Source organism: Seohaeicola zhoushanensis, from assembly GCF_014656415.1.
Classification (GTDB): Bacteria; Pseudomonadota; Alphaproteobacteria; order Rhodobacterales; family Rhodobacteraceae; genus Seohaeicola_A; species Seohaeicola_A zhoushanensis.
Window position 1 is genome coordinate 55,665 of record NZ_BNCJ01000010.1, and the last position, 55,191, is coordinate 110,855.

59 protein-coding genes and 1 tRNA gene (2 of these 60 running past the window's edge) are annotated in these 55,191 nt (G+C 65.2%); 32 read left to right on the forward strand and 28 right to left on the reverse strand.

The genetic code is table 11. The features are described from left to right. Positions 1–859, reverse strand: the 5' portion of a protein-coding gene (locus tag IE266_RS16245) for an acyl-CoA dehydrogenase family protein (RefSeq protein ID WP_189681163.1). Its footprint begins 323 nt before the window's first position; only the first 859 of its 1,182 coding nucleotides appear in the window; it begins with the start codon at positions 857–859; the stop codon falls past the left edge of the window. Between the two features lie 134 nt (positions 860–993). Between IE266_RS16245 and IE266_RS16250 the strand changes: the two genes are divergently transcribed. Further along, a complete protein-coding gene (locus tag IE266_RS16250; RefSeq protein ID WP_189681164.1) occupies positions 994–1,989 on the forward strand; it encodes an NADPH:quinone oxidoreductase family protein in 996 nt (331 codons plus the stop codon). Here IE266_RS16250 and IE266_RS16255 read toward each other — a convergent pair. Next, a complete protein-coding gene (locus tag IE266_RS16255; RefSeq protein WP_189681165.1) occupies positions 1,986–2,642 on the reverse strand; it encodes a histidine phosphatase family protein in 657 nt (218 codons plus the stop codon). The genes IE266_RS16250 and IE266_RS16255 overlap by 4 nt on opposite strands. Before the next feature lie 119 nt (positions 2,643–2,761). On the opposite strand from IE266_RS16255, the gene IE266_RS16260 reads away from it, so the two are divergent. From IE266_RS16260 to IE266_RS16275, 4 genes are all read left to right on the forward strand, one after another. Next, complete coding sequence (locus IE266_RS16260; RefSeq protein ID WP_189681166.1) at positions 2,762–3,763, forward strand: NADP-dependent oxidoreductase; 1,002 nt, start codon at positions 2,762–2,764, stop codon at positions 3,761–3,763. Between the two features lie 23 nt (positions 3,764–3,786). Continuing rightward, positions 3,787–4,260, forward strand: a complete 474-nt coding sequence (locus IE266_RS16265) for a MaoC family dehydratase (protein WP_189681167.1) — start codon at positions 3,787–3,789, stop codon at positions 4,258–4,260. Between the two features lie 159 nt (positions 4,261–4,419). After that, the gene (locus tag IE266_RS16270; protein ID WP_189681168.1) at positions 4,420–5,175 is read left to right on the forward strand and encodes a LuxR family transcriptional regulator; all 756 of its coding nucleotides are present in this window, start codon (positions 4,420–4,422) and stop codon (positions 5,173–5,175) included. A gap of 438 nt (positions 5,176–5,613) precedes the next feature. After that, positions 5,614–6,846, forward strand: coding sequence for a flavin monoamine oxidase family protein (locus tag IE266_RS16275; RefSeq protein ID WP_189681169.1), 1,233 nt, complete (start codon positions 5,614–5,616; stop codon positions 6,844–6,846). Between the two features lie 61 nt (positions 6,847–6,907). Here IE266_RS16275 and tsf read toward each other — a convergent pair whose 3' ends face one another. Beyond that, positions 6,908–7,813, reverse strand: coding sequence for a translation elongation factor Ts (gene tsf / locus IE266_RS16280; protein ID WP_189681170.1), 906 nt, complete (start codon positions 7,811–7,813; stop codon positions 6,908–6,910). 78 nt (positions 7,814–7,891) lie between these two features. Then, positions 7,892–8,668, reverse strand: a complete 777-nt coding sequence (gene rpsB / locus IE266_RS16285) for a 30S ribosomal protein S2 (RefSeq protein ID WP_189681171.1) — start codon at positions 8,666–8,668, stop codon at positions 7,892–7,894. Between the two features lie 212 nt (positions 8,669–8,880). Here rpsB and IE266_RS16290 point away from each other — a divergent pair, with 212 nt between their 5' ends. After that, on the forward strand, positions 8,881–9,474 hold the full coding sequence (locus IE266_RS16290) for a 2-hydroxychromene-2-carboxylate isomerase (protein ID WP_189681172.1): 594 nt from the start codon (positions 8,881–8,883) through the stop codon (positions 9,472–9,474). Between the two features lie 92 nt (positions 9,475–9,566). On the opposite strand, the gene olsA is transcribed toward IE266_RS16290, so the two are convergent. The 3 genes from olsA to IE266_RS16305 all read right to left on the reverse strand — a co-directional run bounded on the left by olsA (position 9,567) and on the right by IE266_RS16305 (position 11,457). Further along, complete coding sequence (olsA, locus tag IE266_RS16295; protein ID WP_189681173.1) at positions 9,567–10,412, reverse strand: lyso-ornithine lipid O-acyltransferase; 846 nt, start codon at positions 10,410–10,412, stop codon at positions 9,567–9,569. Then, the gene (gene olsB, locus IE266_RS16300; protein WP_189681174.1) at positions 10,409–11,161 is read right to left on the reverse strand and encodes an L-ornithine N(alpha)-acyltransferase; all 753 of its coding nucleotides are present in this window, start codon (positions 11,159–11,161) and stop codon (positions 10,409–10,411) included. Before olsB ends, olsA begins: the two co-directional genes overlap by 4 nt. 107 nt (positions 11,162–11,268) lie before the next feature. Further along, positions 11,269–11,457: a DUF3553 domain-containing protein gene (locus tag IE266_RS16305; RefSeq protein ID WP_189681175.1), complete on the reverse strand. Its 189-nt coding sequence runs from the start codon at positions 11,455–11,457 to the stop codon at positions 11,269–11,271. Between the two features lie 29 nt (positions 11,458–11,486). On the opposite strand from IE266_RS16305, the gene IE266_RS16310 reads away from it, so the two are divergent. Then, positions 11,487–12,086: a histidine phosphotransferase family protein gene (locus IE266_RS16310; RefSeq protein WP_189681176.1), complete on the forward strand. Its 600-nt coding sequence runs from the start codon at positions 11,487–11,489 to the stop codon at positions 12,084–12,086. 3 nt (positions 12,087–12,089) lie between these two features. Here IE266_RS16310 and IE266_RS16315 read toward each other — a convergent pair whose 3' ends face one another. The 8 genes from IE266_RS16315 to IE266_RS16350 all read right to left on the reverse strand — a co-directional run bounded on the left by IE266_RS16315 (position 12,090) and on the right by IE266_RS16350 (position 19,061). After that, the gene (locus tag IE266_RS16315; protein WP_189681177.1) at positions 12,090–13,355 is read right to left on the reverse strand and encodes a glutamate-5-semialdehyde dehydrogenase; all 1,266 of its coding nucleotides are present in this window, start codon (positions 13,353–13,355) and stop codon (positions 12,090–12,092) included. Between the two features lie 28 nt (positions 13,356–13,383). Then, positions 13,384–14,490 carry a glutamate 5-kinase gene (proB, locus tag IE266_RS16320; RefSeq protein WP_189681178.1) on the reverse strand — a complete coding sequence of 369 codons (1,107 nt, stop codon included), beginning with the start codon at positions 14,488–14,490 and terminating at the stop codon, positions 13,384–13,386. After that, positions 14,478–15,539, reverse strand: a complete 1,062-nt coding sequence (obgE, locus tag IE266_RS16325; protein WP_189681179.1) for a GTPase ObgE — start codon at positions 15,537–15,539, stop codon at positions 14,478–14,480. Before obgE ends, proB begins: the two co-directional genes overlap by 13 nt. A gap of 32 nt (positions 15,540–15,571) precedes the next feature. Next, positions 15,572–16,108: a GNAT family N-acetyltransferase gene (locus IE266_RS16330; RefSeq protein ID WP_189681180.1), complete on the reverse strand. Its 537-nt coding sequence runs from the start codon at positions 16,106–16,108 to the stop codon at positions 15,572–15,574. Between the two features lie 230 nt (positions 16,109–16,338). After that, positions 16,339–16,608 (reverse strand): 50S ribosomal protein L27, encoded by a 270-nt coding sequence (rpmA, locus tag IE266_RS16335; RefSeq protein ID WP_189681181.1) that lies wholly within the window; start codon positions 16,606–16,608, stop codon positions 16,339–16,341. Between the two features lie 12 nt (positions 16,609–16,620). Continuing rightward, positions 16,621–17,256, reverse strand: coding sequence for a 50S ribosomal protein L21 (locus tag IE266_RS16340; protein WP_189681182.1), 636 nt, complete (start codon positions 17,254–17,256; stop codon positions 16,621–16,623). A 189-nt stretch (positions 17,257–17,445) separates the two neighbouring features. Further along, the gene (locus IE266_RS16345; protein ID WP_189681183.1) at positions 17,446–18,270 is read right to left on the reverse strand and encodes a DUF2059 domain-containing protein; all 825 of its coding nucleotides are present in this window, start codon (positions 18,268–18,270) and stop codon (positions 17,446–17,448) included. Positions 18,271–18,272: 2 nt separating this feature from the next. Then, the gene (locus IE266_RS16350; RefSeq protein ID WP_229864192.1) at positions 18,273–19,061 is read right to left on the reverse strand and encodes a DUF2059 domain-containing protein; all 789 of its coding nucleotides are present in this window, start codon (positions 19,059–19,061) and stop codon (positions 18,273–18,275) included. A gap of 187 nt (positions 19,062–19,248) precedes the next feature. On the opposite strand from IE266_RS16350, the gene IE266_RS16355 reads away from it, so the two are divergent. Continuing rightward, positions 19,249–19,338 (forward strand) — tRNA-Ser (locus IE266_RS16355). Positions 19,339–19,453: 115 nt separating this feature from the next. On the opposite strand, the gene IE266_RS16360 is transcribed toward IE266_RS16355, so the two are convergent. From IE266_RS16360 to IE266_RS16390, 7 genes are all read right to left on the reverse strand, one after another. Beyond that, a complete protein-coding gene (locus IE266_RS16360; protein ID WP_308434601.1) occupies positions 19,454–20,344 on the reverse strand; it encodes an HAD-IIA family hydrolase in 891 nt (296 codons plus the stop codon). Positions 20,345–20,349: 5 nt separating this feature from the next. Next, complete coding sequence (gene phnE, locus IE266_RS16365; protein WP_189681184.1) at positions 20,350–21,165, reverse strand: phosphonate ABC transporter, permease protein PhnE; 816 nt, start codon at positions 21,163–21,165, stop codon at positions 20,350–20,352. Further along, a complete protein-coding gene (gene phnE / locus IE266_RS16370; RefSeq protein WP_189681185.1) occupies positions 21,165–21,986 on the reverse strand; it encodes a phosphonate ABC transporter, permease protein PhnE in 822 nt (273 codons plus the stop codon). Before phnE (IE266_RS16370) ends, phnE (IE266_RS16365) begins: the two co-directional genes overlap by 1 nt. Beyond that, entirely contained in the window at positions 21,983–22,771 is a 789-nt protein-coding gene (gene phnC, locus IE266_RS16375; RefSeq protein ID WP_189681186.1) for a phosphonate ABC transporter ATP-binding protein, read from the reverse strand. Before phnC ends, phnE (IE266_RS16370) begins: the two co-directional genes overlap by 4 nt. Positions 22,772–22,838: 67 nt before the next feature. Then, positions 22,839–23,798, reverse strand: coding sequence for a phosphate/phosphite/phosphonate ABC transporter substrate-binding protein (phnD, locus tag IE266_RS16380; protein WP_373310586.1), 960 nt, complete (start codon positions 23,796–23,798; stop codon positions 22,839–22,841). A gap of 82 nt (positions 23,799–23,880) precedes the next feature. Next, positions 23,881–24,678 (reverse strand): DeoR/GlpR family DNA-binding transcription regulator, encoded by a 798-nt coding sequence (locus IE266_RS16385; protein ID WP_189681188.1) that lies wholly within the window; start codon positions 24,676–24,678, stop codon positions 23,881–23,883. Between the two features lie 156 nt (positions 24,679–24,834). After that, complete coding sequence (locus tag IE266_RS16390) at positions 24,835–25,740, reverse strand: LysR family transcriptional regulator (RefSeq protein WP_229864194.1); 906 nt, start codon at positions 25,738–25,740, stop codon at positions 24,835–24,837. 174 nt (positions 25,741–25,914) lie between these two features. Here IE266_RS16390 and IE266_RS16395 point away from each other — a divergent pair, with 174 nt between their 5' ends. The 7 genes from IE266_RS16395 (at position 25,915) to IE266_RS16425 (ending at position 33,957) form a co-directional block, all read left to right on the forward strand. Beyond that, entirely contained in the window at positions 25,915–27,261 is a 1,347-nt protein-coding gene (locus IE266_RS16395; protein WP_189681190.1) for an NAD(P)/FAD-dependent oxidoreductase, read from the forward strand. A gap of 65 nt (positions 27,262–27,326) precedes the next feature. Next, the gene (locus tag IE266_RS16400; protein ID WP_189681191.1) at positions 27,327–28,367 is read left to right on the forward strand and encodes a polyamine ABC transporter substrate-binding protein; all 1,041 of its coding nucleotides are present in this window, start codon (positions 27,327–27,329) and stop codon (positions 28,365–28,367) included. Between the two features lie 63 nt (positions 28,368–28,430). Beyond that, positions 28,431–29,525, forward strand: coding sequence for an ABC transporter ATP-binding protein (locus tag IE266_RS16405; RefSeq protein WP_189681192.1), 1,095 nt, complete (start codon positions 28,431–28,433; stop codon positions 29,523–29,525). Next, on the forward strand, positions 29,522–30,406 hold the full coding sequence (locus tag IE266_RS16410) for an ABC transporter permease (protein WP_189681193.1): 885 nt from the start codon (positions 29,522–29,524) through the stop codon (positions 30,404–30,406). The genes IE266_RS16405 and IE266_RS16410 overlap by 4 nt, the downstream gene beginning before the upstream one ends. Beyond that, entirely contained in the window at positions 30,406–31,230 is an 825-nt protein-coding gene (locus IE266_RS16415; protein WP_189681194.1) for an ABC transporter permease, read from the forward strand. Before IE266_RS16410 ends, IE266_RS16415 begins: the two co-directional genes overlap by 1 nt. Further along, the gene (locus tag IE266_RS16420) at positions 31,231–32,844 is read left to right on the forward strand and encodes a GMC family oxidoreductase (protein ID WP_189681195.1); all 1,614 of its coding nucleotides are present in this window, start codon (positions 31,231–31,233) and stop codon (positions 32,842–32,844) included. A gap of 9 nt (positions 32,845–32,853) precedes the next feature. Continuing rightward, positions 32,854–33,957: a mandelate racemase/muconate lactonizing enzyme family protein gene (locus IE266_RS16425; RefSeq protein WP_189681196.1), complete on the forward strand. Its 1,104-nt coding sequence runs from the start codon at positions 32,854–32,856 to the stop codon at positions 33,955–33,957. A gap of 12 nt (positions 33,958–33,969) precedes the next feature. Here the strand turns inward: IE266_RS16425 and IE266_RS16430 are convergent, their stop codons facing one another. Continuing rightward, complete coding sequence (locus IE266_RS16430) at positions 33,970–34,731, reverse strand: IclR family transcriptional regulator (protein WP_189681197.1); 762 nt, start codon at positions 34,729–34,731, stop codon at positions 33,970–33,972. A gap of 110 nt (positions 34,732–34,841) precedes the next feature. Between IE266_RS16430 and IE266_RS16435 the strand changes: the two genes are divergently transcribed. The 3 genes from IE266_RS16435 to pcaF are packed head-to-tail and all read left to right on the forward strand — an operon-like array spanning position 34,842 to position 37,444. Further along, positions 34,842–35,561, forward strand: a complete 720-nt coding sequence (locus IE266_RS16435) for a 3-oxoacid CoA-transferase subunit A (RefSeq protein WP_189681198.1) — start codon at positions 34,842–34,844, stop codon at positions 35,559–35,561. Beyond that, positions 35,561–36,238, forward strand: a complete 678-nt coding sequence (locus tag IE266_RS16440) for a CoA transferase subunit B (RefSeq protein WP_189681199.1) — start codon at positions 35,561–35,563, stop codon at positions 36,236–36,238. The genes IE266_RS16435 and IE266_RS16440 overlap by 1 nt, the downstream gene beginning before the upstream one ends. A 9-nt stretch (positions 36,239–36,247) precedes the next feature. Beyond that, positions 36,248–37,444, forward strand: a complete 1,197-nt coding sequence (gene pcaF, locus IE266_RS16445) for a 3-oxoadipyl-CoA thiolase (RefSeq protein WP_189681200.1) — start codon at positions 36,248–36,250, stop codon at positions 37,442–37,444. A 67-nt stretch (positions 37,445–37,511) separates the two neighbouring features. Here the strand turns inward: pcaF and IE266_RS16450 are convergent, their stop codons facing one another. From IE266_RS16450 to IE266_RS16465, 4 genes are all read right to left on the reverse strand, one after another. Further along, positions 37,512–38,618: a PepSY-associated TM helix domain-containing protein gene (locus tag IE266_RS16450; protein WP_189681201.1), complete on the reverse strand. Its 1,107-nt coding sequence runs from the start codon at positions 38,616–38,618 to the stop codon at positions 37,512–37,514. Positions 38,619–38,720: 102 nt separating this feature from the next. Next, positions 38,721–40,262, reverse strand: a complete 1,542-nt coding sequence (locus tag IE266_RS16455) for a DHA2 family efflux MFS transporter permease subunit (protein WP_189681202.1) — start codon at positions 40,260–40,262, stop codon at positions 38,721–38,723. Continuing rightward, positions 40,259–41,374, reverse strand: a complete 1,116-nt coding sequence (locus IE266_RS16460; RefSeq protein ID WP_189681203.1) for an HlyD family secretion protein — start codon at positions 41,372–41,374, stop codon at positions 40,259–40,261. Before IE266_RS16460 ends, IE266_RS16455 begins: the two co-directional genes overlap by 4 nt. Continuing rightward, the gene (locus IE266_RS16465) at positions 41,371–41,820 is read right to left on the reverse strand and encodes a MarR family winged helix-turn-helix transcriptional regulator (protein WP_189681204.1); all 450 of its coding nucleotides are present in this window, start codon (positions 41,818–41,820) and stop codon (positions 41,371–41,373) included. The genes IE266_RS16460 and IE266_RS16465 overlap by 4 nt, the downstream gene beginning before the upstream one ends. A 332-nt stretch (positions 41,821–42,152) precedes the next feature. On the opposite strand from IE266_RS16465, the gene IE266_RS16470 reads away from it, so the two are divergent. The 14 genes from IE266_RS16470 to IE266_RS16535 all read left to right on the forward strand — a co-directional run bounded on the left by IE266_RS16470 (position 42,153) and on the right by IE266_RS16535 (position 54,260). Further along, complete coding sequence (locus IE266_RS16470; RefSeq protein WP_189681205.1) at positions 42,153–42,341, forward strand: Flp family type IVb pilin; 189 nt, start codon at positions 42,153–42,155, stop codon at positions 42,339–42,341. Between the two features lie 97 nt (positions 42,342–42,438). Continuing rightward, positions 42,439–42,618, forward strand: coding sequence for a Flp family type IVb pilin (locus IE266_RS16475; RefSeq protein WP_189681206.1), 180 nt, complete (start codon positions 42,439–42,441; stop codon positions 42,616–42,618). 28 nt (positions 42,619–42,646) lie between these two features. Beyond that, positions 42,647–43,447, forward strand: a complete 801-nt coding sequence (gene cpaB, locus IE266_RS16480) for a Flp pilus assembly protein CpaB (protein WP_189681207.1) — start codon at positions 42,647–42,649, stop codon at positions 43,445–43,447. A gap of 25 nt (positions 43,448–43,472) precedes the next feature. Next, positions 43,473–44,933 carry a pilus assembly protein TadG-related protein gene (locus IE266_RS16485; protein WP_189681208.1) on the forward strand — a complete coding sequence of 487 codons (1,461 nt, stop codon included), beginning with the start codon at positions 43,473–43,475 and terminating at the stop codon, positions 44,931–44,933. 5 nt (positions 44,934–44,938) lie between these two features. After that, on the forward strand, positions 44,939–45,433 hold the full coding sequence (locus tag IE266_RS16490) for a TadE/TadG family type IV pilus assembly protein (protein ID WP_189681209.1): 495 nt from the start codon (positions 44,939–44,941) through the stop codon (positions 45,431–45,433). Continuing rightward, positions 45,430–46,092, forward strand: a complete 663-nt coding sequence (locus IE266_RS16495) for a TadE/TadG family type IV pilus assembly protein (protein ID WP_189681210.1) — start codon at positions 45,430–45,432, stop codon at positions 46,090–46,092. Before IE266_RS16490 ends, IE266_RS16495 begins: the two co-directional genes overlap by 4 nt. Before the next feature lie 10 nt (positions 46,093–46,102). Then, positions 46,103–47,305 (forward strand): CpaE/TadZ family protein, encoded by a 1,203-nt coding sequence (locus tag IE266_RS16500; RefSeq protein ID WP_189681211.1) that lies wholly within the window; start codon positions 46,103–46,105, stop codon positions 47,303–47,305. A gap of 17 nt (positions 47,306–47,322) precedes the next feature. Further along, a complete protein-coding gene (locus IE266_RS16505) occupies positions 47,323–48,708 on the forward strand; it encodes a TadA family conjugal transfer-associated ATPase (protein WP_189681212.1) in 1,386 nt (461 codons plus the stop codon). Between the two features lie 3 nt (positions 48,709–48,711). Beyond that, positions 48,712–49,686: a type II secretion system F family protein gene (locus IE266_RS16510; RefSeq protein WP_189681213.1), complete on the forward strand. Its 975-nt coding sequence runs from the start codon at positions 48,712–48,714 to the stop codon at positions 49,684–49,686. 13 nt (positions 49,687–49,699) lie between these two features. After that, positions 49,700–50,701: a type II secretion system F family protein gene (locus IE266_RS16515; protein WP_189681214.1), complete on the forward strand. Its 1,002-nt coding sequence runs from the start codon at positions 49,700–49,702 to the stop codon at positions 50,699–50,701. 255 nt (positions 50,702–50,956) lie between these two features. Beyond that, positions 50,957–51,784: a helix-turn-helix transcriptional regulator gene (locus tag IE266_RS16520; RefSeq protein ID WP_189681215.1), complete on the forward strand. Its 828-nt coding sequence runs from the start codon at positions 50,957–50,959 to the stop codon at positions 51,782–51,784. Beyond that, positions 51,781–52,260, forward strand: a complete 480-nt coding sequence (locus IE266_RS16525; RefSeq protein ID WP_189681216.1) for a prepilin peptidase — start codon at positions 51,781–51,783, stop codon at positions 52,258–52,260. Before IE266_RS16520 ends, IE266_RS16525 begins: the two co-directional genes overlap by 4 nt. Before the next feature lie 183 nt (positions 52,261–52,443). Further along, positions 52,444–53,835, forward strand: coding sequence for an MATE family efflux transporter (locus IE266_RS16530; RefSeq protein WP_229864196.1), 1,392 nt, complete (start codon positions 52,444–52,446; stop codon positions 53,833–53,835). Next, positions 53,832–54,260 (forward strand): glyoxalase superfamily protein, encoded by a 429-nt coding sequence (locus IE266_RS16535; protein WP_189681217.1) that lies wholly within the window; start codon positions 53,832–53,834, stop codon positions 54,258–54,260. The genes IE266_RS16530 and IE266_RS16535 overlap by 4 nt, the downstream gene beginning before the upstream one ends. A gap of 9 nt (positions 54,261–54,269) precedes the next feature. On the opposite strand, the gene IE266_RS16540 is transcribed toward IE266_RS16535, so the two are convergent. Then, positions 54,270–55,191: the 3' portion of an ABC transporter ATP-binding protein gene (locus IE266_RS16540; protein WP_189681218.1), read on the reverse strand. It continues 152 nt past the right edge of the window; only the last 922 of its 1,074 coding nucleotides appear in the window; its start codon lies beyond the right edge, outside the window; its stop codon occupies positions 54,270–54,272.

A 55,191-nucleotide genomic window follows, 5' to 3' on the forward strand; every position in this document is an offset into this window, starting at 1 on the left:
CGTCGGTGATGCCGCCCATCTCCTCGCTCAGCACCGCACCCAGCGACCGCGCCCCGCTGCCGGTGGCCGAGATCATCGTGCGCTCATGCGTCAGCAGGTATTTCGCCACGTCCCAGCCACGGTTCACGGTGCCGACAACCGACGAGATACCCGGCGCATGTTCCTTCGGCACCTCGACATTGTCGAAGAACGTCTCGCAGAAGGGCGAGGCGCCGGAGATCAGCTTGATCGGCCGCGTGGTGACGCCCGGCGAGGTCATGTCCAGCAGCAGGAAGGTGATCCCGAGATGCTTCTTGGCCTCGCGGTCGGTGCGGACCAGCGCAAAGATCCAGTCGGCCTGATCGGCGTAAGAGGTCCAGATCTTCTGACCATTGACCAGCCAGTGATCGCCCTTGTCCTCGCAGCGGGTCTGCACGCTGGCCAGGTCGCTACCCGCGCCCGGCTCGGAATAGCCCTGGCACCAGCGGATCTCGCCCCGGCTGATGGGGGGAAGGAAATGCGCCTTCTGCTCGGGCGTGCCGAAATGCAGCAGCGCGGGGCCAAGCATCCAGATGCCGAAGCTCTGCAGCGGCCAGCGCGCATTGATGCGCGCCATTTCCTGGTGAAACACCTTCTCCTGCTCGCGGCTGTACCCCGCCCCGCCGTATTCCTTCGGCCAGGTCGGCACCGTCAGCCCGCGTGTGACGCAACGTTCCAGCCAGAGTTTCTGGTCTTCGCTCTCGAAAACCCAGCGCTTGCCGCCCCAGCAGATGCTATCCTCGGGTCCATTGGCGTCGCGCAGCGATTCCGGGCAGTTCGCCTCGAGCCATTCGCGCAGTTCCGCCCGAAATCCGGCGGGGTCTTCGGTCTCCGCAGCCATGTCTCCCCCCATGAACTTACTTTCCGCAGGGCAGAATTGCATTTCGATTTCCGATTGACAACTCCGTTTTGCGACGAACAGATTGGACCCGGTTCCACCGCCTGGCAGCGGCTCGACAACCTGGGAGAAAATACATGAAAGCCTTGCTCAGCACCGCCCCGGGCGGTCCCGAAACGCTGCAACTGACCGAGATGGAGACGCCAAGCCCCGGCAAGGGCCAGGTGCTGATCCGCGTGCATGCCACCGGGGTCAACTTCCCCGACACCCTGATGATCCGCGACCTCTACCAGTTCAAGCCGCAGCGCCCCTATGCCCCCGGCGGCGAGATCGCGGGCGAAGTGCAGGCCGTTGGCGAAGGCGTGAGCAACGTAAAGGTAGGCGACCGCGTGCTGGCGCTCACCGGCCACGGCGGCTTTGCCACCCATACGATCGCCGATGCCGCCCGCATCGTGCCGATCCCCGACGCGATGCCCTTCGAGGACGCGGCCTGCTTCATCTTCACCTATGGCACCTCGCACCACGCACTGAAGGACCGCGCGCACCTCAAGGCGGGCGAGTCGCTGCTGATCCTCGGCGCCGCCGGCGGTGTCGGCGCCGCGGCCATCGAACTCGGCAAGGCCGCCGGCGCCCGGGTCATCGCGGCGGTCTCCTCGCAGGACAAGGCGGATTTCTGCAAGGAAATCGGCGCGGACGATACCCTGATCTACCCCCGCGAACTCGACCGCGACGGGCAAAAGGCCTTCTCGGCCCAGATCAAGGAGATCGCCGGCCCCGAGGGCGTCAACGTCGTCTATGACGCGGTGGGCGGCAACTACGCCGAACCGGCAGTCCGCGCGCTCGCCTGGGAGGGCCGCTTCCTCGTGGTCGGTTTCCCCGCCGGAATCCCCTCGATCCCGCTCAACCTCACCCTGCTCAAGGGCTGCCAGATCGTCGGCGTCTTCTGGGGCGACTCCACCCGGCGCGATCCCAAGGGTCACGCGCAGAACGTCGCCGAACTCTTTGAAATGTACAAGAAAGGCCAGATCAAGCCGCGCATCTCCGCGCGCTTCCCGCTGGAGCGCGCGGCCGAGGCCCTGGTGATGATGCAGGACCGCAAGGTCCTGGGCAAGGTCGTGGTGACGATGGACTAAAGCAGGTGCGCGCAGTCGTTGAAGCTCTTGGCCCACATGGTCTCGCCCTGGATCACGATCCGGCTGATCGAGCCATTCTCGGCGCCGTTGAAGTGGAACGCCTGCGCCCCGCTCGCAATCGCCATCGCCGCGCCGATGACGCCGCCATGCACCACGACGGCCACCCGCTGGTCGGCATGACGCGCGGCGATGTTCAGCAGGCCGCGCCGCACCCGTTCATGCAGGATCGCGGTGGTCTCGGCATTGGGGATATGGCCCCATTCCTGTTCCTCCAGCGCCCGCTTGATCTCGGGCGCACCCTCGGCGGCCTTGATGCGATACGACCCGTCATCCCAGTCGCCCAGCCGCACCTCTCGCAGATCAGCCTCGACAACCGGCACCAGCCCCAGGTGCGCCGCCAGCGGCGCGGCGGTCTGATGCGTGCGCCGCAGCGTGGTGACATAGATCGCGGCAAGCGTCTCGCCCTTCAGCCGCTCGCCCACGCGCACGGCCTGCTCCTCGCCCTCGGGGTGCAGCGCCGGGTCGCCGTGCCCGTCGACCATCGGAAAGCTGACCCCCGGCCGCGCCGCCTCGGTGCGGCCATGCCGGATCAGCAGCAGATCGGCCGCGCCGGGCGGCGGGGCATATTTGGTCTGGTGGTATTCGCGACTCATGCAGTTGGGCCTTCCCTCGGTGATCTCGCCACCGGTCCTAGCGGGAATGCGCCTCGGATGACAACATCCCGCAGAGGCCCGCCCCATCACCCCGCGCCCGACCCGCTGAAAGGAACCCCATGACCAACCGCCAGATAACCATCGCCGAACTGCCCAAGGGCGCCCTGACCCCCGCCAACTTCGCCCTGCGCGAAACCGAGATGCCACAACCCGCCGAAGGCGAGGTGCTGCTGCGCACCATCCTGATGAGCATCGACGCCGCCAACCGCAGTTGGATGCAGGGCGCGACCTACCGCGACGCGGTCAACGCCGGCGATGCCATGCCCACCTATGCCCTCTGCGAGGTGGTCGAGAGCCGCAGCCCGCGTCTCGCCAAGGGTGATATCGTCGCCGTCGAGTCGACCTGGTCCGACTTCGTCACCCGCCCGGCGCACAAGTGCCAGAAGATGCCCGACGTGCGCCCGCTCTCGCACCTGATGTCGGTCTATGGCATCGCAGGCAAGACCGCCTTCCATGGCCTCATCAGCGTCGGACGCCCCGTGACCGGCGAAACCGTGCTGGTCTCGGCGGCCGCCGGCTCGGTCGGCAGTATCGTCGGCCAGATCGCCAAGGCGCTTGGCTGCCGCGTGGTCGGCATCGCCGGCGGCGCCGAGAAATGCGCCTGGGTGATCAGCGAACTCGGCTTCGACGCCTGTGTCGATTACCGCGAGCCGGGCCTCGGCAAGGCGCTGCGCGCCGCCTGCCCCGATGGCGTCGACGTCTATTTCGACAATGTCGGCGGCAGCGTGCTCGAAGCCGCGCTCTTCGCCATGAACACCCGTGGCCGCGTGGTCTGCTGCGGCGCCGTCAGCCAATACGACTCGACCGCCCCCACCGGCCCGCGCAACCTGCCCGGCCTCGTGGTGGTCAAGCGCCTGCGCATGGAGGGCTTCATCGTGATGGACTTCGCCCAGGACGACGCCAAGGCGCTCAAGGCGCTGCAAACCTGGGTCGCAAAGGGCCAGATCAAGGTCTTCGAGGATGTGGTCGAGGGGCTGGAAAACGCCCCCGCCGCGCTGATCGGCCTGCTGGCCGGCGAGAACCGGGGCAAGCGCATGGTGCGCGTCGGCCCCGACGCATGAGACAAACAGGAAGCGAGGAACACATGGCCGCCATAGATAACGCACTGGCCGACCTTCAGGCCGCCATCGGCACCGAAGTCGGCGTCGCGAACTGGATCACGGTCGACCAGAAGATGATCGACACCTTTGCCGAGGTGACCCACGACGATCAATGGATCCACGTCGACCCCGAACGCGCCGCCCGGGAAACGCCCTTCGGCGGCACCATCGCGCATGGCTTCCTCACCCTCTCGCTCGCCAGCCGTTTTGCCTATGACTGCTTCCCGGTGCTTCCGGGCCAGGTCATGGGCATCAACTACGGTTTCAACAAATTGCGCTTTCTTTCTCCGGTGAAAGCCGGTGCGCGGGTGCGCGGCCGTTTCGTCCTCCAGGAGGTGACAAAGCGCAATGCGACCGACCTTTTGCGAACCAACGTCATGACAATTGAAATCGAAGGCCAGGAAACCCCAGCCCTGGTTGCTGAATGGCTGGGCCTCGCGGTCTTCGAGAAGGGCTGAATCTCCCGTCAAACACATGCATTTTCTGGACAAAACGCGTGTCGCCGGCTAGACCTTGGCGACACTCGGAGATTTGTTCATGCCCGCTACCTGCCTTGCAAGTCGCATCGCATCGGATGCCATCACGTCTGAGGTTCGAAAACGGAAAGGCTCACCGTGATGAGCCTGCGAAATTATCTTCAATTCCTTGCCAATGCGCCGACGCTTGAAGACCTCTGGTCGGCACATACCCAGAAGATGGCCGAATACGGATTCGACCGGCTGATCTACGGCTTCACCCGGTTCCGCACCCAGAATTCCCTCGGCGATCCCGAGGATTTCATCATCCTCTCCAACCACACCCCGGAATACGTCGATACCTTTGTTCACGGGGGGCTTTATGCCCATGCGCCGATGCTCCGCTGGGCGCTCGAGAACGAGGGCGCCGGCAGCTGGCGGCAGATCGCCCAGCGGTTCGACCGTGGCAACCTCAGCCCCGAAGAGCTCAAGGTGATCGAGTTCAACCTGCGCATGAAGGTCTCCGCCGGCTATACCATCAGCTTCAAGTCGGTCTCGGCCCGCGCCAAGGGCGCGATCTCCCTCGCGGCGCGCGACGGAATGCTCCAGGACGAGGTGGACGCGGTCTGGGAGGAACACGGGCGCGACATCCACCTGATGAACAACATCGCACACCTCAAGATCCTCACCCTGCCCTATTCGCCCCCGAACCGGGGCCTCACCCGTCGCCAGCGCGAGGCGCTGGAGTGGGTCGGCGACGGCAAGACGACGCAGGACATCGCGATTCTCATGGGGCTGACCGCTGCGACGGTCGAAAAGCACCTTCGACTCGCGCGCGAATCGCTTTCGGTCGAAACCACGGCGCAAGCAGTGCTGAAGGCGGCCCTGCACAACCAGATGTTCGTCCTCGAAGCCTGACCGACCTGAAAAAAATGGAATTCTTTGCGTAATTTTACTTCGAGTTACGTTGGGTAAGGAATCCATTACTTTCGTCTGGGCGGAATCCAGCGCAATCTGAATATGTTCCGTGAGTGGTGGCTTTGGCCTTGGGACACCGGGAAAAGAACCTTGATATTGCAGGGCTCTCTGACCTGTCCGGCCCGAACGCGTATTGATCCGCGCCAGGGCCGGAACCAATAAGCGGACCTGATCCATCCCCAATAGATACAGGCCGTTCCTTAACCGGAGCCGGGCGTCCCGCCCCGGCTCCGGCCCTTCCCCGCGGATGTTCATATGATCTCGGCACCCGGTTTCGGGCATGGACGGCGACCGTAATCCGCACCAACTCGCGATTTCCACTTTGCGGATCGCGCGCTCCAAGGCACCCTCATTGCGTCAACCGTGAGGAGACCTGCCATGAGCGACGTGGACGTGGTTGTCATCGGGGCAGGCGCCGCCGGCCTCGGCGCGGCAAGGCAATTGATGGCCGCCGGCAGGACCTTCAAGGTCGTCGAGGCGATGAACCGCATCGGCGGCCGCGCCTGGACCACCTCCACAGACTTTGGCGTGCCCTTCGACATCGGCTGCGCCTGGCTCCACGCCGCCGACCGCAACCCCTTCTACCCCGAGGCCCAGGCCGCCGGCTGGACCCTGTTCCACCACGACATGGGCCTCGACCACCTCTACTATGGCGACCGCAAGGCCGATGCCGCCGACCTTGCCGCCATCTCGGCCGCCGACGCCGAGTTGCAACGCCTGATCGAAGCCCATGACGGCGCCAACGACCGCCTCTCCTCGCTGCTCGCCAAGGGCCACGCCCTGCGCGCCGCCGCCACCTTCTCTGGCCCCATGGACTTCGGCCAGGACGATGACGAGATCTCCATCGCCGACTTCCGCGCCGCCGCCGACCTCGACCCCAACTACTTCACCAAGGAGGGCTTCGGCGCTCTGGTCGCCCGCTTCGGCGCCGACGTCCCGGTCGAGCTCGCCACCCTGGTGCGCGAAATCGACTGGTCCGGCTCCGGCGTCGCCGTCGAAACCACACGCGGCACCCTCCGCGCCCGCGCCGCCATCGTCACCGTCTCCACCGGAGTGCTGGCCTTCGAGGACATCCGCTTCCGCCCGCATCTCCCCGAGGCCCATACCGAGGCGATCTTCGACCTCCCCATGGGCCTGCTCACCAAGATCCCGGTCGAGATCCGCGGCGACCGCCTCGGCCTCTCCCCCTTCGACGACCTGCTGATCGAGCGCCACGCCCGCCACGACGTCTTCTTCCTCTGCTTCCCGTTCGACCTCGACCTGATGGTCGGCTTCGTCGGCGGCGACTTCGCCTGGGAGATCGAGGCCGCCGGCCAGGATGCCGCCGTCGACTTCGTCACCGACCGCCTCGTCGACGTTTTCGGCAGCAACCTGCGCCCCCGCATCGGCCGCTCGCTGATGACCAACTGGGGCGGCGAACGCCTCACCCGCGGCGCCTATGCCGCCGCCCGCCCCGGCAAGGCCGCCGCGCGCCAGACCCTCGCCCAGCCGGTGGGCGACCGCATCTGGTTCGCCGGCGAGGCCCTGGCCGGCCCGCTGATCCAGACCGCCGGCGGGGCCCGCCTCTCGGGCGAGGCCGCCGCGCGCGAGGTCATCGCCCAACTCGGCTGAGCCAAAAGAAAAGGGGCGCAGCCCAACGGCCACGCCCCTCGTCCCTCGTTATGTCGGGCGATCAGCCCTTGGCAGCCTTGGCAACCTCGGCGGCAAAGTCTTCCTTCACCACTTCGATGCCCTCGCCAACCTCGAACCGGACGAAACCGGTGATGGTGGCGCCGTTCTGGGCGGCAGCCTGGCCGACGGTCTGCTTGTCGGCCGAAACGACGAACTGCTGGTCCAGCAGCGAAACGTCGGCGACGAACTTCTTCATCCGGCCGGGGATGATGTTGTTGTGGATCACCTGCTCCGGCTTCGGCTTGTCCGAGGCGGCGTTCTCTTCCAGCGCCTTGGCGGTCTGGATTTCCAGCTCTTTCGCCATGATCGCCGGGTCGAGTTCCGACTCGTTCAGGGCCTGCGGGCGCGGGTCGGCAGCGGCGATGTGCATCGCAACCTGACGGCCGAAATCTTCCGAACCACCGTCCATGGCAACCAGGACGCCGATCTTGCCCATGCCGGGCGCAACCGAGTTGTGGACATACGAGAAGACGTTGCCGCCGGTCAGCTTCGCCATGCGGCGCAGGGTCATGTTCTCGCCGATGGTCGCGATCGCCTCGGTGACGGTTTCCTCGACGGTCTTGCCGTTCACGGATGCCGCCTTCAGCGCGTCCAGGTCATCCACGTTGACGGCGGCAGCGGCAATCGCGCCAACCATCTTCTGGAAGTCCTCGTTCTTGCCGACGAAGTCGGTTTCCGAGTTCAGCTCGATCGCAACGCCCTTGCCACCTTCAACGACGACGGCCACCAGGCCCTCGGCGGCGGTGCGGCCGGCTTTCTTGGCGGCCTTGGCAAGGCCCTTGGTGCGCAGCCAGTCAACGGCGGCTTCCATGTCGCCGTCGCTTTCGGTCAGCGCCTTCTTGACGTCCATCATGCCTGCGCCGGTCGCTTCGCGCAGTTCCTTGATCATGGATGCAGTGACTGCCATGTCTGGCTCTCCTCAAATCTTGCGGGTCTGGGGCAGGTCTACCCTGCCCCATGTGTCAGTCTGGTGACGCAAAGCCGATCAGGCTTCGGCGCCTTCCTCGGTCTCTTCGAGGGCATCCTCGGTCGGGGCGACTTCCATCGCGCCGATGTCGACACCTGCGGCACCGAGCTGTGCGCTCATGCCGTCGAGGGCCGCGCGGGCTGCGAGGTCGCAATAGAGGGCGATGGCGCGGGCCGCGTCATCGTTGCCGGGGATGATGTAGTCGATGCCATCGGGCGAGCAGTTGGTGTCGACAACGGCGACAACCGGGATGCCCAGCTTGTTGGCTTCCGAGATCGCCAGCTGTTCTTTCTTCACGTCGATGACGAACAGAAGGTCGGGCACGCCACCCATTTCGCGGATACCGCCGAGCGAAGCCTGCAGCTTGGCCTGGTCGCGTTCCATGCCCAGGCGTTCCTTCTTGGTCAGCCCTTCGAAACCGGCTTCCATCTGCTCGTCGATCGACTTCAGACGGCTGATCGACTGGGAAACGGTTTTCCAGTTGGTCAGCGAGCCACCGAGCCAGCGGTGGTTCATGTAATATTGTGCCGACTTCTCGGCGGCATCTGCGATCGGCTTCTGGGCCTGGCGCTTCGTGCCGACAAAGAGGACGCGGCCGCCACGGGCGACGGTGTCACGGATGACCTTCAGCGCCTGGTCCAGCATCGGGACAGTCTGGGTCAGGTCCATGATGTGGATGCCGTTGCGGTCACCGTAGATATACGGCGCCATGCGCGGGTTCCAGCGCTGGGTCTGGTGGCCGAAGTGAACGCCTGCTTCCAGCAGCTGGCGCATGGTGAACTCGGGAAGAGCCATGCTCAATTTCCTTTCCGGTTTGGCCTCGGCGGGGACTGTCATCTTCATGACAACCGGCGGACTGTTGGGGATGTCTCCCCCAATAGCCCAAACCCCGCCTGCGGGTTTTAGGTGGCGCGCGTATAGGCGAAGGCTGAAGCGGGCGCAAGAGGTGTTTGACAACTTGCCCCGGCCGATGCAACCCTGGACCGAACGGTCTAGAGGAGATGCCGATGGCGCGGCCCAAGTTGCAGTTCTGGTTCGAGTTCGCCTCGACCTATTCCTACCTCTCGGTGATGCGCATCGACACTCTGGCCGCCGATGCCGGGGTCGAGGTGGAATGGCACCCCTTCTGGCTCGGCCCGATCTTCAAGGCGCAGGGCTGGGACAGCTCGCCCTTTAACCTCTACCCGGTCAAGGGCGCCTATATGTGGCGCGACATGGAACGGCTCTGCGCCGCGCGCGGCCTGCCGTTCAAACGCCCCGATCCCTTCCCGCAGAACTCGGTGCTGGCGGCGCGCACCGCGCTGCTGGCGCTCAAGCACCCCGAGGGTCCGGCCTTCTGCCGCGCCGTCTATGCCGGCGAGTTCGGCGAAGGCCGGAGCATCGACGACCCGACTTTCCTGGGCCAGCTCCTCTCGAGCTGCGGTCTGCCCTCCGCGCTGGTCGAAGAGGCCAACAGCGACGCCGGCAAGCAGGGCCTGCGCGACAGCGTTGCCGAGGCCATGCGCCTCGGCATCTTCGGAGCGCCGTCCTTCATCTTCGAGGGAGAGCTTTTCTGGGGGGACGACCGGCTCGAAATGACCTTGACGCGGGCTGCGGCCTAAGTCTCTGGCGCGCAGGCGTCCCGGAAAGTTGTTAGCGCTAGAGGTAATACTATCATAGGCTTGACCCTATGTCCTAGCTAGGACATTTGGATTCAGCCCCCTTCGGCTGCCCCTAGACCGCACTTTTCATGGCAATCCCGGATCACCCGCTCGACATGCGCGGCCAGCGCCTTTCGGTCGTGAAAATCGCTGACCCGGACCGGCGCGTGATAGACCAGTTCCACCCGCCCCTGCCGCCGCCGACCCAGCACCTTCACCAGGTGCGACCCGAAATCCATGTCGCCCCACCACCCATAGAAATCCGCGCGCGCCCCCTCCGGCGCGTGATAGAGCAGCGTCACCGGCTGGATCGCCATGTGGGGCCGCAGATCATGCGAGAAGAAGGCCGCGAAGAGCGTGGTCTTGAACGGCAGCACGGTCAGCCCGTCGGTCGAGGTCCCCTCGGGAAAGAACAGCAGCTTGTGCCCGGCCAGCAGCCGCCCCTCGAAGACCTCCTTGTGCTCCCGCGCCCGCTTCGGATCCCGCTCGATGAACACCGTCCCCGTCGCCCGCGCCAGCCAGCCGATGCCGGGCCAGCCCGCGACCTCGGCCTTGGACACGAAATAGATCCGCTTGCGCGCATTCAGCGCGAAGATGTCCAGCCACGAGACATGGTTCGACACCACCGCCCCCCGCCCCCGCATCAGCTCGCCCCGGCTGGTGAAGGCGATCCCCATCACCCGGAAGGCGTTGCGGCAGACGAATTGCGTGATGAAGGGCGTCACCGGCCGCCGCAGCCCGAACAACGGCCGCTCGACCAACCGCACGAGCAGCAGCAGCGCCAGGCAGCCGAAGACCAGCACCGCAAGCACGACGCCCCGCCCCAGCGCCAGCGCCCAGCCCATCGGCGTCAGCCGCAGCGGCTCGGGCGCCAGCTCCTTGGTCCAGGCCCCGCTCATGCGCCCCCGGCGTAGATCCGGCGCTGCTTCTCGTTCATCCGCGCGGTGTCGAGGATCAGGCAGATATCGGTGGTGTTGAAGTCGTGGTCGACAAAGGCACCGTCGCCGACGAAGCCGCCGAGCCGCAGGTAAGCCTTGATCAACGCCGGCGTCGCCACCACCGCGCGCTTGCGATCGATCCTTTCGGGTGGCACCAGGTCCATCCGCTGGAAGACGCGCGACCGCACCCGCAGTTCGGGCGGCGCGAGGTGGCTGGCATGGAGGTGCGACAGAGGTTCGGCCAGTTCGTCCACGTCGGTCCCATGAAACGAGGCGACGCCGAACAAGATCTCGATCTCCTGCTCGGCCACATACGCCGCCACCGCGTTCCAGAGGTGATACATCGCCAGCCCGCCGCGATAGTCGCGATGCAGGCAGGACCGGCCCAGCTCCAGCAGCTTGCGCCCGCTTTGGAGCAGCGGCGACAGGTCGTATTCGTTTTCCGAATAGAACCGCCCGGCGGCGCGGGCATGGTCCTCGGTCATCAGCCGGTAGACGCCGACGACCTCGCCCCGGCTCTCGTCGCGCAGTAGCAGGTGTGCGGCATGAGCGTCGAAGCCATCGCTCTCGAGGCCAAGGGTGTGATCGACGCCTTCTCCGCCGCCCCCCAGCTCGCGCACGAAGACCTCGTAGCGCAGCGCCTGCGCGGCGCGCAGGTCTTCGGCGGTTTCGGCGATCCTGACGGTGAAGACGGGCCCGGCGTCCGGCATCTGGCTGCGTTTCCGGCTCTCTGCTTGCGGTTGCAGGGACTTACCGCAGCCGAGGGCAGCTTGGCAACAGCCCTAACCGTGACGCGGCGCCATTAACCCTTCGTCAATCAGTTTCCCTCATCAAAGACCGGCACCAATACGATGCGCGAGCCGTCGATGACCACCTTGCCCTGTTCCCGGAAGTTCACCGTGATGCGTCCACCGATGTTGGACTGCACCTGTCCGACGCCCCAGTCGGGCCAGTCCGGATGGCGCACCAGCATTCCGGGCGTTAGGATCGCGTTCAAGTCGGTCATGAGAAGAAGGCCCGAAATGGAGGGAGGACATGGACGACGTTAACGCACGTTTGGCGACTCTGGTAGGGTCCAGGATCTGTCATGACCTGATCAATCCGATCGGGGCGATCGCGAACGGAATCGAACTGCTTGGCCTCTCGGGTCAGATGCGCGGCCCGGAATTCGACCTGATCACAAGCAGCGCACTGAACGCGGGGGCGCGGATCCGCTTCTTTCGCATCGCCTACGGCGCGGCCGGGGAGCAGATGCTGGGCCGGCAGGAAATCGTCTCGGTGCTGAACGACATCAGCCAGGCGAACCGGGTCAAGATGCACTGGACGCCGCCCGGACCACAGGCGCGCTCGGACGTTCGGCTGGCCTTCCTCGCGCTGCAATGCTGCGAAACAGCCATGCCTTTTGGCGGTTCCGTCCAGGTTGGCGAAGACGGCGGCGAATGGAGCGTCACCGGCACGGCCGATAAGATGTCGCTGAACCCCTCGCTATGGGAGCTGCTCGACCTGCAGGCAACAGGCGATATCGACATCGCCCCCGCCACCCTGCAATTCGCCCTGCTGCCCCGGATCGCACAGGAAGCTGGCCGGACCCTGCGCCACGAAGCCGGCGAGGGGCAGGTCACGATCCGGTTCTGAGCTTCACGGGCGCAGCGTGCCCTTGCCCTCGACGAGGTATTTGAAGCTGGTCAGCTGGGTTGCCCCGACCGGCCCGCGCGCATGCATCTTGCCGGTGGCAATGCCGATCTCGGCGCCCATGCCGAATTCGCCGCCATCGGCGAATTGGGTCGACGCGTTGTGCATCAGGATCGCGCTGTCGAGCCGTTCGAAGAACCGCGCGACCTCGGGGCCGTCCTCGCTTATGATGCACTCGGTGTGGTTCGAGCCATAGGTGCGGATATGCTCGATGGCTGCATCGACGCCGTCAACCAGCTTGGCCGCGCAGATCATGTCGAGGAACTCGTGGCCGAAGTCTTCGGGCTTGGCCTTGACCGTGCCGGGCACCTTGGAAAGCTCGCCCTCGGCACGCACCTCGACGCCCGCCTTCAGCAGCGCCTCGACGACGATCGGTCCGTGCTGGGTGTAGAATTTCCAGTCGACCAGAAGGCATTCCATGGCACCGCAGATCCCGGTGCGCCGGGTCTTGGCGTTCAACACCACCTGCACCGCCATGGCCGGATCGGCCGAGGCGCCGACATAGGTGTGGCAGATGCCCTCGAGGTGGGCGAAGACCGGCACCCGCGCCTCGCGCTGGACCAGCCCGACGAGGCCCTTGCCGCCACGTGGCACGATCACGTCGATATACTGCGTCATTGTCAGCATCTCGGAGACGGCGGCGCGGTCGCGGGTCGGCACCAGTTGGATCGCGTCCAGCGGGAGGTTGGCAGATTTCAGTCCCTCGACCAGGCAGGCATGGATCGCGCCCGAGGAATGGAAGCTTTCCGATCCGCCGCGCAGGATTACCGCGTTGCCGGACTTGAGGCAGAGCGCCCCGGCGTCGGCAGTCACGTTCGGACGGCTTTCATAGATCACGCCGATCACGCCCAGCGGGGTGCGGACGCGGCGGATGTTCAGCCCCGAGGCCATGTCCCATTCGTCCATGACCTCGCCGACCGGGTCCTTCTGCTCGGCCACGGCGCGTAGCCCGTCGATGATGCCGCGAATGCGGTCCTCGTCGAGCATCAGCCGGTCCAACATGGCCTTGGAGAGACCCTTGTCGCGGCCATAAGCCATGTCGAGACCGTTTGCTTCGATGATCTCGGCCCGCCGGTTCCACACCGCCTCTGCCGCGCCCAGAAGGGCTGCGTATTTGCGTTCCTGGCTGGCAAAGGCCAGCTCCTGCGAGGCCTTCTTCGCCCGCGCGCCGATATCGGCCATCAGGGCGGGAATGTTTTCGAGGTCTTTCATCGCAGTCAGCCTTCCTGTCGTGCGGCAGTCATAGTGCCATATCGTCCCGGTGGATCAAGGCAGAGCGCCCGGGGTAGCCGAGGATCTCCTCGATCTCGCCGCTGCGCCGGCCGCGGATGGCCTCGGCCTCGGCGACGGTATAGCGGGTGAGGCCCTGGCCCAGCTTCTGGCCCGCGGGGCCGAGGATCGCCACCGGATCGCCGCGCCCGAACCGGCCGTTGACCGAGGTGATACCGGCCGGAAGAAGGCTCTTGCCGCTGGAAAGCGCCGTCACCGCGCCTGCGTCGACCACGATCTCGCCGCGGGGCTTCATCGCCGCGATCCAGCGCTTGCGCGCGGCCTGCGGGTCTTCCTGAGCGGTGAACCAGGTCGCGTTTGCGCCGTCTTCCAGCAATTTCAAAGCGTTGAGAGGCGATCCTTCGGTGATCGCCATGGCGCAGCCGCCGGCGGTGGCCATCTTGGCCGCCATCAGCTTGGTCTTCATGCCGCCCTTGGACAAGCCCGACCCGGCATCGCCGGCCATCGCCTCGATCTCGGAGGTGATCCGGTCGATCACCTCGAAGCGAACGGCGGTCGGGTCCTTCGTCGGGTTTGCGGAATAGAAGCCGTCGACGTCGGAGAGCAGAACCAGCACGTCGGCGCCCACCGTCACAGCCACCTGCGCGGCGAGGCGGTCGTTGTCGCCATAGCGGATCTCATCGGTGGCGACGGTGTCGTTCTCGTTGACGATCGGGACCACGCCAAGGCCCAGCAGAGTCTCCATGGTCGCGCGCGAGTTGAGATAGCGGCGGCGGTCGGTGCTGTCTTCAAGCGTCACCAGAACCTGGCCGGTGGTGATCGCATGGGGGGCAAGCACTTCTTCATAGGCGCGGGCGAGACGGATCTGACCGACGGCGGCGGCGGCCTGCGACTGTTCCAGCGGCAGCGTGCCCATCGACAGCCCCAACACGTTGCGACCGAGCGCGATCGAGCCTGAGGAGACCAGGATCACGTCCGAGCCGCCCTTGCGCAGCCAGGCGACGTCTTCGGCAAGGGCGCGCAGCCAGTCTGCCCGCAATGTTCCGCTCTTTCGGTCGACGAGAAGCGCCGAGCCGATCTTCACCACCACACGGCGCGCGCCGATCAGGGATGCCATTTATCTTCCGCCTCGGGTGCAGTTTCCGCTTCAATCTCGGTCTTCTGAAAGCGCAGTCGGCCATCGTCAATTTGCGCCCGCAGGGCGCGCAGCACCTCGGTCACGCCGTCGCCGGTCGCGCCGGACATCAGCAGGACCGGCTCGCCCTCGGACGCCTTCTCAAGCTTGCGCCGCGCCGCCGAGCGGGTCTTCGCGTCGAGCGCGTCGACCTTGTTCAGCACCAGCACGATCGGCTTGTCTTCCAGGCCCGCGCCATATTCGACCAGTTCCTTGCGGATGGTTCGGAAATCCTTGGTGATCGTCGCCGAGGTGCCGTCGACCAGGTGCAGCAGCACTGCGCAGCGTTCGATGTGGCCGAGGAACTCGATCCCGAGCCCCCTGCCCTCATGCGCGCCTTCGATCAGGCCCGGGATGTCGGCGACGACGAATTCGACCCCGTCCACACCGACAACGCCGAGGTTCGGGTGCAGCGTGGTGAAGGGATAGTCGGCGACCTTGGGCCGCGCGTTCGAGGTCGCGGCGAGGAAGGTCGACTTGCCGGCATTGGGCAGGCCCACGAGGCCGACGTCGGCGATCAGCTTCAACCGCAGCCAGAGCGTGCGCTCCACGCCTTCCTGCCCCGGGTTGGCCCGGCGCGGGGCCTGGTTGGTCGCCGTCTTGAAATGCAGGTTGCCGAAGCCGCCGTTGCCGCCACGCGCCAGCAACACGCGTTCGCCCGCCTCGGTCAGGTCGGCGATCACCGTCTCTTCATCCTCGTCGAGGATCTCAGTACCGACCGGCACCTTCAGCACGATATCGTCACCATGCTTGCCGCTGCGCTGACGGCCCATGCCGCCCTGCCCGTTCTTGGCAAAGAAGTGCTGCTGATAGCGGAAGTCGATCAGCGTGTTCAGACCGTCGACCGCCTCGGCCCAGACCGATCCGCCATGCCCGCCGTCGCCGCCATCCGGACCACCGAATTCGATGAACTTCTCGCGGCGGAAACTGACGCAGCCGTTACCGCCGCCGCCAGAGCGGATATAGACCTTGGCCAGATCGAGGAATTTCATGATATCGACTTCCGTTGCGCCGGCGCGCGGGTTCAGAGCTTCCGGCTGTAGGTCCAGGTGGGTAACGTCGTGTCGCGCGCCAGGCAATAGCTTTCGGCATCGCCGAGATACTTGAACCCGCAACGGGTGAGTACCTGTGCCGAGGCCGGGTTGTCCTGGAACACGCTTGCGAACATCGTGGCGTTGCCAAGCGGGTTGGCCTGCACCAGCGCAGCCACGGCATCCGAGGCGAGCCCGGTGTTCCAGAACACCGGTGCGACCCAATAGCCGACTTCCGACTGGTTGCGGTCGAGCCTGACCAGCGAGATCAGGCCCATCATTTCCGAACCGCCCGTACGGCTGGCGTCCATCGCCCAGACGTCTTCGGCGCGGTTGTCGGCCAGAGAGCGCGAGATGAAGGCCTCGATGGTGCCGGGTGGCAGCGGATGCGGAATCGAGGTGGTCATCCGTGCGACCCGGGGGTCGCCGGCATAAAGCTCGATCAGGCCCAGGTCGGAACGGCGCAGCGGGCGCAGGTCAAAGCGCTCGGTCTCCACCACCGGTTGGACAACGATCTGATCCAGTTTCATTTCTCGACTCTCCTCCAGGCTTCACTCTCATCCTCGCCGGCCATCCAGACACGGGCGAGTCTCCTCCAATTACCGCACGATTGTGCGCCCTCCGTGACGCAGTTTGGCCTTTTTTAGCCAAATTGCGCCTGACGTTTCCGCGAGCGGTCTCCCTTCCGGCCGCGAAAACGGAAAGGGGACCGGCGCTATCGCCGATCCCCTGGTTTTTTCTAAACCCTTGCGGTTTCGGCTTACTCTGCGGCCTCCGCCACTGGCAGGACCGAAATGAAGGTACGGCCCTTGAGGCCCTTGTGGAAGGTTACGGCGCCTTCGGTCACGGCGAAGATCGTGTGATCCTTGCCCATGTCCACACCGTTGCCCGGCCAATACTTGGTGCCGCGCTGACGAACGATGATGTTGCCGGGAATGGCGGCCTGACCACCGTAGAGCTTCACGCCGAGGCGGCGGCCCGCGGAATCGCGGCCGTTACGGGAGGAACCGCCTGCTTTCTTGTGTGCCATGGTTGTTTCTCCTTAGGCTTTCGCCAGTTCCTTGGCCTGTTCGATCCAGCCTTCGCGCTGAATCCGGCCTTTGAACGACAGTTTCTCGTCCATAGCAGCAACGTCGTCTTCCGTCCATGCTGCGATCTGGGCGAACGAGGTCACACCGGCCTCGATCAGCTTCTTTTCGAGCGCGGGGCCGACGCCCGACAGCTTCTTGAGATCGTCGCCAGTGGCGGCTTTCGGCGCTTTTGCGGCCTTGGCCGGCTTTTCTGCCTTCGGAGCAGCAGCGGCAACAGCAGCAACGCTGACCGAACCTGCACCCACAGCGGCCTTGACGCCCGACTTGTCTGCGCCCGATTCCAGGATCTCGGTGACCCGGATCAGCGACAGCTTCTGACGGTGGCCCTTGGTGCGCTGCGAGCTGTGCTTGCGGCGACGCTTGACGAAGTGGATGACCTTGTCGGCCTTGACGAGGTCGACGACCTCGGCCTGGACGCCGGCGCCTGCGATGATGGGCGCGCCCACGACGGTCTTGTCACCGCCGAGCATCAGGACTTCGTTGAACTGGACGGTTTCGCCGGCATCAGCTGCAAGTTTCTCGACGCGGAGCATGTCTCCGGACTGAACCTTGTATTGCTTGCCGCCGGTCTTGATGACCGCGAACATGTGGTATTCCTTATCGTTGCCGCGTCCTGGGGTCCCCCATCCTGGGGCGTTCGCGGCCCGTGGGCCACCCGTGAACAGCGCGCCCCGCCAGGGGCGTCATGAGAACAAAACCCGGCACGATGGCTCGGCCGGGCGTGGCGCTTATGCGCATTTCGCCCCTGCCTGTCAACCGCAATGATGGCCGTGGCGCTAGAGATCGCGCGACGACAATGCACGCGCCGCCGCCTGTCCGATCTCGTAGTAGATCCGGTCATAGGCCGCGTCAAAACCGGAGAACAGCGCCTTGTTCAGCTTCTGCCCCGCCGGTGAGGCCGAGAAGTCGAGATAGGCCTGCATCTCGTCGTCGCTCAGGGGCCCGTAGGCCATGTAGAGAAAGCCGTTCATCCAGTCGATGGTGTCCTTGCGGACATCCGGCTCCTGCTCCCAGACGCGGTCCATGATCTCGCCTTCGCTGAGCTTCCTCTGGCCGCCGTCGCTCATCCCGCGCAGGAATCGGTAGTTCGAGCTGAGCGCGCCGGCGACGTTGCGGTCGACCAGTTCGTTGATCTTGATGAAGCGCGCGATCATCTCGATCCGCGGCAATCCACGGGCCGCAGCATCGGCGTAGGAGGCTTTGGCGATCTCGGTCACTTCCTCGTCACTCATCGCCTGGCGCGCAGACACTTCAAGCCCCATGATCCGCTGCCCGACCGGGGATTCGAGGAAGGCCAGGCATTCGGCCATCTCTTCGGGGGTCATGGTCTCGGCCAGCTTGGCGCGCATCACTTCGGTGATCCGGGCGGCATCATAGATCCGGTCGATTTCGCCCGCGAAATGCGCGCCGCCCTCGCCGCCCAGCATGTCGCCATCGAGGTCGCGGCCGTAATCCAGCCCCTCCTCGCGCAGGATCTGAACTACCGCATCAAAGTGCAATGCCTTGTCCAGGCGCATGACCTCGTCGGCCGCGTGGGCTGGAAGAGAAAACGCCAGCACCAAGCCGACCGCCATGAGAATGCGCTGAAGCAGCCCGGCCAAGATCAGAGATCCTGCTGCGGTTGCAGATTCGCCATCCGCGCCGCCAGGGCCTCGAACCGGTTCGCCGTGATCTCGTATTGCACCGCGTTAAGCAACTCATAGACCTTGCGCATCTCGGGGCCTTCCAGCGCGTCGGCATAGGCGGTCAACTCTTCATCGGTGAAGTCACGATAGGTCAGCGCCGAGGCGGCCAGCCCGCTCTTCTGGACCGACCGCAGCATCGCGCCCTCTTGAGACTTGAGCCGCCCGCGCAACTCGTCTGCGTCGACCTTCAGGTTCACGACACCTGCCGCGCTTGCCGACATCAGGAAGCGCAGCTGGATCTCCTGCATCGCCCGTACTGCCGTTTCCGCTCCGCCGATCGCCTGGCTCATCCGCTTGAACAACTCAAGCCGAGGGCTACCCGTGCGGACCAGGTCGGCAACGATCTGCTCGCCCTGGTCAGCCTTGATGTCGTCATCGGTCACATGCGCGGTGTTCTCGGCCTGGACCAGTTTCTGGCCAAGGTCGGAGGAATAGAAGTCGACCGCCACGTGCAGCATGTCATCATCAAGCGTCTGTTCTAGGATATCAAGCGCGAGGCCACGCATCACGCCGGGGGCGAAGACATCATCGGCCATCCTAGTCCATTCGATGCCGAAATCCTCGGCCTCCAACCCCAGCATCCGGGGCGCGGACTTGGCCGAGAGCGCGATGGAATCAAGCGCGACGTCGAATCCGGTAACATTCAGAAAGGCTTCGATTCGAGCGCGCTCTGCCGCGGCAGAGGGACTCGGAGCCGTGATGGTCATCAGCGCGAGCCCGAGGAATGCGACCAGGCAAGACAGCGGGCGGAACATAAAGCTATGGCGTTTCATGGCCCGAATCTAAGCTTTTTGGATCAGACGGCAACGGCAAAAAAGAACATGCCGAGAAAGGTTGGAAAGGCCCCTTGCATGCCCCCGAAATCATCGCTAAACGCAGGCCCCAGACCCCCGCGGAGAGGTGCCGGAGTGGTCGAACGGGGCGGTCTCGAAAACCGTTGTGGGTGTGAGCCCACCCAGGGTTCGAATCCCTGTCTCTCCGCCACAAACCACACCCGGGCAATTGAATTGCTCGGGTTGGGTTCTCGGCAAACAGCTTTACAACTGATCTGGTTCTGTCAGCACACTCGCTCCGATAGCCAGTGGCAGCTGACTGCTGGCTAGGGCCGATCGAGCAAAAAGTCAGGGCGGATTCCCGCCGCCTCGATGGCAGCGGCATGATCTTCTCCGGCAAAGAACCCGTAACCCGTCACCAGCGCCGAGCCGATCCCCGCTGCCTGGGCGCCGAGGATGTCAGTGTGCAGGCTGTCCCCGACCATGACGATGCGCTCGGGCGGGACTGCCGGTCCGATGCGCTTGCGGGCCACTTCGAAGATATTGCCGAATGGCTTGCCGAAAAAGCGCGGGGCCACGCCGGTCTCGTCGGCGAGCCGGTGACCGTAATGGCCGGGCTCGATGGAGAAGCCATGCTCGCGCGGTGCAACGATATCGGGATTGCCGACCCAGACCGGGCGCGGCCGGCGCGACAGTTCCGCGGCCAGCAGCAGGTGCCGCGCCTCGGTCCATTCTCCGCTGCCGAGCAGCATGAAGCCTTCGGCCCGCGCGTAGGCATCGGGGTCGTCCTCCAGGTCATGGAAATCGACCGGCAGATCCTCGCGCCCCGCGCCCCCGGGCAAGGCCAGGCCCCAGCGGATGCTCTCGCCGTTCAGGCTGGAGAGCAAGGTGCACCGGCTGCTGATTATTTCCTCGGGGGTGAAGCTGTAACCCAGGCCGGCATATTTGCGCGCCAACCCGGCGATCGTATAGCTGGCAGCATTGGTCACCACGAAGAACCGCTTTCCGGCGGCACGTATCCGCGCAATGCGCTCGGCCACGCCTGGAATGGCCGTCTCGCCAATGTTCAACACGCCGAAGGCGTCGAGCAGGAAGACGTCGAAGGCCTCGGCGATTTCCTCCAGATGGGCCACCCGTCGGCAGGCGCCGCCGGCCGTCGCCTGCGGCAGCCTGTGACGGACGGCCTCGTAGGCGGCAAATGCGGCCTTCGACGTCATTGCAATCATATGATCGCTCCCCGGACCTTGGCCGAGACCCATTCGCTGATCACCACAGCGAGCAGGATCACCAGCAGGATCAGCGAGACCTGCGGCCAGGCCAGGGTGTTCAGCGAACCTGACAGCTGCAGCCCGATCCCCCCGGCCCCGACCAGCCCCAGCACCGTACTTTCGCGGATGTTGATGTCCCAGCGGAACACCGAGATGCCGGCAAAGGCAGGCATGATCTGCGGAACGATGCCATAGACCATCACCTGCCAGCGCGAGGCGCCGGTCGCGGTGATCGCCTCGACCTGGGTCTCGTCGATCTCCTCGATGGCCTCGTAGAGCAGCTTGGCGCAGAAGCCGACCGAGCGGATGGCGATGGCGAGGATGCCTGCAAAGACGCCGGGCCCGATGATCGCGATCAGCAGCAGTGCCCAGATCAGCGAGTTTATCGAGCGGCTGGCCACGATAATGAACAGCGCCACCGGGCGGATGATCCAGGTCGAGGGTGTTGTGTTGCGGGCCGCGAGGAAGGCTACCGGCACCGCCAGCACCAGCGCAATCAACGTGCCGAGTGTTGCGATGTTGATGGTGTCCCAGATCGGCCACCACAGCTTTTCCATGTAGGACCAGCGCGGCGGCGTGGCCCGGTCGATGATATCCCCCGCGATCCGCGGCGCATCCCAGACGAAGAACCATGTGGTCGAGGCCGATATCTGCTGCCAGCACCAGACGAAGATCGCAACGCCGATCAGCCAGCCCACCCAGCGCAGCATGGCCTCGCCGGTGGTCCGGCGGCGCCACACCTTGGCGCCCGCTATCTCGCGCACCGGCATCAGCGCACCCTCGCCCGGATCACCCCGGACAGATATTCAAGCGCCATGACGATGCCGATGATGACCAGCAGGATTGCCGCGGCGGTGTCGAATTCGTAGCGGTCGAAGGCAGTGTTCAGCGTCGCACCGATGCCCCCCGCGCCGACCAGGCCCAGGATGGCACTTTCACGGAAGTTGATGTCTAGGCGATACATCGAGAGGCCGATCAGTCGCGGCATCACCTGCGGTTGCACCCCGTAGTTGATCCACTGTGTCCAGCGCGCCCCGGTGGCGCGGATCGCCTCGGCCTGCACCCGGTCCATGGCCTCGATGTCCTCGGCCAGGAGTTTCGACAAGAAACCGATGGTCGCGAATGACAGTGTGAGGAAACCGGCCAGCGGACCAAAGCCGAAGATCGCCACCAGCAGGATCGCCACAATGATCTCTTGCAGCGCCCGGCTGACCGCCACAATGGCGCGGCAGACGAGGTAGACCGGCAGCGGCGCGATGTTGCGCGCAGCGCCCAGCCCGATGGGAATCGAGATGAGGATGCCCACGACCGAGGCCGCGACTGTTATCACCACGCTCTCGACCAGCCCGTTCCAGATATCTCCGCCGCGCGAGAGGAAATCGGGCCGGGTGAAGGACATGATGAAGGCGCCGCCGCGGTCGAGCCCTTCGTAGACCCGCGACCAGTTCACCTCGACCGAGGCGATTGCAAGTACCAGGTAAACCGCTCCGCCCAGGATCAGCAGCCAGCGCAGCCAGGACAGCTTGATCAGTGGCGGCTTCTTCCAGCGCGTGCCGAGGAGCGTTTCGAGTTCCGTCGACACACCGCTCATGCCACGGCCTCTTCGGCTGTTTCGTCCGTCTTGATCGTCGCCTGCCAGTCCTCTTCCCCGTAGATCCGGGTGAGCACCTCGGGCGTCAGCGCGTCAGGAGGGCCATCAAAGGCGATCTCGCCCGCCTTCAGGCCGATCACCCGCTGCACGAACATCTGCGCCAGCGCGACGTCGTGGATGTTGATGATCGCCGCCAGCCCGCGTTCAGCGCAAAGTTCGCAGATCAGGCGCATGATCTGGCGCGAGGTCTTGGGGTCGAGTGAGGCGGTCGGTTCGTCCACCAGCAGAAGCGCCGGGTTCTGGATCAGCGCGCGGGCGATGCCGACGCGTTGACGCTGGCCGCCAGACAGCTCGTCAGCCCGCTTGTCGGCCATGGCCAGCAGGCCCACGCGGTCGAGCAGGCGAAAGGCCTCGTCCACGTCCTTCTGCGGAAAGCGCCGCAGCAGGCTGCGCCAGAAGCCGACATAGCCAAGCCGGCCCGACAGCACGTTCTCCATCACCGTCAGCCGTTCGACGAGGGCATATTCCTGGAAGATCATGCCCATCCGCCGCCGTGCCCGGCGCAGCGCGCCGGAGGACAGTGCGGTCAGTTCCACGTCGTCCAGCCAGACCTTGCCGCCACTCGGTTCCACCAGCCGGTTGATGCAGCGGATGAGCGTCGACTTCCCCGCGCCCGACGGGCCGATCAAGGCCACCACCTGCCCGATGGGCACTTCGATCTCGACGGACTTCAGCGCCTGATCGCCGGTCCTGTAGGTCTTGACCAGCTTGTCCAGCCTGAGCATCCCCACCCCCTCGTCTTGTTATGACTGTGTGGCGGCCCGCATCCCGCGGGCCGCCGTGCCAGCGATCTTATTCGCAGGCGTAGGACACGCCGTTGGCCGCGTCGATCTTGCGGATCACGTCCCAGAAGTCCTTGTAATTCATCTCGAGGAACTGTTCCTCACCGGACTTCTTGAACTCTTCCTGCAGGGACGAGCCGTCCCATTTGAACTCGAAGAAGGCCTGCTTGATCTGCTCCTGCAGCTCCGGTTTGAGGTTGTAGACCACGCCGAAGCCGGTGGTAGGGAAGGTCTGCGACTTGTAGATCGACTTGACCTGATCGGCCTTGATGACATCGCGCTCGATCATCCGCGCCATGACCGAGTTCGCAATCGCCCCCGCCGGGTAGTCCTTGTTTGCCACGCCGAGGATGGTGTTGTCATGCTTGCCCGAGAAGACCGGCTCGAAATCGCGCCCGGCAATCATGTCGTAGTCGGCCTTGAGGATCGCCGAGGGGGCCTTGTAGCCCGAGTTCGAGGTCTCCGATGAGAAGGCGAGTTGCTTGCCCTTGATGTCCTCCATCTTCTCGATGCCAGAGCCCGGAAAGGTGATGATCTCCATCTCGTAGCCGAAGCCGCCGTCCTTCGACGCCATGATTGTGAAGGGCCGGAAGCCGGCGCAGTTCACCGCCAGCGGGTTCGACCCGGTGTTGAACCCTGCGATATGCAGGCGGCCCGAGCGCATGGCCTCGATCTGGGCGGCGTTGGACTGGACCGGGAAGAAGACGACGTCCTTGCCGGTCTTCTCCTTGAGGAAATCGAGAAAATCGGCCCAGGCGGTCTTGTAGACCGCCGGATCCTCGACCGGGGTATAGGCGAAGATCAGCGTGTCGGGATCGATCCACTGGGACGAGTCGGTCGGCACATCGGCCACCAGGTCGCCGTCGACATCGCAATAGCGCTTGTCGAGATCGCCGCGCGGACAATCCTGCGCCCAGGCACCGCCTGCGGCGAACAGTGCGGTCAGCGCCGATACGGCTGCCGTGGCCATCAGTTTGGTCGGGGTCATTCGGTCTTCCTCCCTTTGGTGTTTCTCAATTCCACCGCGCTCCTCCGCGGCGGTCGTCCCAGCGTCAGTCGGCGACCAGCACCTCGACGCCCGCGTCCTCCAACGCATTGCAAATGTCTTTCTCCGGCAGCCGGTCGGTGACGACCGATGCAAAGGCCGCAAGTGCCCCCACGTGGGCCATGCCCTCATGCCCGATTTTGGCTCCGTCGATCACCAGATGCGCCTGCCCCGACCGGCGCAGCATGGAGCGCTTGATCGCGGCAAAGCCACGCACGGTTTCCGACACGCCGTCGGCGGACACGTTGGACGCGCCCAGAAAACAGCGGTCGAAGTGATGCCGTTCGATGAACTCTATAGCATCCGGGCCGACGACGGCGGCCTCGGACGGCAGGAAGTCGCCAGGACAAAGGATGACCTGAGCCCCCGCGCTCTGCCCGATCGCGGTGGCGACGGGCAGGCTGTTGGTCAGAACCGTGCATTCGGTGCCCGAAAAGGCCAGGAATCGCGCGACCTGAAGCGTGGTCGAGCCCGCGTCGATCATCACCGAGTCGCCGGGCTGCACGAGGGCCGCCGCGGCCCGCCCGATCCTTTCGCGCTCCTCCAGTCGTGCCCGGTTGCGCTCGTCGAACCCGGGGTACTGACGGTTCGGCGTCGCCGAAGCGCCACCGTGTGCGCGACTCAGCAGGCCCTCGGCAGAAAGCGCGTCGACGTCGCGGCGCACGGTTTCGGTCGAGACACCGAAGCGTTCGGCAAGCTCGGCATTGCGGACGTGCGGGCGCAACTTCAGCTCGAGCAGGATCTGCTCGCGCCGTTCAATCTTGCGCAGCCGACGCGGAGCGTACGGCCTTACCTTGTCCAGCATTGAACCTCCCTGTTGCCTCCGCCCGGATTTGACCGGATCGGCCGCCTTTCGGAGATTTTTTTGGAGAGTTGCACGTTCATGCAAGCGATTTTGTTGGAAATGACAAATTCCCTCACCGAGACCCTGCCCTTTCCGTTGCCGGGCCGTGGGACAGGATCAGCTCTCGGGAAGGCGCGCACCCCGGTTCAGGCCCTCCCGGATCCGGGAGACGATCATCCGGGTGGCTGCGCTCAGTGGCAGATCCTTGGCGGTCAGCATGGCGATCTCGGTGTCGACGCGCGGCACGAAGCGCCGCCAGACAACGCCGTCACCCAGAGGTGCAAGGGCGTTGATCGGGTCTATCAATGCGACACCGTTACCGGCGGCGACGAGTTTGCGGGCGATGGCAAAATACGAACCTGTCGTATTGCGCTCGATGGTCACACCGGCCTCGGACAGCAGACGGTCGAGTTGGCGGTCGACCATGTGATCACCCAGGATCGCGATGACCGACCGGCCCTTCAGGAGTTCCGGGCGAATCACGGTCTCGGCGGCCAAAGGATCGTCGGCGCGCATGATGCAGACACACTCCAGCAGGAAGGCCTCGGAATTGACCCCGGCCACGGGAACCGGCGTGTCGATCAACCCGATGTCGATCTGCCGCCCGCTCACCCAGGTCGAGATCTGGCGCGAGGAATGAACGCGCATCTCGACCCGGGTGCCGGGGTTGTCGGCGTGATAATGCGCGATCAACTCCGGCAGGAAATTGATCGCGAGCACGCCATTGGTCGCAATGCTGACCCCGCCTGCCGCGCCAGTGCGGATCTCATGCGCGCGCTGTTCTATCCGCGCGAGCGCGAGCAGGCTCTGCGCGACCTCCGCGTGCAGCAGCATGGCCTCGCCCGTCGGGGCAAAATAGCCGCGGTCGCGGTGAAACAGCCGAAAGCCCAGGTCCGCCTCGAGGTTGCTCAGCGCTATGCTGACGGCGGGCTGGGTCAGGTTCAGACGTTCAGCGGCACGCGAGACAGACCCGGCCTCGATCAAGGCATTGAAAACTTCGAGATGGCGCAGTTTGATCTGCATGACGAACGCTCGCATACATTAACAAATCGAATACAAGCATAATCCGTATTAAATTGATTTAATAAAATACCAAATCTACCGTTGCGTCATCCCGGCGCGCTTGAAACCGACCGGCGGGGTGTTCAGGGGGATGGATTGCAGTCGAATTCCACAACATCGGCCCGGCGGGGCCCGTTGCTGCCAGGTTTCAGCGAACATGCTTACTGGCTGGAAGGGCTTCCGCAACCACCCGAACTGCCCTCGCAGCCCTTGCCGCAGGTCGACGTGGCCATCGTCGGCTCGGGCTATACCGGGTTGAACGCTGCGATCGAGACGGCTCGGGGCGGGCGTTCGACGCTCGTGCTCGATGCGGGCGATCCCGGCTGGGGCTGCAGCACCCGCAACGGCGGGCAGATCAGCACCAGCGTGAAGCCCTCGCTCGACAAGCTCTCGGCCCGCTACGGAGCCGAGCGCGCCCGAGCGATCAGGCAAGAAGGCCAGAACGCGCTCGACTGGATCGAGCGGCGGATCGCCCAGGAAGGCATATACTGTCACTTCCGCCGCGCCGGCCGCTTCCATGCGGCGCATACACCCCGGCACTATGAAGAGCTGGTGCGCGAAGCAGACGAACTGCGGCAGCGCGAGGGGATCGATTCCATCGTGGTTCCGCGCAGTGAGCAGCGTTCGGAGCTGGGGACCGACGCATATTTCGGCGGGGTCGTCTATACGCGCCATGCTTCGATCAACCCGGCGCAGTATCACCGGGGCTTGCTGAAGACCGCGCTGGAGGCCGGTGCGCATGTCACCGGCAATTGCGCGGTCACGGGCGTCGTGCGCGATGCGAGCGGTTTCTTGCTCGACACTGAAAAGGGCCGGGTCCGGGCGCGCGACGTCATCATCGCAACGAACGGCTATACCTCGCGACTGACCCCCTGGCTGCGCCGGCGCGTCATTCCCATCGGCAGCTACATCATCGCCACCGAGGAACTGCCCGTTGCCCTGGTTGACGAGCTATTCCCCACAGACCGGATCGCCTCGGACACCTGCAAGGTGGTCTACTACTATCGCGCATCGCCCGACCGGCGGAGGATACTGTTCGGCGGCCGCGTCTCGGCATCGGAGACCGACCCGGCCGCCAGCGGACCCAAGCTCTACGACGACATGTGCCGGGTCTTTCCGGAGCTGCGCAGTTACGGCGTCAGCCATTCGTGGACCGGTACCGTCGCCTATACCTTCGACGAGATGGCGCACACCGGGGTTCACAACGGCATCCACTATGCAATGGGCTATTGCGGCTCGGGCGTCTCGATGGCGTCCTATCTAGGAATGCGCCTGGGGCAGAAGGTGCTGGGCCTGTCCGAGGGGCGCACGGCCTTCGACGATCTGCCGTTTCCGACGCGACCCCTCTACAACGGCCACCCCTGGTTTCTGCCGGCCACCGTGGCCTGGTACCGGTGGCACGATCAGAACCAACACCGGCGCGCCCTCGCGGCGGGCCGAGCGACCATCCGGATGGGCCAGGCGCCAAGCCGTCCGGAATGAAATGACAAGGCGACCGCCGCGGCACCCCATCCGGTGTCCGGTTCGACAACAGAGGAGACACAAGAATGAAACTTTCTCTCACCCTCACCGTGGCCGCGGGCCTCATGGCGACCACCGCGCTGGCCCAGGACAAGACCGTGACCATCGCCTCGTGGGGCGGATCCTACCAGGAGGCGCAGAGCAAGGCGCTCTTCGCACCAGCCGCGGCCAATACCGGCATCGCGGTCAAGGAAGAGACCTATGGCGGCATGTCCGACGTGCGCCTGCAAGTTTCGACAGGCGCCGTGACGCTGGACATCGTCGCCAGCGGGTCGGGCTCGGCGGCACGCGCCGGGGCGGAAGGGCTGCTGGAACCGCTGGATTACTCGGTGATCGACGTCTCGACCTTCTACCCGACGCTGAAGTCGGAGTATTGCGTGGGTGGTGACGTGTTCTCGACCGTTTATGCCTGGAACACAAAGACCTATGGCGACAACGGCCCGCAAAGCTGGGCCGACTTCTGGAACGTCGAGAAATTCCCAGGCAAGCGCGCCTATCGCAACAAGGTGGCCGGCGCGCTGGAACCGGCGCTCATGGCCGACGGCGTGGCGCCCGAGGATGTCTACAAGGTGCTGGACTCCGAGGAAGGCATCGAGCGGGCGATCAACAAGATCCGCGAACTCAAGCCGCATATCGACGTCTTCTGGTCCTCGGGCGCGCAACATGCGCAGCTGATGAAAGACGGTGAGGTCGACATGACCACTGGCTGGAACGGCCGCTTCGACAATGCTGCCAAGGATGGCGCGATGGTGAAATACAGCTTCAACCAGGCGCTGCTCGACTATGACTGTTTCGCCATTCCGAAAGGTGCGCCGAACAAGGATACGGCAATGGCCTTCCTGGCCGAAATCTCCAAGCCGGAATACCAGGACGACCTGCCGAAATACATCACCTACGGGCCGACCAACAAGGCGGCCTTCGACACCGGCGAAATCACCCCGGAAGTCGCGGCAATGCTGCCCTCGTCGCCGGCCAACGCGGCGATGCAGCTGCCGATCTCGCTGGAATGGTACATCAAGTGGGAAACCATTGCGGACGAGAAATATCAGTCGATGCTGACGGAATAATCGCATCAAGTGACAAACGGGCGGCGGAACGGTTTCGCCGCCCCATTTGGCAAGGCTGATACAGTGACCGAGACCACCAAGGACGCGCTGCCGATCTCGGTGCGCAACGTGACCAAGACCTATGGCAAGGTCTTTGCCCTGAATGATGTCTCGCTGGACATCCGTAGCGGTGAGTTCCTCACGCTGCTAGGCCCCTCCGGTTCGGGCAAGACGACGCTGCTGATGGTGCTCGCGGGCTTCACCCGGCCCGACAGGGGCAGCCTGAAGTTCGGCGAGCGCGAGGTCATCCGCACGGCCCCGCACCTGCGCGACGTCGGAATGGTGTTCCAGAACTACGCCTTGTTTCCGCACATGACCGTCGCCGGCAACGTCGGCTATCCGCTGCGCCTGCGCAACGTTCCCAAGGCCGAGGCGGCCAGGCGGATCGAGCGCGCGCTCGAGACGGTTCAGCTGGGCGGCTATGGCGACCGGCGGATCGACCAGCTTTCGGGCGGGCAGCGGCAGCGGGTCGCGCTGGCGCGCTCGATCGTGTTCGAGCCGCGCATCCTGCTGATGGACGAGCCGCTCTCGGCGCTGGACAAGAAGCTGCGCGACCGGATGCAGATCGAACTGCGCCACCTGCATGAAAAGCTGGGGATGACCACGGTTTACGTGACCCACGACCAGCGCGAGGCGCTGACCATGTCCGACAGGATCGCGGTGGTGAACCATGGCCGGATCATGCAGCTTGCGACCCCGCGCGAGTTGTACAACCAGCCGGCCAACCGTTTCGTCGCCGACTTCATCGGCGACAGTTCCTTCCTGCCGGTCCGCCGTCAGGGCGACGTCGTGGTCTTTGGAGACCAGAAGTTGATCCTGGCCCAGCCGGTTCCCGACAGCCCGACCCTGCTGCTGATGATCCGGCCGGAACGCATCCGCTTGCTGCGCGAGGGATCGGGCGAAGGGCTGAACCTCTTTGCTGCCACAGTGAGCGAGGTGGTCTACCAGGGCGACAGCTTCCTCCTCTATGCCCGCACCGATGACGGTTCGGAAATCGCCATGCGTGGCGCGATCCGTGAAGGCACGGTCTCGGCTCTGCCCGCCATCGGCGAGCGCGTCCGGCTCAGCCTCGACCCCGCCGATACGGTGCTGATCGACGGCGAGGAGGTGCGGCGGTGAGTGCGACAAATCTCAACGCCGCCGGCCTGCGGCGCGACGAGGCGGCCGAACGGCTTGCCCTCTTCGGGCTGGCCTCGCCGGCGCTGCTGCTGGTGCTTGTCGTGATGGTGATCCCGGTCGGCTGGCTGTTCTACGTCTCCTTCATAGGGGCCGACGGGAATTTCTCGCTTGAGAATTACGTGCGCATGATCGACGAGAAATCCTATTTCCGGATCTTCGTGACGACATTCGAGGTCAGCCTTCTGACCACCGGGCTCTGCATCCTGATCGGCTATCCGCTGGCCTATTTCATGTCCTGCCTGCCGGTGCGGATCGCCAATCTCTGCCTCATCACCGTGCTGCTACCTTTCTGGACCTCACTCCTGGTGCGCACCTATGCCTGGCTGGTGCTGCTCCAGAAGAAGGGGCTGGTGAACAGCTGGGCCATCTCGCTCGGGCTCTGGGACGAGCCGATCAAGATGGTGCACAACATGACCGGCACGCTGATCGGTATGGTTCACATCATGCTGCCCTTCCTGATCCTGCCGGTCTATGGCGCCATGCGCTCGATCGACCGCGACTATCTCAAGGCCGCATCGAACCTCGGCGCTTCGCCGACGCGGGCCTTCTGGACCGTCTTCGTGCCGCTTACGACGCCGGGCCTCTTCGCGGGGGCGCTGATGGTCTTCGTGCTCTGCCTCGGGTTCTACGTCACACCGGCGGTGCTGGGCGGCGGTCGTGTCATCCTCGTGTCCATGAAGATCGTCTCCAATATCGAGCTCTTCGTGAACTGGGGCGCGGCCAGTGCGCTGGGCGTGGTTCTGCTCGGGATAACCGTGCTGATCCTCTGGGCGGCCTCGCGGTTCCTGCGCCTCGAACAGATCGCCGGGGGTGGGCACTGATGTGGTCCTGGCTGAAGAGTCCCGCCTCCGAGACACAGGTCACGCATCTGCAGCGTCTGTGGCTCTATGTCTTCGCCATCGTCGTGATGGTGCTGCTGGTAACGCCCACGCTCATCGTGATCCCGATGTCCTTCTCGGATTCTCAATATCTCGAGTTTCCGCCGCAGGAATGGTCGCTGCGCTGGTATCGCCATTACCTGTCCTCGCCCGAGTGGATGGAGGCGACTTGGACCTCGGTCAAGGTCGCCTTCCTGACCATGCTGGTCGCCACGCCCATCGGCGTGGTGGCGGCCTATGGTCTCCATGCCTCGCGGTTTGGCCTGGTCCAGCTGGCTTTCGTCACGCTCATCACCCCGATGATGGTTCCGGTGGTGCTGGTCGCGATCGGTGCCTTCTATGCCTATGTGAAACTCAAGATCCTCTACACGATCACCGGGCTGGTGATGGCGCATACGATCCTCGCCCTGCCGCTGGTGCTGATCGTGACCGGCTCGGCGCTCAAGGGCTATGACATGAACCAGGAGTTGGCGGCACGCAGCCTGGGCGCGCCGCGCTGGAAGGCGTTCCTGACGGTGACGCTGCCGCAGATCCGTTTCGCGGTGGTCACCTCGGCGCTGCTCTCCTTCCTTACGTCATTCGACGAGGTGGTGATTGCGATGTTCGTTTCGGGCGGGGACAATCCGACGCTGACTCGGAACATGTTCAACGCCCTGCGCGACCAGATCGACCCGACCATTGCGGCGATTTCGACAATCATGATCGTGGTGACAACGCTGGCGATGATTCTTGCGCAGGTGTTCGGACGAGGCGGGGCCGGGAAATAATTGGGCACATACGACTACATCATCGTGGGCGCGGGATCGGCCGGGTCGGTCCTTGCTGCGCGGCTGAGCGAGGGCGGCCGCGCGCGCGTGCTGCTGCTGGAGGCCGGCGGTTCGGACATGCACCCCTGGATCCAGATGCCCATTGGCTATGGCAAGGTCTTCTACGACCAGCGCTTCAACTGGAAATACACCACCGAACCCGATCCGAACCGCGACGGGCTGCGCAGCTACTGGCCGCGCGGCAAGGTGCTGGGCGGGTCGTCGTCGATCAACGCGATGGTCTGGGTGCGCGGGCATCCCACCGATTACGCCGAGTGGAACGCCGCCGCGCCAGGATGGGGCTGGGACGACGTCGCCCCGCTGTTCCGCCGGATCGAGGATTGGGAAGGCGCCGAGGATGGCCTGCGCGGCAAGGGCGGCCCGATCCATGTGCATGACATCTCGGCCGAGGCGCATCCGCTGAGCCGCACCTACCTCGCGGCCATGGAGCAGGCGGGCTTTCCCACCGCGCCCGATTACAACGGCGCCGAGATGGAAGGCGCGACCTTCTACCAGATCTCCACCCGGGGCGGTTTCCGGGCCTCTGCCGCGCGGGGATACCTGCGCCCTGCCCTGCGGCGCAGCAACCTGAGCCTCGAGACCGCCGCCCATGTGACCCGCGTGCTGTTTGACGGCCGCCGCGCGACCGGCGTGGAATACCGGCGCGGCGGGCGGCTGCTGACGGCGCAGGCCAGCCGCGAGGTGATCCTGGCGGGTGGTGCGATCAACTCGCCCCAGCTGTTGCAACTTTCGGGGATTGGTCCGGGTGCCCTGCTCCAGCGCCACGGCATCGCCGTCGTGCATGACAACGCCCAGGTCGGGCGCAACCTGTCCGACCATCTCGGGTCCGATACACTGTACCGCGTGAACGTGCCGACCCTGAACCAGGAGCTTGGTCCGCTTCTCGGCAAGGCAAAGGTCGCCCTGCGGTATCTACTGACCCGCAAGGGGCCGCTCAGCCTCAGTCTGAACCAGGGCGGAGGCTTCCTGCGGCTGATGGAGGGGGCCGACCGCCCCGATATCCAAATGTATTTCTCGCCGGTTTCCTACACCCGCGCCCCGGTGGGCGTGCGCCCGCTGATGAGCCCCGACCCCTTCCCAGGGATGCTGTTGGGGTTCAACCCCTGCAAACCAACCAGCAAGGGCTATCTGCAGATCCGCTCGCCCGATCCCTTCGCCGCCCCTGAGATGCATCCGAACTATCTCGACACCGACTACGACCGCGCGGTGATGCTGGCCGGTATGGGGCTGATGCGCCGGATCGCCGCCGCACCGGCCTTCCGCGCGGTGATCGAGGAAGAGATCTCGCCTGGCCCCGAGGTCCAGGACGACGCGGCCATGGCCGCCTTCATCCGGCAGAAGGCCTGGACCGTGTTCCACCAGTGTGGCACCTGCAGGATGGGCAGCGATGCCGGGACTTCGGTTGTCGATGCCCGCCTGCGGGTGCATGGCGTCGGAGGGCTGCGCGTGGCCGATGCCTCGATCTTCCCGACCATTCCCACCGGAAACACCAATGCCCCCGCCATCATGGTGGGCGAAAAGGCGTCGGACCTGATCCGCGCCGATGCGCGATAAGGAACCGCAATGAAACTGAAGAAGATCGAGACCTTCGCGAACCAGTATATCGGCTTCGTTCGGGTCACTGCCGAGGATGGCTCGCAGGGCTGGGGCCAGATGTCGACCTACAATTCCGACATCACCCAGCAGGTGCTGCACCGCCAGGTCGCGCCCTGGATGCTGAGGGTCGAGACCGATGACCTCGACGACCTGCTCGATATCGTCACCGAGCGCGAGCACAAGTTCCCTGGCAGCTACCTGCGCCGGGCCATGGCCGGGGTCGATACCGCGATCTGGGACCTGCGCGGCAAGCTGGCGGGCAAGCCGGTGGCCGAGCTGCTGGGCGGGTCGGCGGGCACGGTCAGGGCCTATGCCTCGTCGATGAAGCGCGACATCACCCCGCGAGCCGAGGCCGATCGGCTGAAACGGCTGCGCGACCAGTTCGGTTTTGATGCCTTCAAGGTGCGTGCCGGCGCCGAAGTCGGCCGCAACCGCGACGAATGGCCGGGCCGCACCGAAGAGATCATCCCGCTGATGCGGCGCGAGATGGGGCCCGAGGCCGCGCTGCTGATCGACGCGAACAGCTGCTATTCGCCCGCCAAGGCGATCGAGGTCGGCCGGATCCTCGAAGGCGAAGGCTTCGAGCACTACGAAGAGCCCTGCCCCTACTGGGAACTCGAACAGACCAAGCAGGTCACGGACACACTGGATATCGCCGTCACTGGGGGCGAGCAGGACTGCGACCTGCCAACCTGGAAGCGGATGATCGACATGCGCGCGGTGGATATCGTCCAGCCCGATATCCTCTATCTTGGCGGCATGTGCCGGACGATGCGCGTGGTGCGCATGGCCGAGGCCGCGGGCCTGCCGGTCACGCCGCATTGCGCCAACCTTGGGCTGGTGACGCTGTTCACCATGCACCTGCTGCGGGCGATCCCCAATGCCGGGAAATACCTCGAATTCTCGATCGAGGGGGCAGATTACTACCCCTGGCAGGAAGGGCTCTTCGTCGCCTCGCCCTATGCCATCGAGGACGGCAAGGCCCGGGCGACCGATGCGCCGGGCTGGGGTGTCGAAATCTGCCCCGAGTGGCTGGCTAAATCGACCTACAAGGTCAGCGAGATCGGCTGACCCGGCCAGGCGTCAGCGCAGGACCCTGCGCATGTTGTCCTGCGCCTGCTTCAGTGCCGGCAGGATGCGCTCGACCAGTTCGGCGACTTCCACCCGCGCCGCCGATACGCCGACGTTCATCGCCGCAACGACCCGACCGCCCTCGGCCAACAGCGGTATCGCGATTGACCGCAGGCCGATCTCGATCTCCTGGTCGTTCACCGCGTAACCCTGGTCCCGCACCCGCGCCACCATCGCCATGATCGTATCGGGGTCGCTCAGGCTGCGGATCGTGCGCGGGGTCAGGTCAGAGCGCGCAAGGATCTTCCGCGCCTCGGCCTCGGGCATAGCCGCAAGCAGGACACGCCCCATCGAGGTGCAATGCGCCGGAAGGCGCGAGCCGGGCATCAGCCCGACCGTCATCACCCGACGCTGGGCGGCGCGGGCGATGTAGATGATCTCGGTCTCGTCCAGGATCGAGACCGAGACCGACTCGCCCAGGCGCTCGGACAGCTGGTCGAGCCAGGGCTGCACCACCTGCGCCAGTGGCATCGATGTCAGCGCGCTGCTGCCAAGGCGCAGGGTCTTGGGGGTCAGCGTGAAGAACTTGCCATCGTGGCTGGCATAGCCCAGTTCCGCAAGCGTCAGCAGGCAGCGCCGGGCCGAGGCGCGGTCGAGTCCCGTCGCGGAGGCCGCATCCGCCACCGAGAGCCTGGGCCGATCGGGTCCGAAGGCTTCAAGCACGGCCAGGCCCTTGGCCAGGGATCCCACGAAATCGGTCGGTTTGATCGCCATGCGCACGAAGCCTTACAAATAATGAACAAATATCATAATCCGCACAATCCGCCTGTGCAGCAACCCAATTCGATCTTAAGCAATGCCCAATTCAACTGGCACGGTGATCCATGGACAAGACACTCCCCTCGCTCGCCGCCGCTGTTGCCGATATCGGCGATGGCGCGACGGTGATGATCGGCGGCTTTGGCGGCTCGGGCGCGCCGGTCGAGCTGATCCACGCGTTGCTCGCGCGCTTCCGCGAGACCGGCAGCCCGCGCGACCTGACGATCGTCAACAACAACGCCGGCAATGGCAGCATCGGCATCGCCGCGATGATCAAGGCGGGCATGGTGCGCAAGATGATCTGCTCCTTCCCACGGTCGTCCAACGCCGAGGCCTTCAACGAGAAATACCTCGCCGGCGAGATCGAGCTGGAACTGGTGCCGCAGGGCACGCTGGCCGAACGCATCCGCGCCGCCGGCGCTGGCATCCCGGCCTTCTATACCCCGACCTCCTACGGCACCGAACTGGCTGAGGGCAAACCCGTCGAGGAATTTGACGGCCGCATGTATGTGCGCGAGAACTGGCTGAAGGCCGATGTCGCGCTGCTGAAGGCCAATGTGGGCGACCGCATGGGCAACCTCACCTACCGGCTGGCGGGTCGAAACTTCAACCCGATCATGGCGATGGCCGCCGCGCGGACCATCGCGCAGGTGAGCAGCATCGTCGCCCCCGGTGATATCGACCCCGAAACGGTGGTCACGCCCGGCATTTTCGTCGACGGCCTTGTCGAGGTCGCCAACCCGCAACAGGAAGAAGTGCTCGTGCGCTCGGGAGCTGTCGCCTGATGACCCTGACCAAACTCTCCAATGCCCAGATCGCCTGGCGCGCCGCGCAGGATCTTCAGGACGGCTGGTACGTGAACCTCGGGATCGGTTTCCCCGAGATGATCGCCACCTTCCAGCCCGAGGGCCGTGACGTGGTCTATCACACCGAGAACGGCGTTCTCGGCTTCGGCCCCGCGCCGAAGGACGGCGAAGAGGACTGGGATCTCATCAATGCCGGCAAGAAGGCGGTCACGCTGAACCCCGGCGCGGCAATCTTCCACCACGCCGACAGTTTCGCCATGGTGCGCGGCGGGCACCTCGATCTCGCGGTGCTCGGCGCCTACCAGGTGGCCCAGAACGGCGACCTCGCCAACTGGCGCGTGGGGTCCAAGGGCGTTCCGGCGGTGGGCGGCGCGATGGACCTGGTGCACGGGGCCAAGCGTGTGGCGGTGGTGACCGAGCACGTCACCAAGGACGGCAAGCCCAAGCTGGTCGAAAGCTGCACCTTCCCGCTCACCGGGCTTGGCTGCGTGACCCGGGTTTACAGCTCGCTCGCCGTAGTCGATATCCGCGACGGCCGTTTCGTGCTGCGCGAGAAGCTGCCAGGCCTTACCTTCGATGAACTGCAGGCGGTCACGGGCGCCCCCTTGCAGGTGGAAGGCGACTTCGCCGACCTGATCGTGCCCGCACTCGACTGAGGACGTACCATGCAAGACGTATTCATCTGCGACTATATCCGCACCCCGATCGGCCGCTTCGGCGGATCGCTGTCGTCGGTCCGCACCGACGACCTGGGCGCGATCCCGCTGCGCGCGCTGGCCGAACGCAACCCGGGCCTTGACCTGGCCGCAATCGAGGAAGTGATCTTCGGCTGCGCAAACCAGGCCGGCGAAGACAACCGCAACGTCGCCCGCATGTCGGCGCTATTGGCAGGCTATCCGGTCGAAGTGCCCGGCACCACGATGAACCGCCTCTGCGGCTCGGGCATGGATGCCGTCATCACCGCCGCCCGTGCCATCAAGTGCGGCGAGGCCGAATTGATGGTCGCCGGCGGGGTGGAGAGCATGTCGCGCGCGCCCTTCGTGCTGCCCAAGGCCGAAAGCGCCTTCTCGCGCTCGAACGAGATCTACGACACCACCATCGGCTGGCGCTTCGTCAACCCGCTGATGAAGGCGCAATACGGCGTGGATTCCATGCCCGAGACTGCCGAGAACGTGGCCGAGGACTTCAACGTCTCGCGCGAGGACCAGGACGCCTTCGCGCTGCGCTCGCAGGCCAAGGCTGCAGCGGCGCAGGCCAACGGCCGGCTCGCGCAGGAGATCGTTCCGGTCAGCCTGCCCCAGCGCAAGGGCGACCCCATCGTCGTCAGCGCCGACGAGCATCCCCGCGCCACCACCATCGAGGCGCTGGCCAAGCTGAAGGCCTTCGTCAAGGCGGGTGGCACCATCACAGCGGGCAATGCCTCGGGTGTGAACGACGGCGCCGCGGCGCTGATACTCGCCTCGGAAGCGGCAGCCAAGAAGCACGGGCTCACCCCCATCGCCCGCGTGCTGGGCGGTGCGACCGCAGGTGTGGCCCCGCGGATCATGGGCTTTGGGCCCGCGCCCGCGTCGAAAAAGCTGATGGCGCGCCTGGGCCTGACGCCGGACGACTTCTCGGTGATCGAGCTGAACGAGGCCTTTGCGAGCCAGGGCCTCGCCACGCTGCGCGACCTCGGTATTTCCGATGACGACGCCCGCGTGAACCCGAATGGCGGTGCCATCGCCCTGGGCCACCCGCTCGGCATGTCCGGCGCGCGGATCACCGGCAGCGCCATGCTCGACCTCAAGTCCGGCGAGAAGTCGCTCTCGACCATGTGCATCGGCGTCGGCCAAGGCATCGCAATCGCCCTCGAACGCCTCTGACAGCAAAAGGCCCGCGAGATTGTCGCGGGCCTTTTCAATTTCCCATCAGTCGCTTGCCTGATGACGCTCAGGCGCACGCCGTTTGCCGACGCCGCAGTTGCATCCGCCGCAGCCGGCCGATCCCCAGGAATACACCGGTATAGACCAGCACCGCCGCCGCGACGGACGCGAGTCCGGCGAGCAGTTGCCCGGTCATCCCGAAGACCTCGCCTGTGTGCAGGAAGCGCACGAAGAAGCGCGGATTTGTCGGTGCCGGCAGAAGCACCTCGACTGAGCTGCCATCGCGCGTCACGCGGATCGTGTCCTTGGCATAGGGCGCGACACCGTTGCCCCGGTCGGCCACGAAATCCACCGTTTCGTCCTGCGGGCCCGGCAGCGTGATCGAAAGACGTTTCCAGTCGTTCAGCCCCTCCACCGCCAGTGCAGCCAGTTGGTCGAGCGGCATCTCCCCGCCGCCCGCCTGCACCTCGGTTGCATCGCGCACCACGGCCTGTTCGGCGGATTGTGCAGTGCCGAACAGGGCGTAGACCGGACCGCTGGCCCAGGAATAGGAGATCAGCACCCCCGACAGGACCACCGCCAGCAGCGGCACCAACGACCAGAAGGCCAGCACGTGGTGCCAGTTGAAATACCGCGCCTGCCGCGTCGGCAGTCCCTTCTGGAAGCCGATCTGCCGTCGCAGGAAGGACCATTTCCACTTCCTCGGCCACCAGATAACGATCCCCGTCAGCAAGATCACTGCAAAGACCAGGTTCCCCGCCTGCATGAGCCAGCCACCAATCGCGCTGCGCCCGCCGGCCAGCGAGAACCAGCGGTGCACGCCTTCGACCCAACCGAAGAAACCCGCGACCGCGGGGTCTTCGAGCGCCGAGCCGTCATAGGGGTTCAGCCAGACCACGTCGCGCCGGCTCTTTGCCAATTGCGCCGCGTTCGAGGGATCGCTGGCGATGGTCAGTGTCTGGCCCGGTGCCGCGCCCTGCGCCTCAGCCGCCGCGATCAGCCCCGCCAACCCAAGCGGTTCCGCATCCGAGGGTGCCGTAATCGCTGCGTTCCTTGCCCAGTTGGTGGCCTGGCTCTCAAACGAGAGCAGCGCGCCGGTGACCGACATGACGAAAATGAAAAGGGCCGCCACCAGCCCCAGGGCGAAGTGGCTCCAGAAGAATACGCGTCTCATGATGTCCCGATTATTGTCTCTTTTGGAAATTTAACGTCGGCGGCCCGCCGTTCCGTCGCAAGATCCGATAGCTGTTGTGCGTTTCTTCCGTCGGGGATCCCGTCAATGCTCCGCCGGCGGCCCGCTTGGTGCGACGGCACCACCCGGACGGCGCAGAAGCAGGATGATGGGAAAGGCAGCCATCGTGAAAAACATCATCAGCAGGAAGTTGTCCACGTAGGAAATCATCGCCGACTGCTGGTTCACCAATCCGTTGACCTGCTGCATCGTGATCGGGTTGTGCGTCAGCAATCCCGGCAACCGCGCCGCCACTTGCGGCACGTCGATGGTCAAGCGCGCGGCGAGTTCCTCGTGGTTAACGATGCTCATCCGCGCCAGCACTGTCGTCACGATCGAGATGCCCACGCCCGAGCCGACGTTGCGAACCAGGCTGAAAAGCGAGGTGGCATCGCCCCGGAACTCGGAGGAGAGCGTAGCGAAGGTCAGCGTCGACAGCGGCACAAAGACAAAGCCGAGGCCGAACCCCTGGATCACCCCGGAGAAGATGATGAGGTCACTGTCCATCACCACGTCGAAGCCGGTCATGATCCAGAGCGACCAGGTGGTCATGGCGAGGCCGAAGGCGACCAGCATCCGCGGATCGAACTTCGCCACGAGACGACCCACCAGGATCATCGAGATCATCGTCCCGACCCCGCGTGGTGCCATCACCAGGCCGGTGGTGATGACCGGATAGCCTAGCAGGTTCTGCAAAAGGGGCGGCAGCAGCGCCAGACCAGAGAACAGAGTCAGCCCAACGATGAAAATGAAGACCAGTCCCATGGTGAAATTGCGGTCGGCGAAGATCTTGAGATCGATGAATGGATTGCTCGCGGTCCAGCAATGCACAACGAAGACCCAGAACCCGCTGATGGTGACACCGAGATAGAGCCAGATCTCGAGCGATGCGAACCAGTCCACCGCCTCGCCCCGGTCGAGCATCAGCTGCAGCGCACCGATGGCCAGGGCCAGCATGGCGAAGCCGAAGAAATCGAACCGCCGCTGCTTTAGGCCGCCTTTCGGCAGGAACACGAGGATACCGGCCAGCGCGATCAGGCCCACCGGCAGGTTGATGAGGAAGACGAAACGCCAGTTGAAGGTCTCTGTCAGCCAACCACCCAGCGTCGGGCCGACAATTGGCCCCACCATGATGCCGGCGCCATAGATCGCCATCGCCTGCCCGATCCGTTCGCGCGGGTTGATGTCGAGGATAACCGCCTGGGCCAACGGGATCAGCACCGCCCCGAAGATGCCCTGCACGACACGGAAGAGCACCATCTGCGCAAGGCTGGTGGCGATGCCGCAGGCCAGCGAGGCCAGGGTAAAGCCACCGATGGCCACCGCGAAGACCGCCTGTCGGCCGAAACGGTCGCTGACCCATCCGGTGAGCGGCGTGGCGATGGCCGAGGCGACGATATAGGAGGTTAGAACCCAGGTGATCTCGTCCTGCGCCGCGCCCAGGCTGGCTGCCATATGCGGCAGCGCCACGTTGGCGATGGTGGTGTCGAGCACCTGCATCACCGTGGCGACCATGATCGCAGCCGTCAGCCAACCGGGGTTCGGAACCTCCAGAGCGGGCTTCGACAGGACCGGTGCCGTGCTCATCTCAGTTTGTCGAGCCGCGAGGCCCCGGTATCGACCGAGACCGTGGCGCTCATCCCGTTGCGCAGCGGATGGGCCTCGTCAGGGTCAACACTGACACGCACGGTCAGCCGCTGCACCACCTTCACCCAGTTGCCGGTGGCGTTCTGCGCCGGGATCAGCGCGAATTGCGACCCGGTGGCCGAGCCGATGCTTTCGACCGCGCCATGCAGCTTCTCGCCCGGATAGGCGTCAATCTCGACCTCGACCGGCTGACCGATGCGGATCGTTTCAAGCTCGGTCTCCTTGTAATTCGCCTCGATCCAGGTGTCCTGGTTCTCGACGATGCTCGCGACGCTCGCACCGGGCGTCACGTATTGACCAACGTTCAGGCTGCCGACCTGGCTGACGATACCGGAAACCGAGGCGACCACCTCGGCCTTGCGCAGGTTCCGCTCGGCCGCCTCGCGTTTCGCAAGCGCCGCGCGCACGGCGGGAAAGTCATCGGTCGCGATGGATTCATCGCCGCCAAGCGCGGCAACGGCCGCCGCCACGCCCTCGCGCGCAAGGTTCACGTCGTTTTCGGCAGTATAGACGGCGCGCGTAGTTTCGTCCAAGGCAGCCGAGGACGAGATCCCGCGGTTTTCCAGTGCCTGCTGGCGTTCGTATTCGCGGTCACGCACGTTCTTGATATGCTCGGCTGCCACCAACTTGGCCTGCGCGGTGGCCACGGCCGAGCGCAGTTGCGTCACCGAAAGGCGCGCGGCCGCCAGCGCGGCATCGGCCTCGTCCATTGCGATACGGTAGGGCTCGGGATCGAGGTGGAACAGCGGGGTTCCGGCCGCGACATGCTGGTTTTCCGCCACCTCGACGCTGACGATCCGGCCCGCGACATCCGAGGAAACGCTCACCATTGGCTGGTGCACATAGGCGTTGTCCGTGGTCACATAACGCCCGCCGGTCAGCCAGACATAACCACCGCCAATCGCCAGCAGGAGGGGCACCGAGATCATCAGCATCCGGCGCTTGCCGCGCTTCGGCGCGGGAGCGGCCTTTTTCGCGGGAGCCTCCTGCGGCGATGCGGCCCTCTTGACGGGTTCCGAGGCGGTTTCGACGGGTTTCGCGGGGGCGTTCATGCCACGTTTTCCTTCTTCTCGGCCGTATTCGCCTCGAGATTTGTCACGATCTGCTGCAAGGCGCGGGTCAGCCCGTCGAGATCTTCGGGTGCGATGCCGGCCAGCGCGGTCGCGTAGACCTCTGTCGCGATGCCGCGCATCTCCTCGACGATGGGCTGCGCCGCTTGAGTGATACGCACCAGCTTGGCGCGCCCGTCCGAAGGATCGGTCTCGCGGCTGACAAGGCCATCTCCTTCCAACCGGTCGATGATATCGCTCATGGTCATCGGGCTGGCCTCCACCCGAGCAGCCAAGGCCACCTGCGACATGCCATCGCTGCGCGCCAAGGCACCCAGCGTGCGCCATTGCATCAGCGACAACCGATGGCCCTTCGCCCGCCGCTCGAACTCGCTTTTCATCAGGCGCGCCGCGTCGTGCAGCATCAATCCCAGGTTTTGCATCGTCATCCAGACTCAGATTTAATACGAACGCATATAGTATTGGTCCGTATTATAAGCAAGGGCATGCTCTGATCGGTTGCCGTGCGATTGCCCCAAGCCAATACAGTCCGGTCCAGCAGTTCGAAGCTGATTCCAAATTCCGCAGGAAGATTCGTACCGAACTGCCCGAACAGGACGTCTTCGCGGAATAATTCAACCTGAGCGCGAAGAACTCGCAGGTTCAGGGGAAGAGTACGGTCGCCGGACACTGCAATTCTTGTCCTCAGGTGACCGGTCGGTTGGGTCGGTACGCCATCAACAGCCGGATGTCCGGCAGTAACAAGTGAATGGAGACAAGAATGATCAATTTCATCAAGAACGCCGCCCTCCGCCTGCGCAAGGACGAGAAAGGTGTGACCCTGGTCGAATACGGTATCGCCCTGACCCTGGCTGTCGGCCTCGGCGCTGGTGCCCTGACCACCCTGGGCGACGACGTCGGCGGCATGATGGGCGCTGCCAGCGGTCAGCTCGTGGTTCCGGCCAACTGATCGCAGCATGCATCCTGCGGGCGTTATGCCCGCGGGAATTTCCCTGTGGCTGCCGAGCGCGGCAGTCACAGGAACCCTTCCAGGAAAGAACCCAGATATGCCGACAATTCGCCTGAAACAGCTGCGCCGACTTCTCAAAGACCAGGCCGGAGTCACTCTGGTCGAAACCGGAGTAGCCCTCACGCTGGCTATCGTCGTCGGTTCGGGCGCGCTGCTGGCCTTGGGCAACTCGGTTTCGCCAATCATTTCCGCCGCCGGCGAACAGATGCCCCACTGACCGCCCCCTGACACAAAGGAACATTCCCATGCGCATTGCCTCCCTCATCACCTTCGCCGCCGGCCTCGCCATCGCAGGGGGATCGGCCTATTCCGCGCGGGATTATCTGGAGGGTCGCATGGGCGGCCCCGCCACCGTCAAACCGCAGAGCGTCAGCGTCGTCATGGCTGCCCAGGACATTGCCTTCGGCAACGTCATCGAGGCAGCCAAGCTGCGTGTCGCTGAATGGCCCGCCGACCTCGTGCCGCCGGGCGCAATCACAGATATCGCCACTCTCCTGCCCAAGGGTGGCAACGAGCCGCGTCGCGCACGTCGCGCCATCAACCAGGGCGAGCCGTTGAATGCCGCCATGGTCTCGGACTTCGGCGAGAAGGTCACCATCGTCCAGTCGCTGGCGGCGGGCCATCGCGCCATGTCGATCAAGGTCAACGCCGAGACCGGCGTCGCCGGCTTCGTGACTCCGGGCGACCGTGTCGACATCCTGCTGACCCAGGGTCGCAACGAGTCTTTGAAGACCGTCACCATCCTGCAGAACACCCGCGTCATCGGGATTGACCAGACCGCCGACGTCAAGGTGGACTCACCTGAAGTTGCCCGCACCGTCACCGTCGAAGTGACCCCCGAGGAAGGCCAGCGCCTGGCCCTGGCGCAAAGCGCGGGCACGCTGAGCCTGACCCTGCGCACACTCGAGGCATCCAATGACACTCCGCTCGAGTCGATCGGCCTCAAGGACGTGCTGCGTGAACTCTCCCCCGTTCCCGAGCAGGAGGCCGTGAAAACCGTGGTCGTCCGCCGCGGCAACATCGTTTCCACCACCGAACTGCGCTGATCGGCGCGCACCCGGAGCCCATGCTATGAAACGCCTCGCAACATCGGTGGACCGCTTCCTCCGCGACGAGGCCGGAGCACTGCTGGTGTTCTGGGGCGTGAGCTTCGTGATGCTGCTGGGCATCGTGGCGCTGTCCTTCGATCTCGGCCGCCTCGGGATCACCCGGTCGGACCTGCAGTCCTTCGCCGACAGCGTCGCACTGGCCGCGGCGGGTGAACTCGACGGCAATGATGACGCCATCACCCGTGCCACCGCCGCGGCCGCAAACCTGATCTCCGACCGCCAGACCTTCGGCAATGGCGACCGCCTGCTCCAGGGCGCGGACGATTACACGCTGACCTTCCTCAGCACCCTGCCCGCCAGCGATACCGCTGCCGCAACCGCCACCACCACCGATCCGCGCCGGGCGGTCTATGCCCGCGTCAAGGTGAACGACACCACCGTCTCCGGCACCTTCGCGGCCGCCTTTGCCGCGCTCACCGGCGGCACCGGAATGAACGAACTGGCCACGGCCACGGCCATTGCCGGTTTCACCCAATACGCCTGCGACGTAACCCCGCTGATGTTCTGCCTGCCTGGCCCGGAGTTCAAGGCCGACGACAACGTCGGCAAGATGATCCGCCTGCGCGCGGGCGGCAACGGTGCGGCCTGGGGGCCGGGCGACTTCGGCTTCCTCGACCCGGCCAAGATCGAGGTCGACGGCGACGGCCCCTGCAAGGGCCTCAACGGGGTCAAGCTGGACGCCTGCCTGCTGGGCGCCATCGGAAGCATCACCCAGTGCTTCGACATGCGCGGCGTCGACATGGAGCCGGGCCAGAAATCCGGCATCGAGGACGCGATCTTCAATACCCGTTTCGACATCTACCAGTCGATCATGAACGGCGAAAAGAACAACCCCGACTATGCCCCCGCACCGAATGTCATCAAGGGCGTCGTGCCCAAGGGCAAAGGCGGCAGCTGCATCTCCAACAATGGTCAGGCCTCGCCCGACACCATGGCCCTGCCCCGCGACACCAACCTCTGCGACGACTGCGACGATCGGATTGGCAACGGCAACTGGACCGCGGCCCGCGCAGATTATGTGAACATCAACCATGGCGGCGCCGACCCCGACAGCAACGCCAAGACGCGCTATGCGCTCTATCGCGCAGAGATCCAAGCCCATGGCGGCGCGGGGTCAAGCACTTCGATCCTTTCGGATAAAGCCGAAACCGGCCGCCCGATGTGCTCGAACAACCAGAGCGCCGACCCGGACCGCCGCGTTATCGTCGCAGCGGGGATCGACTGCGCGGCCAACAGCATCAAGGGCGCCACCACCAACGTGCCGGTGAAGGAGTTCTTCAAGATCTTCCTGACCGAACCGGTCGGCACCTACAACTCCAAGCTCCAGATATACGGCGAGATCGTCGGCAGCGCCGGCGGTAGCGGTGCGGGAGTCGGTGCCACCGGCGGCATCTTCCGCGATGTCGTGCAGTTGTACAGGTGAGCGCGATGATCTGTCCCCAAACACTTATGAACCGCCTCCGCCGCGACGAGACCGGCGCCGCCCTGGTCGAATTCGCGATCCTGCTGCCGATCCTGCTGCTGCTCTTCGCCGTCATCATCGAGGGTGGCCGGCTGATGTGGTCCTACCAGACCGTGGTGGCCGGTGTCCGTGACGCGGCCCGGTACGTCGCCCGTGCCGCGCCGCAGAACATCTGCTCGGACGGTGGTAGCCTGGCCGGATATGCCGACACCGTCGGCGATATCGTGCGCGAGTCGATCTCCGGCAACGCGCTCTTCCCGGCCGGTGTCACCGTTCTGTCGGTCACCCCGACGCTGGACTGCATCACCGGCACTTACCGCATTTCTCCCGTCGGCGTGGTCGAGGTTTCGGCCCGGCTGCAGATCACCTTCCCCTTCGCGTCGATCTTCGGCTTCAACGGCGGCACCCTCGGCACCGTGACCACCACCGTCCGCGACCAGAACCGGGTGTTCGGCACATGAAACGGCTCGCCCTTCATATCAAACGCCTGCGCGACGAGGCTGCCCGGCTGCGCCGCGACGAAAGCGGCACGACCCTTGTGGAGTTGACGCTGGTCCTGGCGCTGTTCCTGCTGATCTTCTTCGGCCTGATCGACTTCGGTCGCATGGCCTTCCACTACGTGACCACCGAGCGCGCGATGCATGTCGCGGCCCGCATTGCCGCCGTGCGCCCCGCCGCCTGCCCCGGACTGCCGGCAAACTACACCCGCGGCGCGGTGGACCCCAACGCGCTGCCCCCGGCCTATGGCACCTCGTGCAGCGCCGGGGCGAACGTCTGCACAGCGCCCGCCACCGTCACCTGCACCGGCGACGCGAACAATGCGACCGCAACCGAAATCTGGAATCTGGTCCGCGTCACCCTGCCCAATGACAGCGCGATCTCGAACTTGCGCTTTCGCTACGATTACGACCAGAACCTCGGCTTCCTCGGCGGCCCCTACGTGCCCGTCGTCACGGTCGAGCTCGACGAAATCTGGTTCCAGTTCGTCTCTCCGCTGGGCGCGCTCGCCGCGCTGGCCAGCGGCACCCCCGCGCCTGCTGGCCTCGGCAACAGCGTGCGGTTCCCCAACATGAGCGTCTCGATGCCCGGTGAGGACCTGGCGCTCGGCAACAACGGATGAGGAGAAGGACATGACTCTTCAGAAACCCTCCATCGCAGTCATCGCTCCCCAGGACGCCAGTTCCGGCGTTGTCGTGGACCTGCTGCAGAAGATGCCCGGTTTCAAGGTCGACCGTCTTGACGGCACGCTGGCCGGCATCAACGGCACGGCGCTGAAACTTGCCGGATCGCACGACATGATCATCTTCCGAACCGGGGCCGATGGGGAGGCCGATCTCGACGCGGTGCAGGCAATCACCTCGCAGCCGAACCGTAAGGCCAAGGTGCTGGCGCTCTGCGATGCGGGCACCACGCTTGCCGATATCCGTCGCCTCACGAACGCTGGCGTAAGCGATGTCCTGCCCGACACCCTGCAGCCGCAGGAACTGGAAGAGACCATCCGCCGCTTCTCGGCCCCTGCCAAGGCCATTGGCTCGCACGGAGCAAAACCCGGTCGTGTCATCTCGATCGCGCAGGCCCGGGGCGGGATCGGAGCCACGACAGTTGCCGTCAACCTCGCCGACCAACTGCTGCACCGCAGTGGCCACTTCCGCAAGACCGCCAAAAGCCGCGTTGCCCTGGTTGACCTCGACCTCCAGTTCGGCGCCATCGGGAGTTTCCTCGACGTCGCTGCGAACCCGGCACTCTACACCATGGCGATGGACAATGTCGTCCCGGACGCAACCTTCCTCGAACAGGCCATGGCGCAAACCGCCTCCGGCCTCTCGGTCCTGGCCGCGCCGGCCGGCATAGCGCCGCTCAACACTCTTAACAAGGTGCAGGTGCTGGCGATGATCCAGACCCTTCAGGCGAGCCACGACTACGTCGTCGTCGACCTGCCCCGCGCGCTGGTGGAATGGATCTCGCCCGTGCTGCAACTCAGCGACCGCCTGCTGCTGGTTTCCGACAGCTCGGTCCCCTCGGTGCAGCAGGCCCGCCGCCTGATCGACATCTACCGCGAGGACAACCTCGGCCTGCAGGTCGAGGTGATCATGAACCACGAAAAGAAGCCGTTGATCGCGGGCCGCCATCATACCGAGGCTGCGAAGGTGCTGGAGCGCAAGTTCCGCCACTGGCTGCCGCATGATCCCAAGGCCGCCGCCGAGGCCGCGGACCGGGGCAAACCGCTCTCTCAGGTGGCTGCGCGTTCGGGCCTGAACAAGGCGATCGCCCGCCTGGCGCGGGATCTTACCGAGGAACTCGTCCAGGCGGCATCTGTCGCCAAGGCACACTGAAGGACAGGGGACAGGACATGTTCAAGCACTTCTCCAAGCGCGACCACGAAACCGCCCCGGACAGCAAGGTCATCATGCTGAACCCGGTTCAGGAGGCCCCCGTCGTCCAGCCCGCCCCCGAGGAAGACCGCGAACTGCAACGCTCGCTCGAACTGAAGAGCCGCCTGCACGACGCTCTGCTCGACCGCCTGAACCTCTCCGTGATCGACAAGGTTGTACCCGAGGAGCTGCGCCGCGAAGTGGCAGCGCTGACCAGTGAAGTGCTCGCTGCGGAAAACACGCCGATGCGCAGCGAGGATTTCCGCCGCATCGTCGACGAGCTGATGAACGAGGTTCTGGGCCTCGGCCCACTCGAACCGCTGCTGGCCGACCCAACGATCAACGATATCCTCGTCAACGGCCACAAGGACGTCTTCGTCGAGCGCCACGGCGTGCTGGAGCGCACCAACACCCGCTTCCGCGACGAGCGTCACCTGCTGCGCATCATCGACAAGATCGTCTCGCGCATCGGCCGCCGGATCGACGAGAGCAACCCCTGGGTCGACGCCCGCCTCGAAGACGGCAGCCGCGTCAACGCCATCATCCGCCCCTGCGCCATCGACGGACCCAGCATCTCGATCCGCAAATTCTCGCGATCGCCGCTGACGCTCGACCGGCTGGTCGAGACCGGCGCGTTGAACGCCCAGGCCGCCCGCTTCCTGCGCGGGCTGGTCGAGGCGCGGATGAACATCCTGATCTCGGGCGGCACCGGCTCGGGCAAGACCACCATGCTCAATGCCATCTCCGCTTCGATCGACCACCGGTCGCGCATCGTCACCATCGAAGACGCCGCCGAACTGCAACTGCAGCAGGAGCACGTCGTGCGGCTGGAAACCCGCCCGGCCAACCCGAACGGCCAGGGCGCGGTGATGCAGCGCGACCTGGTGCGCAACGCCCTTCGGATGCGCCCCGACCGCATCATCGTCGGCGAGGTGCGCGGCGCCGAGGCCTTCGACATGCTGCAGGCGATGAACACCGGCCATGACGGGTCGATGACCACGGTCCACGCCAACACGGCGCGCGATGCCTTGGGCCGCCTGGAACAGATGGTCTCGATGATGGGCATGGAGCTGCCGCTGCACGCCATCCGCGCGCAGATCGCCTCGGGCCTGCACTTCATCCTCCAGCTCAACCGTCTTGCCGATGGCAAGCGCCGGATCATGAGCATCTCGGAGGTGACCGGCATCGAGGGCGACGTCATCACCATGCAGGACATCTTCGTCTTCCGCAAACGCGGCAAGAGCGACAGCGGCGAGATCCTGGGCGAGTTCACCGCCACCGGCATCCGCCCGCGTTGCGCCGACGAGTTGATCGCGGCGGGCGTGAACCTCGACCACACGCTGTTCCAGGCCGGGAGGGCATAAGCGATGACCATGCCCGCCTTCACCGACCAGGACCTGGCCTATCTGATCTACTGCGGCATCGCGCTTGGCGTGCTGCTGGTCTTCACCGGCGGCGCGCAACTGTTCAGCCGCCGCGAGAACCATGCCGAGGCCAAGAGCCGTCGGATGCGCATGATCGCCAAGGGACGCAATACCGCCGAACTGCTTGCCCTGCTTAAACCGGCGCCCAAGCGCGGCATCCTAAGCCGCCTGCCCCTGGTCGGCGACCTGCCGCATCAACTCCGCCGCGCCGGCCTCACCCTTCGCGCCGACCAATTCGTCGCCATCTGCGTGCTGCTGACCATCCTGGTCTTCGCCGCAATCGTCGTCACCTTCGGCCCGACGCTGGCCCTGCCCCTGGCGCTGACCATCGGGTTGGCGCTGCCGGTCGTCGTGGTCAAGGCGCGCTGCAAGTCGCAGACCACCAAGCTGCTGCACCAACTGCCCGACGCGATGGACATGATGGCCCGCGGCCTAAAGGTGGGCCATCCGCTCAATAACTCGATCGGCGCCGTCGCCCGCGAGATGGCCGACCCGATAGGCACCGAGTTCGGCATCGTCTTCGACCAGGTCAACTATGGCGACGACCTGCCCGATGCCTTCCAGGAATTCGCCGAGCGCGTGGACATCGAGGATGTCTATTACCTCGCTGCCAGCATCGGCATCCAGCACGGCACCGGCGGAGACCTGGCCAGCGTGATCGAGACCCTCTCGCGGACGATCCGCGACCGGATCGCGATCCGCCGCAAGATCCGCGCGATCTCGTCCGAGGGGCGGCTCTCGGCCTGGTTCCTGTCGTCGCTGCCGGTGGTGATCTTCGGGTTCACCTCTTTCACCGCGCCCGACTACTACGCCGGCGTGATGGGCGACCCGATGTTCAAGCCGATGGCCGCCGCAATCATCGTCATGAGCATCGCCAATATGCTCATCCTCAAGAAACTCGTCGAATTCCGGATCTGAACGGAGGCACAACATGCTGGACGTTTTTGCAACCTACGCCGACCAATACGGTCTGACCGCCGAGATGCTGCCTTTGACCGGCCTTGCCGCCGGCGCGATGCTGGCATTCTGGGGCGTCTCCACCGCAATGGCACGGCGCAATCCGGCCGCCGACCGTCTTGCCTCCATCGCCGCCAGCCGGCGCGAAGCGCGGCTTGACCGCGGCCTTCTGAAAGCGCCCGAGGTGACCCCCGGCAAGATCATGAAGGCCTTTGTCCCGGCCGACAACGTCAAGCGCTCGGAGCTTCAAAGCAAGCTTGCCCAGGCCGGTTTCGCGCGCCCCGAGGCGCTGCTGCATTTCACCCTGGTCCGCATCTTCCTCGGCCTGGTTCTGCCCGGTCTCCTGCTGGCCCTGATCGTGGCCAGCCGCACGCCCGGTATCGACCTGCCGGCGGCGGTGACCGAACGCCTCGGCGGATTGACCAACCTCGGCACGCTGCAACTGCTCTCGGTCCTGATCGCGCTGGGTTACTTTGGCCCCGCCTACTGGCTCGACGGCCGGGTGAAGGAACGCCGCCAGCGGATCGAGGAGAGCTTTCCCAACGCGCTCGACCTGATGCAGATCTCGGTCGAATCCGGGATGGGTTTCGACGCTGCCATGACCCGGGTTGGCAACGAGCTGATGCACACCTCGCCCGACATTGCCTTCGAGTTCCTGAGCGTCCAGCGGCAGATCCAGGCCGGCCGCCCGCGCGAAGCCGCGATGTTCGACATGGCACAGCGCACGGGGGTCGAAACCGTCCGCTCCTTTGCCAACGTCGCCAAACAGTCGATGCAGTTCGGCACCAACATGTCCTCTGCCCTTACGACCTATGCGCACGAGCTGCGTAACTACCGCGAGATGCGCGCGCAGGAGATGGCCAACAAGCTTCCGGTCAAGATGTCGGCGGTTCTGGCCTCGTTAATGCTCCCGGTTCTGATCATGCTCACGGTCGGCCCTGTTGTCATCCGCTATGCCCGCATGATGGGCGGCTGAGTCGTTTCGCAAGTCGCAACGATCCGACCCGAGTTAACCAATTCATTAACCATTATTGACCAAAACCCGGCCCGAAACCGCGAAAACAGCGATTCCGGGCCGGGTTGCGCCCGTTTCATGCCACAAAGGGGACACATTCTCGCTGGCCGCGGTTTCAGGCCAAGGCAAGCGAACGACTTTTTGAGTGAACCAGTGTCCGGATCGACGGTGTAATCCGGGGGGATAATGGTGGATCGGTTGAATAGAGTTGAAATGATGTCCGGCGACCTTCACGCCGAAAATGCTGCGGAGATTTCCACGATCGCGGCAATTGCAAACTGGTGTGAAGCCATCCACGGCAAGCAGCCGCTGGCCCGCGCACTCCGCAGCCTGGCCGAAAGCCTTGGCGCCGAAGCGGTGGCCGTGACCCGCGTCTCGCTCAATCCCGGCGGTCAGACAGGGATGGTCTGCTTCGACGCCGCCTCCGGGCCCGACCTGCGCGCGCCACTCGACCGTTCCTATGCCCGCGCCCTGCTCGGCGCTTATTTCGACAAGGCCCGCACCGGCACCGCTTGGTTCCGCTCGGTGATCGAGGACGAGATGGATCCGGCGCTCTCGCTGTTCCACGCACGCCGCCGGATGGGGGACCTCGCAGTGATCCCGCTTGAAGGAACCGGCCGCACCATCGACTTCCTCGAGCTGCATTTCCCCACCCGTCAGAGCGCCCACCGCCACGCGCTGATCTCCTTCGTCGCCGATACGCTGGCCCGCACCTGGCAGAACCGTGCCGAGGGGCAGTTCACCGAGGCCCTGCTGCGCGTCGATCTCGCCCGCAAGGTGGCGCAGCCCGGCGCCCCGGTTCTCAGCATGCAGAACCCGGCCCGGCTCAGCCGCGCGGAATACCGGCTTTGCCTGCTGCTCAGCCAGGGCCGCAGCGCACAGGAAGCACGCGAAGACCTGGGCATCTCGGAGTCCACCCTGCGCAGCCACCTGCGCAACATCTACGCCAAGACCCATACCCACAGCCAAAGCGACCTCATCTACCTGCTGATGTCAGCCCTGCCCTTCTCGCCCGGCTCCCACCGCGAGGGGAACGCAGCATGACACATCTGAACGAGTGCCTCCCGCTGCTGCTCCTGTCGCCGGTGCTGATCGCCGTGGCATGGACCGACATGCGCGAGCTGCGCATCCCCAACGTCCTGGTGATGCTCATCATTGCCATCTTCCTCGCCACCAGCCCGATGCTGAGCTTCGGCGAATTCGGCACCCGCCTGATCGCAGCAGCTGTGGTCTTCCTCGGCTTCTTCTTCGCCTTCGCTCTGCGTCTGGTCGGAGGAGGCGATACCAAGATGATCCCCGCGCTTATCCTGTTCATCCCCTCGGCCGGGCTGACCGGCTTTGCAATGGTATTCTCGGCCTCGCTGATGTTCAGCATCCTGGTCGTGCTCGCGCTCCAGTCGCAGGCGCTCAGCCACTACAGCAACTGGTCCATCGCCCGCGTGAAGGGCCACATGCCGATGGGTCTGGCGATCATGCTCTCGGGGCTGACCTTCCCCGTATTCTGGGTCTTCGCGGCCTGAACGTGCCTTGACCGCAGGCGGCGCTTGCCCGTAGAAGCGCCGGGAAGGTGCCGGGCACCTGCCGCCTGCGGACGAAAGTCACGGTGAAGCCCGGAGATTGACGACCCCTCACCCTCGCGGCATTTCGCAGGTGGGCAATGCAGGCCCCCATCCACAGGAAATGCCTTGCCGGAGGAGTGAGCCTTGTCTCATCCAATCGAACCGCAGGGCGGAAGCAACCCGTTCCTCAACGCGCCCGTCTGGCGCGTCTTCCTGTCCACCGCCGTCCCGATGGCCATCGTCCTGTCGATGAGCGGGGTTCTGAACCTCGTCGATGGCATCTTCGTCGGCCGTTTCGTCGGCCCCGAGGCCCTCGCGGCAGTGAGCCTCGCCTTCCCGGCCGTCATGGTCATGACCGCGCTCTCCACTCTGGTGGGAGGAGGCATGGCCAGCCTGATGGCCCGCGCCCTGGGCGCAGGCGAAACCTCCCTCGCCCGATCCACCTTTGTCCGCGCCCATGGCCTTGCCCTGGCGGTGTCGGCCGCTTTCATCGCCGGTGGCCTTGTAATCGGCCCTGCCCTGATCCGCGACCTCGCCGCCGGCAATGCCGGGGTCGAGGCGATGACGCGGAGCTACCTGCTCGTGCTGCTCATCGGCCTTCCGGTGCGGCTGGTTCTTGGACTGCACGCCGATGCGCTCCGCACCGAGGGCCGAGCCAGCCTGATCGCGGTGCTCTCGATGTTGCTCAACCTCTGCAACATGGCCGCAAACTGGCTGCTCATCGTAGTCCTGGACTTCGGGGTCACAGGCTCGGCACTGGGCACCGTCGCCAGCGAGGCCATCGGTCTTGCCCTCCTCGTTGCGATCCGCCTGCGCGGATCGCGCGAAGTGCCGATGCGGTCACTTCGCCAGTGCAATTGGTGGTCTGGCTGGCGCGAGATCCTCGTATTGGGGCTGCCCCTGTGCCTCGGCTTCATCGGCCTGGCGGTGGTCTCGATCAGCGTGCTGGGCGCGCTGCGCTTTCTCGACGGCAGCGATACCGGCGCACTCGTTGCGGCCTATGGCGTCGTCACCCGCATCCTCGGGCTCGCCTTCCTGCCGCAGATGGCGTTTGCCCTGACCGCACAGACCATCACAGGACATAACGCCGGAGCCGGCCAGACCGACCGGGTCCGCGCCGGCCTGACCTTATCCTGCGCGGTGGCGTTCCTGTGGTGTCTCGCCGTGACGCTTGTCCTGCTGGTGGCTCGGGGACCTGTGGCCGAGATGTTCTCGACCGATCCCGCGATCATTGCCGGCGTGGGGTCGATCCTGCAGCCGATGATGGTGTTCTACCCATTTGCCGGTCCGATCCTTGTCCTGGCCCTCTATTACCAGGCGCTCGGACAACCGGGGCGAACTGCACTGCTGACGCTCTTAAAGCCCTGGCTGTTGACGCCCCTGCTGGTGCTAGGTGCCGCACACCGCTTAGGCTCCGACGGCCTATGGCTTGCCTTCCCGTTGGCCGATGGCATTCTTCTGGCATTGGGTGCCGCCCTGCTGGTGCGCGCCGGTCACACCGGAAGGCCCGCCAACATTGCGGAGGAAGCACGATGACCCTGCCAAGCCTCGACGAGGCCAAGACCCAGGCTCGCGCTCTGCGCGTGGCCCTGTCGGCGCGCGGGACCACGATCAGCCACTCCGAAGCGCTGGAAGCCATCGCCGTGCAGCACGGCGCCAAGGACTGGAACACGCTGCAGGCCCGCATCCGCAAGGCTGCAACGCGTCCGGAGCTGACCCTCGGGGCAGCCGTGTCGGGCCGCTACCTGGGCCAGCCCTTCACCGGGCGGCTCGTCGCGCTGTCAGGCCCGCCCGAGATGCGCCAGGTCACGATCCGGCTCGACAAGCCGGTCGATACCGTGCGGTTCGAGAGTTTCTCGAACCTGCGCCACCAGATCCGTGGGGCCATCGACGCAACGGGCCAGTCGGTCCGGCGCACCTCCGATGGCGTGCCGCATCTGATCGTCGACCTGCCTTCCTAGAGCATGGCGTCAAGCCACGTCTTCGAGTTCGGCCAGGTCCGGCAGCGGCGCAGGGTCGAAGATATGGACATGCTCGGGCGCCACCTGGAGATGGATCACGGTCTCAGGCGGCGCCGAGAACCGGCCCCGGACCAGCACCCGAATTGTCTGCCCGGCAATCCTTGCGGTGATCTGGGTCTCTGACCCGGTCGGCTCGACCACCGAGACCACCGCCGGCCAGCCGGTCTCGGCCACCGCGAAATGCTCAGGCCGGACGCCTACCGTCACCTCGCTGCGCCGCTTCGGATCGCCGACCGGCAGCCGAAGCCGCGTGCCATCGGCCATCAGGAGTATATCCCCCTCGGCCAGGCGTCCGCTCAGGAAGTTCATCGGCGGCGAGCCGATGAAGGCCGCGACGAACAGGCTCGCCGGACGGTCGTAGAGCTCCAGCGGCGGTCCCATCTGCTCGATCACCCCGCCGTTCATCACCACCACGCGGTCGGCCAGGGTCATCGCCTCGATCTGGTCGTGGGTAACGTAGATCGTCGTGGTGTTCAGCCGCTGGTGCAGTTCCTTGATCTCCGAGCGCATCTGCACCCGCAGCTTGGCATCGAGGTTCGAGAGCGGCTCGTCGAACAGGAAGACATTCGGATCGCGCACGATGGCCCGGCCCATGGCGACCCGCTGCCGCTGCCCGCCCGACAACTGACGCGGCTTGCGGTCGAGCAGCGCCTCCAGCCCCAGGATCCGAGCCGCAGCGCTCACCCGTTCGGCAATCTCGGGCTTGGGCACCCGGCGCTGGCGCAGGGCAAAGCCCATGTTGTCGCGCACGTTCATATGTGGGTAGAGCGCGTAGTTCTGGAACACCATGGCGATATCGCGGTCCTTCGGCGCCACGTTGTTTACCACGCGGTCGGCGATCAGGATGTCACCCCCGGTGATATCCTCCAGC

Coding starts and splice junctions, on each gene's coding strand:
- IE266_RS16465 (WP_189681204.1), bottom strand. CDS start 41,820: ATGACGATGCAAAACCTGGGATTGATGCTGCACGACGCGGCGCGCCTG.
- pcaF (WP_189681200.1), top strand. CDS start 36,248: ATGCAAGACGTATTCATCTGCGACTATATCCGCACCCCGATCGGCCGC.
- IE266_RS16510 (WP_189681213.1), top strand. CDS start 48,712: ATGACCATGCCCGCCTTCACCGACCAGGACCTGGCCTATCTGATCTAC.
- IE266_RS16500 (WP_189681211.1), top strand. CDS start 46,103: ATGACTCTTCAGAAACCCTCCATCGCAGTCATCGCTCCCCAGGACGCC.
- IE266_RS16490 (WP_189681209.1), top strand. CDS start 44,939: ATGATCTGTCCCCAAACACTTATGAACCGCCTCCGCCGCGACGAGACC.
- IE266_RS16455 (WP_189681202.1), bottom strand. CDS start 40,262: ATGAGCACGGCACCGGTCCTGTCGAAGCCCGCTCTGGAGGTTCCGAAC.
- IE266_RS16535 (WP_189681217.1), top strand. CDS start 53,832: ATGACCCTGCCAAGCCTCGACGAGGCCAAGACCCAGGCTCGCGCTCTG.
- IE266_RS16360 (WP_308434601.1), bottom strand. CDS start 20,344: ATGACGTCGAAGGCCGCATTTGCCGCCTACGAGGCCGTCCGTCACAGG.
- phnE (WP_189681185.1), bottom strand. CDS start 21,986: ATGAGCGGTGTGTCGACGGAACTCGAAACGCTCCTCGGCACGCGCTGG.
- IE266_RS16270 (WP_189681168.1), top strand. CDS start 4,420: ATGAGCCTGCGAAATTATCTTCAATTCCTTGCCAATGCGCCGACGCTT.
- olsA (WP_189681173.1), bottom strand. CDS start 10,412: ATGAGCGGGGCCTGGACCAAGGAGCTGGCGCCCGAGCCGCTGCGGCTG.
- IE266_RS16265 (WP_189681167.1), top strand. CDS start 3,787: ATGGCCGCCATAGATAACGCACTGGCCGACCTTCAGGCCGCCATCGGC.
- IE266_RS16330 (WP_189681180.1), bottom strand. CDS start 16,108: ATGAAACTGGATCAGATCGTTGTCCAACCGGTGGTGGAGACCGAGCGC.
- IE266_RS16520 (WP_189681215.1), top strand. CDS start 50,957: ATGTCCGGCGACCTTCACGCCGAAAATGCTGCGGAGATTTCCACGATC.
- IE266_RS16430 (WP_189681197.1), bottom strand. CDS start 34,731: ATGGCGATCAAACCGACCGATTTCGTGGGATCCCTGGCCAAGGGCCTG.
- IE266_RS16310 (WP_189681176.1), top strand. CDS start 11,487: ATGGACGACGTTAACGCACGTTTGGCGACTCTGGTAGGGTCCAGGATC.
- obgE (WP_189681179.1), bottom strand. CDS start 15,539: ATGAAATTCCTCGATCTGGCCAAGGTCTATATCCGCTCTGGCGGCGGC.
- IE266_RS16515 (WP_189681214.1), top strand. CDS start 49,700: ATGCTGGACGTTTTTGCAACCTACGCCGACCAATACGGTCTGACCGCC.
- rpmA (WP_189681181.1), bottom strand. CDS start 16,608: ATGGCACACAAGAAAGCAGGCGGTTCCTCCCGTAACGGCCGCGATTCC.
- IE266_RS16470 (WP_189681205.1), top strand. CDS start 42,153: ATGATCAATTTCATCAAGAACGCCGCCCTCCGCCTGCGCAAGGACGAG.
- olsB (WP_189681174.1), bottom strand. CDS start 11,161: ATGCCGGACGCCGGGCCCGTCTTCACCGTCAGGATCGCCGAAACCGCC.
- IE266_RS16255 (WP_189681165.1), bottom strand. CDS start 2,642: ATGAGTCGCGAATACCACCAGACCAAATATGCCCCGCCGCCCGGCGCG.
- IE266_RS16305 (WP_189681175.1), bottom strand. CDS start 11,457: ATGACCGACTTGAACGCGATCCTAACGCCCGGAATGCTGGTGCGCCAT.
- IE266_RS16440 (WP_189681199.1), top strand. CDS start 35,561: ATGACCCTGACCAAACTCTCCAATGCCCAGATCGCCTGGCGCGCCGCG.
- IE266_RS16315 (WP_189681177.1), bottom strand. CDS start 13,355: ATGAAAGACCTCGAAAACATTCCCGCCCTGATGGCCGATATCGGCGCG.
- IE266_RS16415 (WP_189681194.1), top strand. CDS start 30,406: ATGTGGTCCTGGCTGAAGAGTCCCGCCTCCGAGACACAGGTCACGCAT.
- IE266_RS16275 (WP_189681169.1), top strand. CDS start 5,614: ATGAGCGACGTGGACGTGGTTGTCATCGGGGCAGGCGCCGCCGGCCTC.
- phnE (WP_189681184.1), bottom strand. CDS start 21,165: ATGCCGGTGCGCGAGATAGCGGGCGCCAAGGTGTGGCGCCGCCGGACC.
- IE266_RS16435 (WP_189681198.1), top strand. CDS start 34,842: ATGGACAAGACACTCCCCTCGCTCGCCGCCGCTGTTGCCGATATCGGC.
- IE266_RS16525 (WP_189681216.1), top strand. CDS start 51,781: ATGACACATCTGAACGAGTGCCTCCCGCTGCTGCTCCTGTCGCCGGTG.
- IE266_RS16495 (WP_189681210.1), top strand. CDS start 45,430: ATGAAACGGCTCGCCCTTCATATCAAACGCCTGCGCGACGAGGCTGCC.
- IE266_RS16425 (WP_189681196.1), top strand. CDS start 32,854: ATGAAACTGAAGAAGATCGAGACCTTCGCGAACCAGTATATCGGCTTC.
- phnD (WP_373310586.1), bottom strand. CDS start 23,798: ATGGCCACGGCAGCCGTATCGGCGCTGACCGCACTGTTCGCCGCAGGC.
- IE266_RS16400 (WP_189681191.1), top strand. CDS start 27,327: ATGAAACTTTCTCTCACCCTCACCGTGGCCGCGGGCCTCATGGCGACC.
- IE266_RS16485 (WP_189681208.1), top strand. CDS start 43,473: ATGAAACGCCTCGCAACATCGGTGGACCGCTTCCTCCGCGACGAGGCC.
- IE266_RS16290 (WP_189681172.1), top strand. CDS start 8,881: ATGGCGCGGCCCAAGTTGCAGTTCTGGTTCGAGTTCGCCTCGACCTAT.
- IE266_RS16350 (WP_229864192.1), bottom strand. CDS start 19,061: ATGACCATCACGGCTCCGAGTCCCTCTGCCGCGGCAGAGCGCGCTCGA.
- IE266_RS16450 (WP_189681201.1), bottom strand. CDS start 38,618: ATGAGACGCGTATTCTTCTGGAGCCACTTCGCCCTGGGGCTGGTGGCG.
- tsf (WP_189681170.1), bottom strand. CDS start 7,813: ATGGCAGTCACTGCATCCATGATCAAGGAACTGCGCGAAGCGACCGGC.
- rpsB (WP_189681171.1), bottom strand. CDS start 8,668: ATGGCTCTTCCCGAGTTCACCATGCGCCAGCTGCTGGAAGCAGGCGTT.
- IE266_RS16505 (WP_189681212.1), top strand. CDS start 47,323: ATGTTCAAGCACTTCTCCAAGCGCGACCACGAAACCGCCCCGGACAGC.
- IE266_RS16460 (WP_189681203.1), bottom strand. CDS start 41,374: ATGAACGCCCCCGCGAAACCCGTCGAAACCGCCTCGGAACCCGTCAAG.
- IE266_RS16385 (WP_189681188.1), bottom strand. CDS start 24,678: ATGCTGGACAAGGTAAGGCCGTACGCTCCGCGTCGGCTGCGCAAGATT.
- phnC (WP_189681186.1), bottom strand. CDS start 22,771: ATGCTCAGGCTGGACAAGCTGGTCAAGACCTACAGGACCGGCGATCAG.
- cpaB (WP_189681207.1), top strand. CDS start 42,647: ATGCGCATTGCCTCCCTCATCACCTTCGCCGCCGGCCTCGCCATCGCA.
- IE266_RS16250 (WP_189681164.1), top strand. CDS start 994: ATGAAAGCCTTGCTCAGCACCGCCCCGGGCGGTCCCGAAACGCTGCAA.
- proB (WP_189681178.1), bottom strand. CDS start 14,490: ATGGCATCCCTGATCGGCGCGCGCCGTGTGGTGGTGAAGATCGGCTCG.
- IE266_RS16475 (WP_189681206.1), top strand. CDS start 42,439: ATGCCGACAATTCGCCTGAAACAGCTGCGCCGACTTCTCAAAGACCAG.
- IE266_RS16260 (WP_189681166.1), top strand. CDS start 2,762: ATGACCAACCGCCAGATAACCATCGCCGAACTGCCCAAGGGCGCCCTG.
- IE266_RS16340 (WP_189681182.1), bottom strand. CDS start 17,256: ATGTTCGCGGTCATCAAGACCGGCGGCAAGCAATACAAGGTTCAGTCC.
- IE266_RS16390 (WP_229864194.1), bottom strand. CDS start 25,740: ATGCAGATCAAACTGCGCCATCTCGAAGTTTTCAATGCCTTGATCGAG.